Origin of the sequence: Psychrobacter aquaticus CMS 56, from assembly GCF_000471625.1 — a bacterium.
Classification (GTDB): Bacteria; Pseudomonadota; Gammaproteobacteria; order Pseudomonadales; family Moraxellaceae; genus Psychrobacter; species Psychrobacter aquaticus.
Genome location: NZ_AUSW01000019.1, coordinates 1 through 57,671, shown reverse-complemented (window position 1 = coordinate 57,671; position 57,671 = coordinate 1). Strand labels below are relative to the sequence as shown.

Sequence of the window (57,671 nt, the reverse complement as noted above, 5' to 3'; positions counted from 1 at the left end):
TAAACATTTGGAACGGATCTGTTGGGCTATAATTCACCACAGTATCAATCTCTAGCTGTTTTTCTAGGCTTGCGATGCTGCCCTTCTTATCTGCCAAACCTAGCTCTATAGATTGCTCACCTGTCCAAAATAAACCTGAAAACAGTTTGTTTTGCTCAGGATTTTTTAGACGATCACCGCGGCCTTCTTTTACGGCATTGATGAAATGCTTGTGCGTATTGGCAAGCACACCTTCAACATGATTTTCTTCATAATCGGTCAATGGGCGCGACAAGCTCAAGATGTCTTTGTATTCGCCAGCCGTGATGGTGCGATCTTCTACGCCAACCTTATCCATTAAGCCTTCAATATTGTAGCTTGGCATAATGACACCAATAGAACCGACCAAACTTGATGGATTGACATAAATCTCATCTGCTGCAGAAGCAATATAATAGGCGCCTGACGCACCAATATCACCGATAACTGCATAAAGCTTTTTGTCTGGATACTCTTTTCGAAGGTCCATCATGGTCTGCCAAATTTCATCAGACTGTACAGGTGAACCACCGGGAGAGTTAATATCTAACGCCACCGCTTTTGAATTACTATTTTCAAAGGCCCGAGTCAATGCCTCGTTGACATCATAAGCATTGGCCACATCGCCGCTACTAATGACACCTTGCAGCTCAACCACGGCTAAATGTGGTCTGCTGGTATCGACCCCATCTAAACCTGTTGGCGCTTGACTGGTGCAACCACGACCCAGCAGCAAAAATATTAGTAAGATATAACCAAAGGTCAATAGTTTAAAAAAGATACTCCAGCGACGGGCGCGGCGTTGCTCAACCACACTTGCCAATAAAGTGTTTTCCAGCACTCGCCATTCTTGGCCACTCGGCGCGTTTGGTTGCTGATTTGGCGTTGGCTGATTTGGCGAATTATCAGGACGTTTGTTAGGGTCTGGTGGCCAGTTGGGCATATAACTTCCTAAGTCAGAAACAATCTAAAACAGTAAAAAGATGATATTAATAGCTACAGCTAGAGGAAAATATCCTCTAGCCTTATCCATCATCTGTATTAATAGGCTGCTAAGTATGGTCGCATTTCCATCATGGTTCAATAGTATAACTGTGAAATATCACCATATTATAATCGTACAAGACACTGAAACTTTTAAGGCGGCGCATTGCCAATATCGCCAGTGTCAGTGATAGCATTTTCGGTGATAGCGTTGTTGGTAATAGCATTTTTAGCAATAGTTTCTAGAGATAACGCCAATTCTAACGCTTTATCATCATAAGTGATGATTTCATGTATTCTCTGCCGATTTATCACATCAGCCGTAATACGCGATGCACTATGACCAAGCCATGTAGCCTCACTATACGCGGGCTTTTCATAGAGTGGCTCGGCCAAACACAGCAATGACCACATTTGCCAAACGCGCTGATGCGTATCTGCATTTAAAATAATGCGTGCCAAAGACTCTTCTGCTTGAGGTGCCGTCGATTGAGTCTTTGACATAAGCGTTTGAGCGGTGATAGGTGCTGACTTGAGTGGCTCAGCAGCATTGTATTTTAACACACGTATGGGCAAGCGTGTATCGATAGCCACGGTGCAATCCCAGATACTGGCATCGCCTATCTTGCGCCAGCCTGTCAATGCTTGTATGGATAAATCGCCAGTCGGCAATTGCCATATTTTGCCTTGTTCGCAATGCTGTGCGCTAATATTTGACTTACCCTTATATTGGCTGACAACTCTATAAGCTCGCTGAAGGTCAGGCCACCGATCAGAGCGCCCTGCTTGCCAATATTGACTGATTGGTAACCGCTGAGTTAAATGGGCAACTGTCACCGGTAGTAGCTCAGAAGTAAGAGCATGAGAGGCAGTGCGCTTATTATCAGTAGTAAGCGTAGCCGTTAAGCCAACACTACTACTCTGTACGATGATGCCTTCTAATCTATCAACCGATAAGCTGCCCAATTGCTGCTCTAGTGTCGTAGCAAGTTTGTCTGCTGTCAGAGTACTTGGCATCGTACGTGTGGTGGTAGGTCTGTGATCGGCTAGAAACAACCAACTGGTATTTTTCTTATTATTGTCTGTCACTGATGATTGTCCATTATTATCTTTACTGGCCTTATCATTACCCACAATAGGATACTGCAACAAGACAGCACTCACATAACGGTCGCCCGTTGGCAAAACATATAACGTTGGTATCGTAACTAGTGATTGCTGATTGGCATATATCGTCATCATTAACAAGGTTAGAGGCGGAAGGGTCAGCCAGCGACTGATAAAACCTCGTGGTAATAACCAAGGCAATATGCTTAATAATACCATGAGCAGCATGGCTGTATTTACGGGTGTATATAGCCATGCTTTTGATAACGCTGCTGCTGACGTTAGCCATATTATCAGCTCATGCAAGCCAGCCACTATGGCAATAACGAGCGTCCAAATACTATTGGCTAGCGCAGGTGATAAAAGATAACACAGCCCAGCCAATAGATTAAGCGGCACAATCACCCAGCCAAACAGACCAATGGCAAACAGATTGATAAGCAAACCCCACAGCGACGCTTTGCCAAACAATAATAGCGTGATGGGCAATAAGGTAATAAATAACCAAAACTGTAACTTAAAAAGACGTTTAAGAATTGTCCAAAGACGCTGAGCAACAGCATTTACTGTACTGGTTTTATGGATAGATGCCGCTAGAGGTGTGACAGTGGGTTGCGAATACTTGTAGGCCGTATCGTCATACTTGAGTAATAATGCCACTGCAATAAAGGATAACCAATAACCTGCCTGCCATAGTACGTAAGGATCCTGCCATGCCATCAACACTGCCAACGCAAACAAAACCCGCATAGTGCTGATAGGCAATAACGTTAGGCGTACCAAACCTATCGCTAACAACATCCATGCAGTACGGGCAGCCGGCACATCGAAGCCAGTAAACAGCGCATAAATAAAAGCAGCCCCAATCATTACCCACCAGCGTACTTGCCAACGTGGAATATAACGATAAACCTTTGGGCACAGTCGATCAAAAAGCAATGCAGCCATACCAGCCAGCACAATCGCCAAAAACAAAACATGTGTACCTGATATAGCAAGCAAATGCGAGATACCAGCCAGTTGATAGAGGTCTTTAGTATCACGATTGATTAAACTGCGGTCACCTGTGAGCAAGCTTAGTGTGACAGCCTTTGCTTGCTGTGCTGCGGTGGTCTGCGCTGACCAATTCTGATAAAAGTACTGTCGTAATTGCCAACGACCTTGGTCTATGCGGGTACGAAAACGCTTGAAATATGAGTCAGAGGAAGATACCAATGCTGATGAATGGACATTATTAAGAGGCGATGTGCTGGTCACCAATATATTCGCCACCCCATCAATGTGACGACCTCGTAGCCAGCGATAGCTGTCAAAACCAGTCGGATTGTTTATCGCTTGCTCAGAAGTGGCAAGAGGCGCAAGGGTTAAGCTCATAAACAGCTGAGCGCCTGGTTGCAGATGATTTAAGCGGGCAAGTTGGCTGTTATTCGAAGGGTTTTTAGATGATGGCTTTGATGATTGTTTTGGGTAAGCATTAAGTAACACACGATATTTTCTATCATTATGCTTATCTTTGTCTAAATCAGCAACTGTCATCCTATCCAAATCTTCAGTGGTTAACGCAGATACTAAAGGTGATATATGGCTAATGGTAGCAACTTGTCTATAGCCACTGTCTGTAGCGACATCATAGACGCTATCACCTATCCCATCAATAGTCACCAATGCTTGCACACGCATGGGTTCAGTGACTTTGGTCGCTTCCGCCCGTTGATGGCTAACCAGAGCTTGCAGGGCACTACCAGTAATTAGCCCGATGGCTATTATTGCTATCAGGATATGGTTAAAAATACGAAAAACAGGTTTAGCGTTACGAGAGGAAGCGCTAGAAGCATTTGTGGTATGTATGGCAGGTATATTGAATTGGGTAAGAACAATCAGAATGATGGCGAGCGTCACCAGTGATAGAGGCAGAACAGCAGTATTGGCAATATCTATCATCGCACTAATGGGCATCGCCATACTATCCGCGACTGCCAACACGCCCATCATAAAAACAATAATCAAACCACCAATCAACCAGTACACCAACGCTCCTTACTTGATGATTTATATCTTATAATACTGTTAGATAGAGCAACTTATTATCATGAGCTGTTATTTATTATCGCAAATAAGTATCTGAGCACCAACATATGCCCAAATCAGACACAGCAACTGATACGTCAGGCAATAGCATTTATATTTATATTACCCTATACTGATTAGAAATATCGCTATGACGATAATCTAACACTATTACCCCAGATACCTTATAACCGTATTTTACTAACAATATCATTCCACACCAGCCCACCAATACGATTGAGCTGACTGGTTAACGATTAAAGGCGATCCTGTGCCCCAAAAACGTCTAAAAGAACTGCTTCCTACACCAGAGAAAATCCTAGAAAGCCGCACCTTAAAATTGTTCGCACCGCATTTGGCTGATCCACGATTATGGCACTTTAATCGTCATAGTCTAAATAAAGCCGTATACATTGGAGTGCTTAGTGCATTTTTTCCATTACCAGGACAGATGCTATTGGCACTGATCGGATCATTAATTTTTCGCGCCAATGTTCCATTGGCAATTGGTCTGACTTGGATTACCAATCCCCTCACTAGCCTGCCTATTTTTTATGCAGGCTACTATATAGGTGCCAAAATCATTGATGTCCCGATGATTAGTCTACGACTCATCGGTAGAATGATTGCTGACTTTAGTTTATGGGCACTATCAGATGGTGCCAATCCATTCATTACCTACCGTGGCACTGTCTCAATTGCTGCATTTTGTATAGGACTAACCATTTTAGCAATTATAACCAGCATTATTTGTGGTTTGGTATTTAAGGCAGTTTGGCGTTATAGAACCGTTATCAGCTGGCAAAAACGACAGCAAGAATCATCTAACAAACCGCCCGAATCTTAATAGAGTCAAACTGTTATTAACTCACTAACAGGTCAAGCTCAGCGAATCAGTGTTTATTAGTACTGACTCGCTAACGATACTAACGAGGTAGAACCTACCCTTCATTGCTTTGTTTTTTATCGATACCCTCTGGCATTAATAAGGTCTTGTGAATTAAAGGCATCACTTTTATTTATAACAATCCGTTTTGCTCTTTATGATTATCTATAGCTGCCTTAACGTTATCGCCAAGGTTAGTATCCATTACGAAAACCTCAATCACTTTATCATCTTTAAGTAGCGTATAGCGCTTACCTGTTGCACTATCTTGCGCTTTTAGATTGTAATCTGCCCCAGCCAAAGTGATGGCATCAAAAACAGGCGTTAACAGCTCTATTTGTGCCTGTTTATCAATCGTATCGAACAGTGTCGAATCCATGTAGGGCTTTAATGGTTCAACACCTTCTTCAGCACTACCAAAAGCAGCAATTGGATCATCATTTTCGTTCATGGTATCTATCCTCATAAAGTAAGTAAGGCTAAAGGCTGTCGCCCTTTTTTATATTTTATTGACTATTCTTTTCTTACTCATAGTCAGGTCGAAGCCCTAATACTGCTCCCAATGACCATTACGTAATAATAATTGGCGATCTGCAAGTGCCGCCAAATTGCGATCATGCGTTACCATGAGCAATGCTGTCTGCATGGTACTTTGCAACTCTGACAACAGCCCAAACACGCTTTGGGCATTGTCATAATCTAAGTTACCCGTCGGCTCATCAGCCAAAATAAGCGAGGGTTTGGTGACGAGGGCACGAGCAATCGCCACACGCTGACGCTCACCACCTGATAACTCACCTGGTCTGTGCGCCAAACGGTGCTCAAGACCGACACTGTTTAAAATATCAATTGCTTGTTGACGTGCTTGTGTCGTTGATACTTTTGGGCGCATCAGTAACGGCATAGCGACATTTTCCACAGCCGTAAATTCAGCCAATAGATGATGAAACTGATAAATAAAGCCCAAATGCTTATTGCGCATCGCGCCGCGCTCAGTCTCATTCATACTATTCAATAGCTGACCATGCAGCCAGACTTCACCACTGGTTGGTGTATCAAGTCCACCAAGCAAATGTAGCAAGGTGCTTTTACCTGAACCACTGGTGCCAACGATAGCGATGCGCTCGCCAGCATAGACATCCAAATCTAGGCCAGTCAATACTTGCGTACTCACTGCCCCTTCATCATATATCTTGTTGATATTTTTTGCCTCTAAAATGGCAGACATGGCGCTTCCTTTATCTTATTTATTTCGGTATTGATGCGTTTAGATTATTCATAACGTAGCGTTTGTGCTGGCTGAATTTTAGCCGCTCGGCGGGCAGGATAGATGGTGGCCAAAAAGCTCAGTATAAACGATGCGCCAGTAACCAATACCACATCCACCCAACGCAGTTGCGATGGCAGATAATTCACAAAATACGCATCAAACAGATTTAGATTAAAGACTTGATTAATAAAGCCCAAAATATCACTGACTGTGAGTGCAAATATAATGCCCAATATCGTCCCAGCAATCGTCCCGATAACACCGATGACCACACCTTGCACCATAAAGACTTGAGTAATCAGACGAGGAGATGCACCAAAGGTTTTTAAAATCGCAATGTCTGCCTTTTTATCGGTAACAAGCATAACTAAGCTGGAGACAATATTAAAAGCAGCGACTAAGATAATAAGGAATAGCAATAACCCTACCATGGCTTTTTCCATCTGAATAGCGCCGAATAAATTACCATGCGTCTGCGTCCAATCATTGGGATATAACTGCTGAGGTGCTATCGCCGCTGCTTTTTCTGCTGCTATTGGCGCTGTAAAGATGTCATTCAACTTCATACGCACGCCCTGCGCGCCCTCCGGAAGACGTAGCAGTTTGGCGGCATCACCCATTGGAATAAAGGCCATAAGACTATCTACTTCAGGACTGATCGTAAAGATACCTGTTAGGGTGAAACGTTTAAATCTTGGGATTACGCCGGCTGGTGAAGGAGAGGCTTCTGGCAACACCAGAGTCACTTTATCGCCCAGTTGCAGACCTAACGACTGCACCATCTCCTCACCCAATACTATACTGAAATCACCATTTTGTAAGGTATCGATACTACCTTCAATCATGTGCTCATTAATGATAGAGACGTTTTTCTCATACTCAGGATCAACACCAGTTACCATAATTCCTGCGACTTGACCATTTGATGTCAACATACCTTGCAGTTGAATAAAGGGCGCTACCGCTACCACTTCTGGATCTTCTTTGATTTTATCGGCCAATTGCTTCCAATCACTGATAATCTCAGTTGAGACGACCGTTGCTTGTGGCACCATACCCAGAATACGGGTTTTTAACTCACGATCAAAACCATTCATGACCGATAGCACCGTAATCAACACGGCCACCCCAAGAGTCAGACCAATCATTGAAATGAGCGATATAAAGGAGATAAAACCATTACTACGCTCTGCTCGGGTGTATCGTAAGCCGATAAATAACGCTAAAGGACGAAACATATTCAAACTCTTTATCTTATCTACGTGCGACTTTGTATATGTGATAAATAAGCAACAATAAATGCACTTATTTTTGCCATACTCACACATAAATCGAACACAACAATAGGGTTTCAGACATGCTAAAGACAGCTGTCAAAAGGGAGCTAGTTTGACACAATTTGGCTGATATATGCCAGTTATTAGCACAAACTGGCTGTGTTTTTTTGATAAAAACTCAGGTTTTGTTACTATTTTTTATACGGGGCTTGCTATTACCTGCGTCAATACCTATATATTGTATGCTAAGGACAATTGTCATTCACCATTCATTGTTGTTTGTTGACCCTTCGCTGATGACAACGTTGCTTACTGTCATTCACCAATAGTGTTAAATATTGGCTGATACGTAAATAACAACAGTTTTAGGTCCAAACCTCACGCTGACTTAATTTTGAGTATCTTCATGACCATTAATTATCAATATAAAAACATCCAGTCCCCCACTAAGATCACTTTAACTGACGAGCAATCTGCCGGTCATGCCGACCATTGGAGCATTCTGACCGATGACATGAGTCATGATGTGCCAGAATGGCTACAGAAAATGATTGAAAAGGCGGCAATGCCCAAAGGCCTCAATAGTAATGTGAGTGCTCAGGATAGCTGCCTGCTGCTATCAGAAGACCAGCCGTGTCATATCAATCAAGTGCTCGCGATGAAAGATGGCAAGCCTGAATGCTTTATCAATGCCTATCCTTGTATCGATAGTCCTTATGGACTTAATTGTAAAATTGAGCGCATCATCGCCAATGACAACTCACACGATGCAGTGTTACGCTTGCGCACCGCTGATGGCAGTATCATCTATGCTTTTGATCAGCTTTATACTCCCAATCGCCATTTATATCAGCGAGACATCTCTTATTTTGTAAATTTAAGTGCTTGGGCGCATGAGATTAAACTGAGTGATCAGCACGAAGTCATTATGGTTGAGGATCAAGAAGCCATCCGCTACCACCGTGCATTTAACGATATCGTGGCGGCCAATGACGGAAAAATACCAGATGACCTACAAGAGCAAATCAAAGAATGGAAACCAGAAACCAAGGAACAAATGGCTCCTGTAGAGATTAATCTGGGTCATATGTGTGCCTATCTGTTCGGTGACACTTTGGGGCAAGAAGATGAGGCATGGTGTCAAGGTCAAGTACTTGGCAAGCAAGAGACTGAGTTTAATGGTCAATCCATTATTCTGTTCGATGTAGTAATACTGCGCGAACAAGATGCTGATCCCTTTGTCATACGTATTGGTGCACTCAACATGCCAGAGACGGCCACCATCAACGTGCAAGACTATGTGCAAGCTAACGTCTGGTTACAAGCTGCGATCTATAAGGAAAACCAGCAGAAGCCATCAAAAGCCAATTAGTCAAATAAGAAAAATGTTCTACTCTGAAGCTTATCAATAAACGAAAAGCCCCTAATATGAATTAGGGGCTTTTTGCTGTTAATCCTAACGGTTAGATAGGACCAAAAAACTATTCCGTTAAGCCATCGTCGTCATTGACTTAATACGGGTATACAGCTCTTTTTGTTCAGCACTTGGACGCGCAGTTTGTACCGCCATCAACTGTGACATATCGCCTTCAACGCGAATTTTACCACTCATAAATGCACCCATAATTTGATTGGTATCAAAATCTGTGATGATAGATTGTAAAATAGTGCGGTCAAGTAACAAAGTGGTCGTTGCCGAATTGTTTAAGCCACGATGCAATAAACCATCAGCGAAATTGGCTTCGATATCTTGCTCAGTGTCAGACACTTTTAAGTTGACGATCATATTAGCCAGTGCTGGTGGTAAGTTAAGCTCACCCGCTTCGCTACCCATTTTCTCAACTTGTTCAAACCATTCATCTGTCAAAAATACTGCCATATTGTTGTCCTTAATTCGTATTATATTAGGCTAAGTTTTTTGGCACCCTCACTTAACTAGATACCAAATTATAAAATAATTATTGATAATAGCGGTATAAAAAAACGCTACCACCAACCATATTCAGCCTTATTATAAAGGTCGGCCCGATGATAAGTAAAACTTATTTACATGACTAAAGCTGCAATTGTTACAAAAACTCTTCAAACCTCTGTCAGTATGATCAGTAATTGCTGTTGTTTTATGACCCAAACCTTTCTCTAGAATAGTAGAAAAATTGGGTATAAAATAGAAAAATAGCAGCGTGATAATAAGTTGCTTGCTAAGATTTTTACCAAAGAGTTTGTATTTTGACGCATAGTTCTGATGATATTTGATTAAGATTGCGTTACAATACCCTTAAACAGAGTCGGGAGTTTTAACTAAACATTACGTAAACATGTTTTTTTGTCAGCCGCCGCTAGCATACGTCTAGGGTTCGTACGTTTTTACGACTCTATGGACATTGGTATCTATCTTCGTTAGTGCTGTTTTTTGTTAATAATGAAGATAAATACTTAGCCTCATAAGATGTTTAATGCTCAAAAACGGCGCATCTTCTCATTTACCTTAACGACTTTTAACAATCCCACTATCGATTAGCTATGAGCGCAGGGCGTTTGAAACGCCCCTCTATCTATGAATGCTAGCGGATATGAAGCAAAAGCTGAGATTGATAGTTAATAACGTTACGGTAATAAACAAGTCAAAAAACAGCATGTACCGCAATCCTTGTCTGATTATTTTTTATGATGCAGATGACGCGGAGAGTTAGTTAATTCTGTTGATAATTCGGGCTGTAAAGGAATCATCCAATGAGTTTACAAAACACAGCAGTCGCCCCAGTGGACCGTGAGTACGAAATTACTGTCATAAGATTCTTTACGACAATGGCCGTAGTATGGGGCATCGTCGGCATGAGTATTGGTGTGTTCATTGCTTCACAGTTAGCATGGCCAGCACTTAACTTCGATATACCATGGCTGACTTTTAGCCGTCTAAGACCGCTACATACCAATGCGGTTATTTTTGCGTTCGGTGGCTCTGCCCTGTTCGCCACATCTTATTATATTGTTCAGCGCACCTGTAAGACCAGATTATTTGCTCCTTATTTGGCTTGGTTCACCTTTTGGGGCTGGCAGGCAGTTATCGTATCAGCCGTTATTACGCTTCCTTTAGGTTTGACTTCGTCTAAAGAATACGCTGAGCTTGAGTGGCCAATCGATATTTTGATTGCTTTGGTATGGATATCTTATGCCATTGTCTTCTTTGGTACGCTCATCAAACGTAAAACCTCACATATTTATGTGGCTAACTGGTTCTTTGCCGCTTTTATTATTACGATTGCTCTATTGCATATCGTAAACAGTATGGCGATTCCTGTTAGCGCGTTTAAGTCTTACTCGTTATTTGGTGGTGCAACCGATGCGATGGTGCAGTGGTGGTACGGGCATAATGCGGTAGGTTTTTATCTAACGGCAGCGTTCCTCGGAATGATGTACTACTTCGTTCCTGTACAGATTGGTCGTCCTATTTACTCTTACCGTTTGTCTATCGTTCACTTTTGGGCATTGATTGCTTCATATATGTGGGCTGGTGGTCACCATTTACATTATTCAGCGCTTCCAGATTGGACGCAATCACTGGCTATGGTGTTCTCGATCATTCTATTCGCACCGTCTTGGGGTGGTATGATTAACGGTGTACTAACGTTGTCAGGTAGTTGGGATAAGTTACGTACCGATCCAATCATTCGCTTTATGATTGTTGCATTGTCGTTCTATGCAATGTCGACGTTCGAAGGCCCAATGATGTCTATCAAAACCGTGAATGCCTTATCGCATAATACGGATTGGACGATTGGACACGTACACTCAGGTGCACTTGGCTGGGTAGGTATGATTACCATTGGCTCGCTATATGTACTGCTACCGCGTATTTATAACAAACCAAAAATGTATTCTATTAGTTTAATTACGACGCATTTCTGGCTAGCGACTGCAGGGACTATCTTTTACATTGTATCTATGTGGATCTCGGGCATTGGCCAAGGCATGATGTGGCTTGCTACCAATCCAGACGGTACTTTGGTATATAGTTTTGTTGATACTGTTGAATTCTCGCATTTCCCGTATATTGGTCGTGCTTTTGGTGGATTCTTATATGTATCGGGTATGTTTATTATGGCTTACAACTGCTATAAAACACTCAAGATGCCAGAAGGTAAGCCAGTAGATGTCGCTGATCCAACAGATCATGAACCTAGTGTCGAAAAACCCTCGACAGCTAACGTATAAGGAGCGATCATGGCTGGTACACCGCATGAGATTATTGAAAAAAATACAGGCTTGTTGGTCATCGGTATCGTTATTGCTATTAGCTTTGCAACGCTAGTTGAAATCGTACCATTGATATATGATAACAAAGGTCCTGAAGAAGGTGGGGTGAACGCTCCCCTTCCTTCTATGGAGCCATGGACTGCACTAGAGTTTGAAGGTCGTGATATTTACATTCGTGAAGGCTGTCATGTTTGTCACACCCAAATGATTCGTCCGTTACGTGCCGAAGTTGAACGTTATGGTCCATACTCACGTGCTGCTGAATCAACGTGGGATCATCCATTCTTATGGGGTTCAAAACGTACAGGGCCTGATCTGGCACGTGTTGGTGGACGCTATTCTGAAGATTGGCAAAAACAGCATTTGATTGACCCACGTTCACTAGTACCTGAATCAGTAATGCCTGGTTTCCCATGGCTTGCTACCAATGAGGTAAATGGAGTAAACGTTCAAAATAAAATGCGTCTATTCCGTGATCGCTTTGGTGTGCCTTATACTGAAGAAGATATAGAGGGAGCACCTGATGCTGTTCTTGGGGCCACTGAGCTTGATGCTTTGGTTGCTTATCTACAACAGTTAGGCACCGCGATGGAAGGACAGCGCTAATGGGTATTGGTGAATTACAAACAATTGCGACCGTTTCTGCCTTTGTTGCCTTCGTAGGTGTTGCATGGTGGGCGTATTCGCCAAAAAACAAAAAACGCTTCGAAGAAGATGCACAACTTGCGCTTGATGACGAAGATATAAAATCTTTGTCTGAAGAGCAGCGCAATAAGGATAAATGATGACATTTTTTTGGAGTTCTTGGATTACCATATTAAGTTTCATGTGCTGGGCGTTTATCCTTGCCATCTTACTAATGGTATTAAAGTACAAGCCAAAACTAGAAGAGGACGGCACCACTGGCCACACTTACGATGGTATTCAGGAGTACGATAAGCCACTTCCTAAGTGGTGGTTAGTAATATTCTTTGGCTCTATTGTTTGGGGTGTTGCATACTGGGTATTTTTCCCTGCTATGTTTCCAAAACATTGGGATGGCCTTGCGACGGTCGAAGTCGATGGTGAGACAGTACCGTGGAGCTCTAAAAACGAGCTGTATAGTGAGCTTGAGAGCAACAACAAAGTATTTACTGATAACTTTGAACAAAATATCTTGGCAAAAGCTGATGCCAGTGGTGCTACCTCGACTTTAGCAACACTTGCAGATATGCAAGCGACAATGCGTCATAGCGAGACTCCACCAGCAGATTTGCAAGCTCAGATCGATGAAAAAGTTGCAGAGCTTTCGCCTTACGTTGAAAAGTTATCTGAAAACCCAAATGCTTTGAAAGTTGGTAGCCGCTTGTTCTTACAGAACTGTTCTGTTTGCCATGGCTCAAACGCTAAAGGAGCTGTGGGCTATCCTAACTTGACTGATAACGACTGGTTATATGGTGGCGAAGCTGCCAACATCTTAACCACATTGCATAATGGTCGAGTTGGCGGTATGGCAGCATGGCGTGATCAGATAGGTGAAGATGGAGTACGTGCGGTATCCGAGTACGTCCTGTCTATATCTGGTAATCAAGAAGGGTATGATCTTGATCAAACCATGGTCGCTCAAGGTAAAGTAATTTTTAACGAGCCGACCAACTGTGTGCTTTGTCATGGTAGTGATGCCAAAGGGATGATTTCAACTGGCGCACCAAACTTAACTGATGATATTTGGTTATATGGTGGTGATCGCGAAACTGTTCGTGAGACCTTGCGTTATGGTCGTGCTGGTGTGATGCCTGAGTGGCAAACTAAGTTAGGTAATGAACGCATTATGCTTCTTGCTGCTTATGTTTACTCACTATCAGATAGAACGGCTCAACCAGCTGCTAAGGCATCCCCTGCTACCACCGCTGTTCCAGTAACTGCGGCAGCGACTGCTAACTAATAGTTTGGGGCGGGTCCTAGTTAGTCACTATGTTATAAATGGATGAAATTCAATAAAAGGGAGAACTGTTATTGCAGTTCTCCCTTTTTTATACATTTATATTAGCGTCATTATTTAATATGAATGTGGCATATTTCGTGACTGGCACATCGATAATTGTTCTTATGCATCGATTGCTTTTTACCATTATCACCCCATTTATAGTAGGGAGAATGCTAAAATGGGGACGCCTAAAAACAGCTCGCTCGTTGCTGATTTAGAGGCTATTACTGATTCTCATTAAGTTATTTACGATCGATCAATTGGTAGATGGAGTAGACGTTATTATTTTTAACGACCTTCCACTACTTACTGACATTGATAACATTGCACACTCATACATCTGATTATTAAAGGTGTTTGTTCATCATGCCAGCAGACTGATTCTTTTTTTAAAGAGGCACGTTTATGTCAGCACAACAACCCAATAAAATTCCTGTACAACAGATTGATCTTGATGCGACCAAACACCGCGTCCATCCTAGATTTGTCACAGGTTTTTATCAAAATATTCGTGTCATCACGATGTATGCGCTTTTGGCTGCTTTTTTGCTTTTGCCGTGGCTACGTTATAATGGCAGACAAGCAATATGGTTTGATGTCCCTTCACAGCATTACTATATTTTTGGCATGACATTTTTGACCCAAGATTTTTATTTTATTGCTGCGTTTGCCATTATTGCCGCTTTCACTTTATTTATGGTGACGGTCTATGCGGGTCGCGTATGGTGTGGTTATGCTTGTCCTCAGACGATTTGGACACATCTCTATCAGTATGTTGAAAAATGGGTGATTGGCGATCGTAATAAACGAATTAAATTTGATAAAGCACCAATGAGTGCAACCAAAGCTCTTAAGCGCTCTGTGGTATATTTTATTTGGTTTTTACTCTCTGTGGTTACAGCAGCGACTTTTGTAAGCTATGTCGCTGGGACAGATTATTTGTATCAGAGTTGGCAGACAATAGGTTTTATGCCTATCCCCGACTGGCCAACATGGATATGGGTGTCCATGTTTATTTTTACGTTTGCAACCTATGCCAATGCTGGGTACATGCGTGAGCAAATGTGTATACAGATCTGCCCTTATGGCCGCTTCCAGAGTGTGATGTTTGATAAAGACACGCTGATTGTTTCCTATGATTACGAACGCGGTGAGCCGCGCGGCGCCCGCAAAAAAGGCACCCATCCTGATAATTTAGGAGACTGTATCGAATGTACTATGTGCGTACAGGTCTGCCCCACTGGTATCGATATTCGTGATGGTCTACAGGTTGGATGTATCCAGTGCGCGGCATGTATCGATGCTTGTAATGAAATCATGGATAAGGTCGGCTACCCACGCGGTCTTATCCGCTACACAACCGAGCGCCAATTGGCTGAAAAAGAGCCAAGCCGATTATTACGCCCACGTTTATTTGCCTATTTGGCCTTATTGGCAATATTATGTGGTGGCGTCATATATGCGCTAACTGACCGTGTGCCCTTAGAGATTGATATTCGTCGTGACCGTAATCAGTTATCTTCGATGAACAATCAAGGCATGATTGAAAACAGTTACATCGTTAAGCTGACCAATAAAACGCAGGATGCTCATACCTATAATATAACGCTTGCACCGCAAGATGGTTTGAGTTTAGAGCTACGATTTAACGATGTACCACTAGCAGCAGGTGAAAGCTTTGATATGCCTGTAAGTATTTATGGTGATCCTGATGTTATCGAGTTTGGTCAAACACCCGTAACCTTAAATGTGGTCAGTGAAGATGGTAAGTATAAGGTTAGTAAGCAAAACATCTTTACCACTCAAGGTCAGTAAGTTACAAGAGTTTAGCTAGATAGTGTATTATATTTTATCCGCTAATCCGTGATTGGCGGGTGTACGATTGATTATTAAATTGGCAGCATTTAGCCGTCAAATTATCCGTTGATACCATTAGTAGGTATCCGATTAATAGGTATGTTATGTCTACTCCAACACAGAACTTTAAACATCAAGATACTCAGCCATGGTATAAGAACTATATGGTGGTTATTTTTGTTATTGGGTTGCCAGCCTTCGTAGTGGTTGCTTGTATTTGGTTTGTTTATTACTCTTACCAAATCCGCGATAGCGTGGTACGTGACGACTGGTATATGGATGGCAAGACACTTTATCACGATGTATCACGTGACAAGCTCACTCATGATTTAGATTTGCACGGCAAAATGCAGCTTGCTGATAATGGCGATATTGTGTTTTATTTGAACTATCCTGAGCAAAGTTTGCAATCAGGCAAACTGCTGAATGGCACGCCGCTTACGTATCCTGAAAAGCTAGAGTTGTCTATCTCGCATGCAACCGACATCAAAAAAGATCGTGATGTGGTACTACAGCATGTTGAGGGCAATAAATACAGCGCGCAAGTAGATATGGATCCCGTAAAAGCCAAATACTACTTACAAGTAAGTAACGACGGTCAAGATGATTGGCGAATGCAACATGTGGCAAAACTGCCACGCTCAGAGGTTAACTTCAATCCATTACCAGTTTTTGCCAAAAGTTAATTTCATTCAAATTGCACTGTCTAAACATATAAAGAAACCAGCCATTCATGAATAATGCGCTGGTTTTTTATCAAAAATACAATCTAATTGACGACACGCCCTAAAGAACAGGATTAATCGTTGGGATTTTCTGCGCTGGACGAGGATTTTCTGATGCTTGATCTGTATTTGCCGAAGACGGTTTATCGCTAGCAAATCTCGGATTGAAAGTCTGGGTTTTTGGCGATACTGGCAACCCAATCTCGGCCAAACTATCGGTCTGCCCTGCTTGAATATTATCACCTTCAAACATACGCTCACTATCATCACGATCAAGGCTTAACTGTTCAAAATCAAACAATTCACGGTCAGCCAATTGTGACGGTGCCACGTTTTGCATGGCTTTAAAAATGGAAGCCAAACGCTGTGGATGGGCATCATCCCACTCGCGTAGCATGTCATTGATGATGGCGCGTTGTAAATTGGTTTGACTACCGCATAAATTACAGGGGATAATTGGAAACGCTTTTAAACGAGCATATTCAATGATGTCTTTTTCTTCAACATAGGCTAGCGGACGAATGAGAAGATTTTGTTTATCATCACTGAGCAATTTAGGTGGCATCGATTTGAGCGTACCGCCGTGGAATAGATTTAAAAAGAAAGTCGCCAACATATCGTCGCGGTGATGACCAAGTGCAATTTTGGTTGCGCCAATTTGCTTGGCAAAACCGTACAATGAGCCACGGCGTAGGCGTGAACAGGCTGAGCAATAAGTTTTACCTTCGGGCACCACGCTTTTGACAATACTATAGGTATCTTTTTCTAAGATATAGTGAGCAATGCCCTGCTCGTTTAGATACGCGGGCAAAATATCTTCAGGATAACCGGGCTGCTTTTGATCGAGATTGACCGCAACGATATCGAAATTAATCGGCGCGATGCGCTTTAGTAGCAGTAAAATATCCAGTAAGGTGTAACTGTCTTTGCCTCCGGACACGCAAACCATTACCACGTCACCATCTTCAATCATATTAAAATCACGGATCGCCCAAGAGACTTGTCTACGTAGCTTTTTTTGTAGCTTTTGCAACTCTGCCGATTTAGTAGGCATTGACTGCTCAGCAGCCACTGTGTCTCCATCCATACTGTCATCACTATCAGCATCTAACGCATGGCTGTCCAATCTAGTCTCGGCAGACGTATCATCAAAATCAGGTGTGATTTTTGGCGTAAACAAGGTCGCTTCAGTCATAAATTACTCAATATCTTTACAAGGATGGTTTGCAATAAAGCGCTTTGCGATAAAGCAAAGTCAATGATGTCTTACCACGGATGCTTTAAAAGCAGCGATTATAACAAATATTGCTAACAGATTGAAAAGATGACATTAAATTATAAAGGCATTTTTATCATCGCTATATGGTTCTGTAATGGTCGTATTTTTGCTAAAATAACCAATTTTCGTAAACCAATAATAGATATCACTATGACCAATGTTACTACGCAAAGCACTTTCAGCAATCAACAATCCGATGCTACCTTAACCACTCTTCATAAAAGCCAAAATGCTGTTGTGCTACTGTCAGGCGGACTTGATTCGGTGACTTGTTTGTATTGGGCAAAGGCGCGTTATGCTTCTGTGACTGCGGTTAGCTTTAACTATGGTCAACGTCATAATAGTGAGCTTGTTGCGGCACAGGCCATCGCTCAGGCTGCCGAAGTCAATCACAGAATCATCGATATTGATATCGCTCAACTTGGTGGCTCTTCACTAACCGATCATAGTATGATTGTGCCTGACGGTGATACGGATAAATTCCCCAATAAAAAACGCGATGAGATTGATAACGATGCCATCCCCAATACTTATGTGCCAGCGCGTAATACGATATTTTTATCTTATGCCTTGGCAGTTGCCGAAGTGACCGATGCCAATCATATCGTCATTGGCGTCAGCTCAGTCGACTATTCTGGATATCCTGATTGCCGTCCAGAATATATTGCCGCCTTTGAGCATATGGCCAATCTTGCCACAAAGGCTGGCGTCACAGGTCATCACTTGACGGTTCAAACACCGTTGCAGCAGCTATCAAAAGCCAAAACCATCGAACTTGGCTTGTCATTAGGCGTCGATTATGGTCAAACGATTTCTTGTTACCGAGCAGACGTAAACGGTCTGGCTTGCGGTGTTTGCGATAGCTGTGCGCTGCGCCGTCAAGGGTTTGAACAGGCTGGGGTCACTGATCCTACCCACTATCAGCCTTGATAGATTATATAAGGGTATGTATATTAAAAAATGAAGCTACTCAACATTAGAGAAACATTCGCTTGCATTAACACAGCACGCTAACGTTGTCTTTTACGCTCTATACTTGCTATGGTATGAGCGATTGCACTTATCGACAGATATAAGCAGCGATATGAATCAATCACCTATGACTAATTTGAGTACAAAATTCAAGAAATTGATGCTACCTGTAAGAGGATATTTATGAAGTTTTTGCCGATATTACCCCTAGCCCTAGCTGCTATTTTTGCGATGCCACAAGCAAATGCTGCTGACATCAAGCAAAACAATATCAACACCTGTGTCACGGGCGCGGTCAAATATAAAGTCGCTGACAAAGGCGATGCAACCAAACTCTGTAATTGTACGATTGGGGTTAGAAGCAACATGACCATCGGTCAAATGTGGGAAATTGAAAGTTATGCCCAAGATAAAAAAGACCCTTCAAGCCTACCTTATGTGAAAAAAATGCAAAAAGATTTACAGCAGTGCACGGTTGGCTTAAATTTAAAACAGCCGCAAAAACCAGCTTAATCTGCAATCTGTTTAACCTATAAAAGACTGGTCATTGCCAGTCTTTTTTGTTGCCAATGACTGAACAAAGTGTAAAACTGATTATGAATCTCTGCTAATCTGCTTATAATAACAACACGACCCGCATATCTGCCTATATAACTAAAATTCATAAGGATTCTACCATGGCAAAGCCAACCACAGAAAATATCACTTTACCTGATTTTCCAGTAACGATCGTACGTGAATTGGACGGCCACTTTATTCATGATGACATCAGTCTCAAAGAGATGGTGACCCATACCGATAAAGGACTGATTCTTTACTTTTATCCGAAAGACGATACGCCAGGTTGTACCACCCAAGGCGTTGAGTTCACCGATCGCCTTAATGAGTTTGATGAGTTAGGCTATGACATTATCGGTGTCTCGCGTGACAGCGTTGAGTCTCATGAAAAGTTCATCGCCAAGCACAATCTACATATCGCGCTTATCAGTGATAGTGACGAAAAGCTGTGTCAATACTTTGATGTGATTAAAGAAAAAAACATGTACGGTAAGTTGACACTAGGGTTGGTACGTTCGGCATTTGTATTTGATACAGAAGGCAAGCTGACGCACGCTCAGCGAAATCTACGCGCTCAAGGCTATACCGAGCGTTTGCTTGAAATATTAACCGCTTAATCACTCGTGTCATCAGTCATAAAAAATGCCTTAAAAACCGTGACGATAAAAACTTAGCATCAAATAATGACACTCAATATTTTAGAGAACGATATGAACAAACCGTCTGGCTCTTCTGCTGTTAATACCCTACCCAAAGTCACTCGCAAGGTCTCTGTCGCCATCATTGGCGCAGGTACTGCAGGTCAAAACGCCTTTCAGCAAGCCAGCAAAATTCATGATGACATCGTCATTATTAACGATGGATTTTGGACAACGACCTGCATCGCTGTAGGCTGTATGCCTAGTAAGCTATTGATTGCAGCCGCTGATCGCGCTCACGAAGCCAACAATTCTGCTGAGTTTGGCATTCATGCTACTGTGCAAATAGATGGCAAACAGGTCATGCAGCGCGTGCGTGATGAGCGTAGCCATTTTGCGAGTTACATCAAAAAACAAGTCGATAGCTGGCCTGATCATAAAAAAATCGCAGGACGTGCTCGTATCAATGAGCAAGGATTGATCGAAGTCAATAATGAGCTGATTGAAGCCAGTAAAATCATTGTAGCCACTGGCAGCTCTCCCTCTATTCCAGATAGTTGGGCCGATAAACTTGGTGATACCATGCTAACCTCCGATAGCGTTTTTGAACTAACAGATTTACCAAAGTCCATGGCAGTCATTGGTACTGGTGCTATCGGCTTAGAGCTAGCGCAAGCGTTCACACGTTTGGGTGTGGAAGTGACCGTTTTTAATCGCGCTAAGCGCGTGGCCGGCCTTAAAGATGATGACATTAACAACAAGGCTATCGATTGTTTGAGTCATGAGTTGACCATGCATTTGGGTAGCACAATCAATGATGTCGGCAGCCAAGCAAATGCGGATGGTAAAAGATCATCTGGATTTATTGACTATGAAGACAGTGCAGGTGAGTCACAACAGTGGCAAGGTGAGTATGTGCTGGTCGCAACTGGTCGCCGCAACAACATAAAGCAGCTGGGTATTGAAAACTTAGAGGTTGAGCTAGATGACAAAAACCGCCCAAAGAATCTCAGCAAAAAAACGGGGCAAATTGGTGATTTAGAAGTGTACATCGTTGGTGATGCCAATGCCAATCTTCCGCTGCTACATGTAGCCAGCGATGAAGGCTATAGTGCAGGAAGCATGGTCTGCGAAAACGAAAAAGCCGCTTATATTCGCCCGCCAGCCACACCGTTCTCCATCGTATTTTGCTCACCACAAATCGTCAACGTTGGTATGTCTTTGCCAGAAATTCAACAAGATCCAAGCTTAGAATACGTGATCGGCCGCGTAAGTTTTGACAATCAAGGTCGCAGTCGTGTGATGGGCGTCAACTGCGGTCTACTACATATTTATGGTTGCAAAAAAACCGATAGAATACTGGGTGCTAGTATGGTTGGACCAGATGCCGAATATATTGGTCATATATTGGCGACTGCCATAACCAATGACCTGAGTGTTAAAGATATGCTTGATACGCCTTTTTATCATCCCACAATATTAGAAGGATTACGGACTGCGCTACGTGATGTTCAATACAAAATGGAGATTCCTTACCAGTCCCATGACACACAACAAGATAGCTTTTAATTATTCACTCAGCTACACTTTCAAATTAGGGCGTGTCCTCATTTTTATCACCATTTTTAAAATGAGGACACGCCCTAGGATGCTTAGTATCAATCGTCGCTTGCTTTTTGTGTGATTATATAGAGAAATTGAGGCAACTCAAAAAAATTTGCATGGACTAAAAAATGCCAATCGCTAGTATTACTGATTTTTTTAAAGAGATCATCCGTGACCTCCATACCAGTCTCTACCTAGCGCTTGGCGGCTCTGCAGATGAAGAGTCTATCGACTGGTCTTCTCAAGCCGTAGAGCTGGCCAGCACTGGCATCAAAATCCTAATATTGCTTGCAGTATTGGGATTTTTTTATTGGTTGGCTATCTACATTCTCAAACAAAGCAGAACGAAACTCCGCCTGAACGAACGACGTGCCAAAATCGTCCGTTCTATACTTCGTTACATCTGGATTGTGGCCAGCTTAATAGCCATTATGAGTCAAATTAATTTTGAGCCTGAGACGATCAAGGCCACTGCAAAAGCCAGTACTTGGGCTGGTATTTACTACGTACTTTGGGCATCTTCAGGACAAATCATTCATAGAATCTTGCAGCACTATGGTCTCAACGCTTCGATAGAGCAATTACTGCAAAACATCTTATCGGTGCTGCTGTTGGTACTCGGTCTTGCCAGCGTCATGGCACAATTTGGCTTTGATATTGTCTCATTGGTCGCAGGTTTGGGTATCGTCGGTCTGGCAGTAGGTTTTGCAGCTCAGTCAACGCTTGCCAATTTTATCGCTGGTATCACCATTTTACTTGAGCAATCCTTTCAAGTGGGTGACTGGATACATATTAATGAAAATGAAGGCCGGGTGGTACTTATTGCTTTACGCACCACTCATATTTTGACTCGAGACAACATTACCATCATTATTCCAAATTCCAATGTCGCCTCATCTGAAGTGACCAATCTGACCTCCAAAAACTTTATACGCTTTGATATCAGCGTACGAATTGCTTTTGAAGATGACATTGAGACGGCACGCCAAGCCATTTTACAAGTACTTGCTGATACCGAAATGGTGCTCAATCGCCCTGAAACGTCAGCTTCTGTAGCAGAAGTTGGTGAGTATGGCGTGTTTTTTATCGTTCGTTTTTGGGTCAAGCCAGCAGCCGTTGCACGTATACCCAAAATCAAAGAAAAATTAAGAGAAGATATCAAGCGCGCTTTTGATAAAGCCAATATTTCCACGCCTTATCCACACATGCGTTTGCTTATGCCAAAAGATGTTGATTACCCCATTGCGACCAAACCGTTTGCGACGACAACGCAGGTAATCTCAGAAAAAGTAGTCTCAGAAAAAGTCTCACTTACAAAGAGTGATGAATAATGACACTAGAGCATGTTGAGCACTTGCCATTCAACGGTAGCGATAACATAGTCAAAGCATCTATATAGTGACTTCAGTATAAAATGATACGGCGGGACAGGAATGCTTATCTTTAAACGAGAAGTTTCGCCGCATCAAGCTACGCAGGCACAGCAAGCCAAAAAAAATTATACCAGTTCCGCATTGAAATTATGGTCAATTCACTTTGTTAAACACAACCAGTTTGAACCATCCCATCCTGAATTATGGTAAAATCACTGGTTAAACCGCCTCTTTTATTATTCGAATTTTTTGTTAATTTAGCCCACAGGTATCCGTATGACCGTAACAACAAAGCCCACATCTTCAGCAGCCTCTTCACCTGAGGTATCGCTTGATCTTATCATCACCTGTGCCGATGGGCTTGAAGCACCGCTACAGACTGAGCTGACAAGCTTTGGTATTGCAAGCGACATCAAGAGTACGGGCCGTTTGGCAGTTACTGGTTCTTTGCGTGATCTATATAAGATTTGCCTTTGGTCACGCGTGGCTTCGCGAGTATTGATGCTCATCAAACGCAAAAACATCAATACTGAATACGATGTGGCTGAGCAGCTTTATGGGTTGGCAAAGTCAGTCAATTGGACTGAGCAGTTTAGCCTAGAGCAGACTTTTGCCATTCGCCTATCCGTCGATAAGCGCGTGGCGGTCAGTCAGCAATTTGCGATGCTGCGCATCAAAGATGCGATTGCGGATACGTTTAACGAAGTTTATGACAGCCGTCCAAATGTGGACAGTAAGTCTCCTGATTTTGCAATTTTTGCTACTGTAAATGACAAACAAGCCGAGCTATATCTAGATTTGTCAGGAACCAGTTTGCACCGTCGTGGTTACCGCGTGGCGATGACAGAAGCGCCATTAAAAGAAAACTTGGCAGCAGCTTTGCTTTATAGTGCAGGTTGGCATAAGAAAAATGGCGCTGGTGATGCACCTTTTTATAATGCGCTAATCGATCCAATGTGCGGCTCTGGAACGTTCATTATTGAAGCGCTACTCATGCATTGTGATTATGCTGTGGGTATTGATAAAGCGGCAAATCAATTTGGTTTTTATCAATGGCAGCATCATGACGAGATGTTATGGCAACAGATGATCGATGACGCACAAACGCGTTTTCGTGAGGCGTTAGCAATTGCCAACGAACAACCAGACACCTTACCACTTATCTTGGGATTCGATGCCGATAGTGGCGCGATTGTGGCCACAGAAAAAAACCTAATCGCCGCAGGTTTACAAGATTTGCTACCGCTACTCGATATTGAAATCCGTGCGCTGGATCAACTAAGCTCCGTTCTAAAGCCTTTGGTCGATGATGGCAGATTGAGCAACCCGCTAATCATCACCAATCCGCCTTATGGTGAGCGTTTGGGTGATGAAGAGATGATTAAGCCTTTATATCAAGCGATTGGGCTTATTTTACAAGACAGTTTTGCGGGTAGTGGCATTGACCCGATGCTTGGCATCTTGGCATCTCATGTCGAACAAGTCGATATCTTGCCGATAAAAGAACCAAAAACGTTGCGCTGTCATAATGGTGCCATTACGGTTTATTTCCGATACGGAACGTTGATTGCAGGACAAACTGGCAATCTCGTTAGCCGCTTTGAAAAGCGCGACATTGAAACGGAAGACGGTCAAGACTTTATTAACCGTTTGCAAAAAAACCTCACCAAGCTCAAGAAACTGGCGAAAAAAGACAACGTAAGTAATATCCGTGTATACGACGCTGACTTGCCTGACTTTAAGGTAGCCATCGATCTGTATGGAGACTATGCGCATGTGCAAGAATATGCACCACCAAAAACCATTCCACCTGAGACGGCGAAGAAACGGTTTAATCTGGCATTAATGGGCATTCGTGAAGTTTTTGACATTAACCGTGAACAAATCTTTATCAAAACCCGTGCACGCCAGTCTGGTAACGATCAATACAGCAAACAGGGCAACACAGAAAAGCGTGGCAAATTCCATGTGGCGCGTGAAGATGGTGCCTATTTCTACGTCAACTTTACCGACTATTTAGACACAGGGCTATTTATTGACCATCGCAATATGCGCGCCCGCATTAAAGACAACAGTCGCAGCAAAGCGGTACTGAACTTATTTGCTTATACTTGTACAGCGAGCGTACACGCGGCACTGGCAGGCGCTAAAAAAGTGGTCAGTGTGGATTTGTCACAAAACTATCTCGATTGGGGCAAGCAAAACTTCGTGCTTAACGGTTTGGATGTCAGTCGCAATAAATATCAATTCGTTGCTGCCGATATCTTTGAGTGGATAAAGGACAATACTGAGCAATTTGATGTTATCTTTATTGATCCACCAACCTTTTCTAACTCCAAAAAGTTTCAAGGTACTTTCGATGTACAGCGTGACCATGCTGCCCTCATCAATCGTGCGATGAACCGTCTAACCGCTGACGGCGTATTGTATTTCTCTAATAACTTTACGCGCTTTGAGTTAGATGAGCAATTGACCGAGCGCTATGACATCATCAATATCACCCAAAAAACGATTGGTTTTGATTTTAATATCAAAAAACCCATCCATCAGAGCTTTGAGATTCGTCATCGTCAGAGTTTATAAGTAAATACTTATACATCAGAGCATAGAGACGATTAAAAGCAGACACTAAGATAGATATAGTACCTAAAGTTTTTTTGTACTCAATTCAGATAAAACATAACAATGACCTAATCAGCTTTGATTGGGTCATTTTTTGTTGTTATGATAGAACGTCATTAAGCGATGGTCTTGCGCCATTTTTGGCGCAACGTTGCTTTTTTTATGATTATAAGTATCTTCAAATTTTCAATTGACTCTAATAATAAGGACAACCTCATGGCTTTATCACTCAATAAAGGCGGCAACTTATCACTCACCAAAACTGACCCAAATTTAACCAAGTTATTAATTGGTTTGGGCTGGGATGAGCGTGCCACTTCTGGCTCTGAGTTCGATCTTGATGCGAGCGTGTTTTTGTTAAATACTGCGGGCAAAGTACGCGGTGATCACGACTTTATATTTTATAATCAATTAAAGTCTGACAATGGCGCGGTTGAGCATACAGGTGACAACCGTACTGGCGAAGGCGATGGTGATGACGAGTTGGTCAAAGTAAACCTCACTCAAGTACCTGCTGATGTCGACAAAATCGTTGTGACTGTCACCATCCATGATGCAGCGGCTCGCAATCAAAACTTTGGCCAAGTGGCAAACGCTTTTATCCGTGTCGTTAATGAAGAAACTGGCACTGAAGTTGTGCGTTTTGATTTAGCGGAAGACTACTCTGTCGAGACGGCCATGGTCTTTGGCGAGGTTTATCGCCATAACGGTGAGTGGAAATTCCGTGCCGTTGGTCAAGGCTATTCAGGTGGTTTGCAAGCCATGTGTCAGCAGTATGGCGTTGATATCTAACTTGTTATATCTACTCATATTTAGAGGGTTATCCGCATAAATGACCTGCTTCAGAGGTAAGTCATTTATAGTTGCAAAATAGTCACAATTATTGATAGCCAAATGGCTAATAATGCGTTATGTTTCATTTAATTTTATGCCTAAGAAGTGGTTAGCAATAGCCACTTTTTTGCGGTGCGTGTCTATACTAGACCGACCTTAGCTTTACGCAACCAGACAGGATGTGTCATGAGACATTTTTATTTCGATTTTATCTTCACTGCCATTGCCTTAGCGGTAGCGGCCTGGTGGGGATATTCACATGGTGGTATCGGCGGCTTAATAGCCACCCTATCTATTACCGCTATTTTGGCCGTCATGGAGATTTCATTATCGTTTGATAATGCGGTGGTCAATGCCTCAGTCCTTAAAGGCTGGGACGAATTTTGGAAGAAGATATTTTTAACTGTTGGTATTTTGATCGCTGTATTCGGTATGCGCTTGGTATTCCCTATTGTCATTGTCGCCGTTACCGCTGACCTTGGTATGATGCAAGTTATCGATTTGGCATTGAATGATCCTGAAGAATATTCAGCCAGACTAATGGCGCATCATGCTGAAATTTCAGCCTTTGGTGGTATTTTCTTATTATTGGTCTTCTTAAACTTTATTTTTGATGAAAAAGAAGTACATTGGTTTGACTGGCTTGAGAGTCGCTTAGCAAAACTGGGCAAAGTCGATGCGATGAGCGTCTTCGTAGCACTGATTGTCTTGATGATTTCAGTATCTTGGGCGCCAGTTGAACAAGCTGGTGCGGTATTGATCGCAGGCGTTTGGGGGATCTTGGTTTATCTTGGCGTACAAGTAATCTCAGGTATGCTTGAGGGTGATCTCGAGGAAGAACTTGATGCTCAGGGCAATAGTACTGGTGAGGTAACTAGCGCTATTATGAAAGGCGGTATTATTGGTTTCTTATACTTAGAAGTACTTGATGCCTCATTTAGTTTCGACGGTGTGATTGGGGCATTTGCTATTACCAATGACGTGATCGTTATCATGCTAGGTCTTGCCATTGGTGCGATGTTCGTACGTTCTATGACTATCTTTTTGGTGGATAAAGGCACGCTTGATGAGTTTATCTATCTTGAGCATGGGGCGCATTATGCCATCGGCGCACTTTCTGTCATCATGTTGTTATCAGTGAAGTTCCATGTACCTGAGCTGATTACAGGTCTTATCGGTATCGCCTTTATTGGTTTTGCGTTATGGGCATCTCTGAAACATCGTAAGGCTGAAGCGGCACGTTTGAATTAAGACGTATCATCCGTTGATACTTTGTTTGTCTAAGCAGGTCATATCATCAGGTATGATCTGCTTTTTTGCGCCGTGCTACTCCCTCTTTGATTATTGATTGAAGCGCTGAAATAGGCACATAGCCACCGACCACATAAGCAAAATATAATTTTTCTGTCCCTATTGGCTTTTATTCAGTTAAAATTGTCCCTTTTCATATCACCATAGAAATACGGCTATACAACTTATATGCAACAAATTCTTGATAACATTGCCGCACAGATGGCACTTGAGACTGATCGTGGAAAAGTGGCGGATTATATCCCGCAACTGGCTCACATAGATCCAAACCAGTTTGGTATTGCAGTAGCGACACCTGACGGACAGATGTATACAGCAGGTAATGCGAGCACATTATTCTCAATCCAAAGTATCTCTAAGGTATTCACCCTAACCATCGGTCTTGGCAAGTTGGGTGACGGCTTATGGACACACGTTGGTCGTGAGCCATCTGGCGATCCTTTTAACTCGATTGTGATGCTAGAGCATGAGACTGGCAGGCCACGCAATCCATTTATCAATGCAGGTGCTATTGCAGTGGTTGATGCGATTATGATGGGACACGAACCCAAAGAAATATTGGGTGAGATTCTTCAGTTTGTACACTTTATTACGGACGATGAGTCTATCCGTTTTGATCACAAAGTGGCAGCGTCCGAAATGGAGCACAAAGACCGCAACGCATCGCTTGCATACTTTATGAAATCCTTTGGACGCCTCAAGCACGATGTGGATAAGGTGTTGGGTACTTACTTTCATCAATGTTCGATTGCGATGAATTGCCAGCAATTAGCCAGTGCCGGCCTCTATTTAGTCTCTAACGGAGTTGATAAGCACTCAGGGGTACGTGTGATCAACGAGCACAGGGCAAGAAGGATTAACTCACTAATGATGATGTGCGGTCATTACGATGGGTCTGGTGAGTTTGCCTATCGCGTCGGTTTACCCGGTAAAAGTGGTGTTGGTGGCGGTATCTTAACCATAGCCCCCGGTAAAGGCTCTATCGCTGTCTGGTCGCCAGGGCTTGATCATATCGGAAACTCTAAGCTGGGTTTAAAAGCATTAGAGATGTTTGTACAGGAAACAGGCTGGTCGGTTTTTGCACAATAAATCTCTATCTTAATGCTTTGGTAAATGGCTGAAGCCTTTAGTCTAATAGCTAAATTGGCTGATTTTTTCATAACAGCACCTTACCTCTTGTATGAAAAAGTGTTATAAAGTATCAGAGATATAGGCTTATTATGTTCCTTAGTAAACATATGGCCAATGCACAAAATACGACTTGCTTACTGGGCAAACGCTTAGTATAGTAAAACGTAACAATATGCAGGGCATGGTGGTTAGGTTTACTGAGCATCTATGCGTCTACATTCAACACTGCACTATTTTTAGATCATTTTTTGTATCACCCAATCCACTTAATTATTAATCCAAAGGATATTTATATGGCTATTAGCTTAACAAAAGGCGGCAACGTAAACCTATCAAAAGAAGCGCCTGGTTTAACCAATATTACAGTCGGTCTTGGCTGGGATCCACGCGCTACTGACGGTCAAGATTTTGACTTGGATGCGATTGGCTTTTTGGTCAATGAAGCAGGAAAAGTCCGTAATGACCAAGATTTCATTTTCTTTAATAATTTAAAGTCAGACAACGGCGCGGTTGAGCATACTGGTGATAACCGTACGGGCGAAGGGGATGGCGATGATGAAAAAATCAAAATTAACCTTGCTACTGTTCCCGCTGATGTCAGTAAAGTAGTAGTTTGCGCTATCATTTATGAAGGTCAAGGTCGTAACCAAAACTTTGGTCAAGTTGGTGATGCCTATATTCGTGTTTTGAATGATAATGGCGATGTTGAAATTGCCCGTTATGACCTATCAGAAGATGGCAGCACTGAAACTGCAATGATTTTTGGTGAGCTATATCGTCACAGTGGTGACTGGAAGTTCCGTGCCGTTGGTCAAGGCTTCAGCGGTGGTCTTGGACCATTAGCTGGCTCTTATGGTGTAAATGTTTAAAGCCAGAATCAACTTACTCGTCTAGTAAGATAACTGGTGCAATCAGACATCTGGTTGCGCTACATTAAAGCCATCAAGTGCGATTTTTTAAAGCATTTGATGGCTTTTAATTTAATTGGCCAACTAAAATTAAAAACCTCTTATCTAAGAAGCATAGCAAGCGCGTATCTGAGAAATATTAGAATAAGGATTTGTAACCTATGGCCGATACATTCAGCTTAATCGGTACTATTGAGCCTTTTTTACATTGTCATTTAAAAAAAGGCGAGTCAATCTTTTGCGAAGCCAATGCCATGGTCATGATGGAGTCTAATCTTGAGCTTAAAGGCAAGTTGCAAGGTGGTTTCATACAATCATTGATGCGCCGATTTGCAAACGATGAATCCTTATTTCAGCAGCAGATCGAAGCCGTCAATGGTGAAGGTGATTGCTTACTTGCCCCAACGCTGGATGGCGATATGCAAATCATCGATGTCGGTACATGCCAATATACATTAAGCGATGGTGCTTTTGTGGCGGCACAAACAGGCGTTGATATTAGAGCTAAAATTCAACGTAATTTGGGCGGTGCGGTGTTTGGTGATACTGGCGGCTTTATGGTTATGCAGACACAAGGGCAAGGCCAAGTCGTCGTGTCAGGTTTTGGTTCACTGTTTGAGATTGATGTGACACCTGATAAAGACGTCATTATCGACAACGGACACGTGGTGTGCTGGAATTCAGAGCTTGATTATAAGCTTTCTGTTTCGACCAGTAAGAAAAAAGGCATCATGAGCAACATTATTAATTCAGTCACCAGTGGCGAAGGGATGGTGTTGAACTTTTCAGGTACTGGTAAAGTCATTATCTGTTCACGCAATCGCGATAGTTATCAAGGCTGGCTGCAAAGTATCTTAGGTACCAGCTCAGGTGGACGCGGCGGCAACAACGGATTTTTGAACAATGTGTTGTAGCTACATTTTATAAAAATTATTCAATACTCTACTCACAATTATTATAAGGATTATCACATGGCAATTAGCTTACAAAAAGGTCAAAAAATATCGCTTAATAAAGAAGCTGGCGGCGAGCTTACTCAAGTAAAATTGGGTTTAGGTTGGGATGTCGCACAAGGACCACAAGATAAGAAAGGTGGTTTCCTAGGTAAATTATTCGGTGGTGGTAGCGGCGACTCTATTGACCTAGACGCCTCATGCATTATGTTTGATAGTAACAAACAAGCCGTCGATGCTATTTGGTTCAATCAGCTTCAATCAAAAGATGGTAGTATCCTTCATACAGGTGATAATCGCACTGGTGACGGCGATGGCGATGATGAAGTCATTAATGTCGATCTCTCAAAAATCCCTGCCAACGTTGTCTCGCTGGTCTTTACAGTGAATAGCTTTACTGGTCAGACATTTGAGACCGTAGCAAACGCGTTTTGTCGTATTATTAACGCCGATAATAACGCTGAGGTCGCCCGCTATAATTTATCAGCGCAAGGTGGACACACGGCCATGATTATGGCAAAAGTCTATCGTCACAACAACGAATGGAAAATGCACGCCATTGGTGAGACTGCTTCTGGTCGTACCTTCCATGACTTGATGCCTTCAATTACACCGCACGCCTAAGCAGTTTAAGTCGAGTTTAAATCATCTTATTTAAGATATGAGCTGTCTATAAGCAATCAGCCCTTCTACCAATAATAGAAGGGCTGATTTTTTGTATTTTATGATAGCATTAAAACGTTTATTTACGACCACGCTTCCAACTAAATCCCCAATTAAAGGCTTTATCCATCTCTTGATGACCTTTAAAATATTGGTTGATGCGCTCAACGTTAATACTGCCTTGCTGATTCACCAAACGCGCAATGGCACACATCGGTAAATTTCCTGTGCCTTCTGTTAAGCGCGTCTCAATTGGTGGCTGCTCTGGCACATTGATGGTTACTACCCCATCCGTTTGCGCCCAGTTTGGTGCACCATCATAAATAAAGGCAAAGATAAATACTTCTTCAATCTGTGCCCACTGCTGACCGTTAATATCAAGCCATTCCCCGCCGCTAACCTGCCCAGTTCTATCATCGGCACGCAAGCAAACATAAGGGGCTGTTTGCAGACTACCAAAACGATCGCCTAGTGCTTGAATGAGGGTCTTTTCACCATTTTTAAGATGAATCATCGCGCCGACATCAAGATCAATACCGCCTGACTTATGCTGCTTAAAAAGATCGCCTAAGAGTCCTTTTTTGGGGGCCTGTTTGTCAATATCTGGACGTTGATTCCAGTTTAAATTGACAGAAATTTTACCAAAGTCGTCACGTTTTTTGAGATTGATACTAGATTGGTTTTTGGTTAAGGTAATTTTGCTCAAATTGATTGAAGGGTTGGCTGGAATCGGTGGCGGTGTACTCGCTTGAGAGGCATTGCCCGCTTTTTGTGTGTTGATTGGACGCTGTGTATTGACGGATTGCGACTGGTTTTGTGCTTGGCTTTGTGACTGATTCTGGGCTTGAGTCTGACTGGGCGCTTCATCAGCAATTTCAACACCGAAATGCTCAGACAATGGTTTTAGGCCGCCCTCAAAACCTTGTGCAATAAAACGAAACTTCCAACTACCCTGCCGACGATAGCATTCGGCTAAAATAATCGCCTTCTCAACACGCCCAGTAGCGCTTAATTGACAAGTCATTAAAACTTGGCTGCCTTGCAATACTTGAATATCCACATCACCGACTTGAGCCAACGTCTGCGCACTGGAAAACGCTAGGGCTATCTTTTCGATACTGGCAGGTTGAGACGGCAAATTGATATCAAAAAATCCATCACTGTCATGACCACGAAAGCTGACACTACCATCATCACTACGCGTCTGCCCATAAAATATCATATCGCCATCGCCGCGTACCTTGCCATCACTCGTCAGACGATAAGCGGCACAATCGATCGCGTTTTGGCTCAAGATACGGATACTGATGTTGTCCGTTGGGAGTGGCGCATTGGCACCTGCCACTAATTTTTGAGATTGGTCCTGGCTCATCATATGTCCTTTAAATAATGTATTATGGCGTTGTGTTTATTATGCTAGCTATCGTCATATAGTAGCACGAATGTCCTGTTTTTTAATCAGCATGCCCATTCAGTAACTTGCGAAAAATAACTAGATAATGATCTCAAAAATACTTAAGGCTATTTTGTTAGAAGTATTTATAACGTCTAGCATTTGTATATAATAGTCTCTGCTATCAGCAGTACAGGGACTTGGGTTTTTAACTTCACTGACCACTATTTAGGTCTTACCTACATTGCTAATAGTGTTGCGATGACGACACTGAGTTATCCAATTATATCTAACACTTATAACAAGAGAGCATTATGGATAACCTTGCTAACGATAGCCATCATACAACATCGACAGCCGCTTGGTTAGCGGAAGGTCAGTCAAGCCAGCGCGATATGTTAGCCAGCCTACAAGCATTAAAAGTCCAATCTGACACGCCGTTTAATATCATAGCCTCACATCGTCATGATAGACCCGAAGTTTTTGAGTTTGCCGATCGCATCTATTATGAACCATATGCAAATGTTGTAGACAGTGATGAGCAAGTCATTTTTGAACCTGTTATACCATTGATGCCACGTTGGCAGTTCGTCTTGGAACACGCCCAGCAGAACAATGTTAACGTATTACTGACTGGTCGCAATGGCGTTGACTATGAAGCGCATCGTGAGATATTTGCTGCAGCTGGTATCCGTTTATTAACAGGTGCGACCAGCGTCACAGCGTTAGAGACGATCGATGATAAATTTGCCTTCATGCAACAATGCCATCAGCACAATATCCCCGTAGCAGATGCTTGGCGCTTTGACAATATTGCAGAACTTGAAGCTTTACTTACCGAACATGGTCATCAGCCATTATGTGTCAAGCCAGTTACTGGTATTTTTGCGCAAGGGTTTTGGCGGCTGGATTCAGAAAGAGCAACGGACGAGCAATACGATAGCTTTGAGCATCTGTACTTTACTGAAGAAAAAAAGATTAACACTGCCCAATTTATAAGTGCCTATGCAAACAGCCTAATGGTGCGTGAGAGCCCTATTCCTATGCTACTCATGCCTTATTTATCTGGACAAGAATATTCTATCGACGTGGTCTGTGAATATGGTGAAGTTTTGGCCGCCGTCACTCGCTATAAAACAGGTAAAATTCAGCATATCGGCTACGAGCAAGCCGTCATGGATGTCGTCATTCCATTGATTAAAGCATTTGGCTGTGATGGCATCGTCAGTGTCCAAACCAAAGCCGATGACAACGAGCAGCATCGGGTACTCGAAATCAATAGTCGCCCGTCTGGTGGCATTGCTTACACGACTCACAGCGGTGTGGATCTGACACAAATCGGCTTTGCCTATTGGTTAGGACTGACCGATAAACCCAAGCTGGCTGACATCACGCAACAAATAACACCCTGCCAAGTACGCTCAATTATGGTGGGTGTAAAAATAGAAGAAAATGACGTCGAGTAAGCAAGTGATGTTGAGGAACGGACAACCACCAAAGACTGATAACTACTAGACTGATAATTACTGAGTGTACATTCAATGAGAGGCGCACGATGACAGCACAAACGATGTTAGTGTTAGGGGCAAATACGGTTATCGCGCAACCATTATGTTCAGTTGCTTTCTCTACGACAAATCATCTTAAATTTGGTCAACAACTGGGACTGATCTGGCTGCCGCTAGACCAGCATCGTAAGGCGGTTTGCAGCCCTGCTTATCTTCATGAATCTAAGGACTGGGCTACAATAGACAATGCGGATCACCCAAGCAGTTGGCAGCTGGATTTACCCAAGTTATTCGATACAGAAGGGATTAGTTTTTTACAGCTGATTGCATATGTTTATCACGAGCCAACCCTTAACTTGCCAGCTGTTGAGCTAAAAAATGTCAGTCTGATACTCAATAATGGCGCGATTAAATATGATTTCACAGCAAATGAGCGCCATATCAAAGCGGCAATTGTTTTGGAGATCTACCGACGTGATGGTCAGTTTAAATGTCGTGCCCTTGGTGAAGCCACCCAAGGATTAGCGAGCCTAGAGCATCGAGTGCAAGTCAGCCTTGATATCCGTCCACCGAATACGCATGCGCTCATTCAAGCAGCACAGCAACAGCAGCGCACACATGCTAATAATGAGACGCGTCCACCTCGTCAAGTGCAATCAGGTGAAACATGGACAGGAACGGCCTTTGCGATTGACCCATATCATTTATTGACTTGCTACCATGTCATTGAGTCGGCGGCGATGATTGGTGTACGGCAGCAAGCGCAGCCTGATCGCGAGGCGCAAGTGGTACTCAGCGATATCGGTAGCGATTCAGCCATTATTAGAGTGAGTGATCCTCTGCCAAGCTATTTGCCATTAGCGCAGCAATGTTCTGATATGTTGGGTGAAACCATTACGACGTTAGGATTCCCATTATCAGGACTTAGTAGTCAGCTACAAGTCACGCAGGGCTGTATCTCAGGACTGACAGGGTTTGGCGATGATATTCGTTACATGCAATTCACAGCCCCCATTCAACCCGGCTCTAGCGGCAGCCCTTTATTACTGCCGACTGGCGAAGTGATCGGTATGGTGACCTCCAGCCTTGTCCACGAGCATGCACAAAATATGAACTACGCGGTGAAATTTCAGTTATTATCTGCCTTGCTCGCGAGCGCTGGGATTGGCTTAGACAGTTTATCAGATTCGTCACACGCCAAAGCGGCACCCCTGACCACACCGCAATTGAGCAAACAAAGCCGCGCGGCGCTATGGCTGGTAGGATGTCAGGGTTAAAAAACTGATAATTATATAAAATTAAAAGTACAAAGGAATATGAATGCCAAACAAGCAACACAGCACAACCATCACCCTGCCTCGCGGTACACTTGATCTGACCTATCAGACTAATGCCCCAACGAGTAACGATGATTCAAAAAAAGATGACGGCTATCAACTAGAAGACTTGCTTGGGTTTGCGCAGCGTATCAATCCGAAACGGGCATTTTTATTCGTCTCAAAAGTACTGGGTCGTCATATTCCCGTCGCACCGTGCACGATGCGTCACGCTTTTACAGATTTGGCAAACCTAGTCCCCAGTGATTTACCTGAGCCAATTTTGGTTATTGGTATGGCAGAAACAGCCGTTGGCTTATCCGCAGGTGTGCATCAAGCACTACAAACGCCCTATCCACATGCGTTATTATTGAACTCTACTCGTCATGCGCAACATGACGACAATAGTACCGATATGCTACTGACCACTTTTAGCGAAGATCACAGTCATGCTAGCCAGCATTTGATTTATCAAAGTAAAGATAAAGTCACACAAGCGCAATTACTTGCCAGCAAAACCCTGATTATGGTCGATGATGAAGCGTCCACAGGCAATACTTGCGTGAATGTCGTGACCGCCTTACGTCATGCTGGACTGACGCAACTGGAGCAAGTACATTTAACCACGTTGGTTGACTGGTCATTAGATCAAGAAAATACCGACAAAACATCAGATGGCATGATGCCTGAGCGCATGGCTGATCGTTTAGTTGGCATTGACTTTCATCGGCATCACCTACTATCTGGCGCTTGGCAATGGACGGATGCTGCCAATCCTGAGCCTATCACCATGCCATCAGTAGACACGACCGAGGCTGGCAGTCAAGCGCTTGGTAACACAGGTAATTGGGGACGTTTGCCAACGTTAGATAGCACAGAGGGCCTTGCAAATTATTTGGCAAAGTTTCAGACGGCATTTAAAAAATTTAGTGGTCAAGAAAATTTTAATGATGCGCAGTTGCCTCAACGAATTTTGGTATTAGGAAGCAATGAATTTGTTTGGTTGCCCTTTTTATTGGCTGAATGGCTTGAGACACATACCCAAAAGCAAAATTCTGAAACCACCTCTGTCGTTAACTTTAGCGCATTGACCCGCTCGCCGATCGCACTTGGTGGGGCGATTACCACAATGTTGAGCTTTAGTGATAATTATGGGCTTGGTATGACCAATTTTGCTTATAATGTTAAACCCAATGAATGGGACTTGATCGTCTTATGCGTTGAAACATCGGCAGACAGTGTCGATGACATGTGGAAAGGCTTGGATAATGTATTGGTGGTAGGTGCTGCACTTTAAATCATTTTCTGATATTCGAACCTATCACTTATGGACACTTTTATGAACACCCCATTTTTTGCATCCAATCCAAACATTACCAGACCCTATGCTCTTATGGATTTGGACGACACTCTATTCCAAACCCAGCGTAAAATTGACGCATGGAATTTGCCGACCACTGAGCCTGAGAGCTTGGTTTGTGCGACCGTCAATAAAAAAGGTGAGCCGTTAAGCTTTATGAGTCAGCGCCAAGCCACCTTCTTTAATTGGTTACATGCTAGCACTGACTTAATCGTGGTCACCGCCCGTGACCGTAGCGAAATCAAACGCGTTAAACTGCCTTTTAACAGCTGGCAAGTATTAACCCACGGTGCGATTATTTTGATGTCTGATGGGCAGTTATTAAGCGAGTGGCAACAGCATATGTACGATACACTTGCGCCTATACAAGATAAATTATCCCAGCTGTCAGAATTGATTAAACGTCATTCTGCAAATATGCATAACGACTTGGTTTTTGCACCGCATATGGATATCTTCTATGATGGCTCTAACGAGAGCGAACTAACCATCTATTTGGCTATCAAGCACGCACAAAAAGACCATCAAATACTGGCAGATCTGGCTAAGCAACTGCCAGTACTCATACCAGATTTTGATAAACACTTTTATGTGCATGTGAATGCCAATAATTTGGCGATATTACCGCATGGCGTTCACAAGCGTAATGCAGTGCAGTTTTTATTAGACAACTATTTGGACAGTCAACGCCCAAGTTTTGGCTTTGGTGACAGTCTAGCGGATTTACCATTTCTACAACTGCTTGACTGGTACGGTATGCCCAATCATGGTCAGTTGCACGAGCAGCGTCATGCTCATTGATAAACCTATGACCTAACTGTCATCACAACGAGTGTGAATATTTCTACTATGACTTTAAATAATATAAATATAAAACGAGCGAATTTAGAAGATTATGGCTCAGGCAGCTATCTTGCCAGCGATGTGACTGTGCTACTCGATATTGTCGAGAAAGACGCCGTGGCTGACGTACCCGTTAATCAAAAAGAAGCGCTCATCCAAAGTGGACAACGTCATTATTCAGATATGTTGACGTTAGAAGATGCGCCAAGTGCGATGCATGAGCAATTATATACACAGGCATTGGCACAAGGCGCGATCAGAGCCGCGGCTGATATCGCTGATTTGGCTTATACGCTCCATCATGTCTTTCAGACAAACGTTAATGATGAGCATCCACTAATCTTAGTTAGCTTAGTGCGAGCAGGTTTACCCATTGGCGTATTGTTACAGCGTGCATTATCCGATCCAAATAGTGGCTATACTTTACCAAGTGTACATTATGGTATCAGTATTATTCGTGATCGTGGTCTTGATCCCCTTGCCTTACAAATGCTGCTAGAGGCTTATCCGAACAGTCCCATTGTATTTGTCGATGGTTGGACAGGTAAGGGCGCCATTTATCAAGAGCTGGCTCGTAGCCTAGAGGCATTCAGCGACCCAGATCACCGCAATTTTGCCAATATTTTTCATCAAGGCACAGACGCGATTCCATTATTGACCCTTGCTGATCCAGCAGGCGTCGCTTGGCTGGCTGCTAGTGAGGAGGATTGGTTGATACCATCAGGACTCCTAAATAGTACGGTATCGGGACTCATATCTCGCAGCTTATATACTGAGCCACAATCTGGGCTACATCGCAGTGTCTTTTACGACAATTTAGTTGAAGCAGATCATAGCTTAACTTTTATCGATCACATCGATGCAACACGCCGCAATTTAACAAAAGCGCCTCAATGCTTGCCAATGTTTAAGCAACCACGCTACCAAACCGCTGACTTAATAGATAAGCTGGCAGCAGAATACGATATCACCAATCGCAACCGTATTAAGCCGACCATTGCCGAGGCGACACGAGCAATATTACGCCGCGATCCGGAACGTATCCTACTGGCAACTGCCAATCATCCCGATACCATACTGCTAAGACATTTATGTGCGCAGCGAAGCATCACTATAAGTGTATTAGGTGATAAAATACTGCCTTATCAAGCCATCACGCTTATCAAACAGCGTACCAAAGACCATTAGTTCTTGCTATATTAAAATCAATGATACATACCTCCTACCTTTTATAACCACTCACTATTCACGATGCCGATTATGTCAGATATGCTAAACCACGAATCAAACCTTTATCATTATACTCAGTCTTATGCACATCTGATTACTGAGCGTCATGAGATGGTCAAGCTGCACACTCATCATCCTTATCAGCTTGGTGCCAGCCTTTATATGCCTGCGACTCGCCAAGATATTTGGCAAGTCATTAAGCGTGACAAACTTCCGACGATCAACAGCATTATTATTTGTCTAGAAGATGCCGTCAGTCATAATGATGTCAATTTGGCACTTGCGCGCTTAAAGACGCTGCTTCATACGTGGGCCGATCACGCCGACAGTATCAATGTGCCATCGAGAAAAGCTGGACTTCAGCCAGAGCAGCAAACCCAACATCCGATACGTCCCTTGGTATTCATACGCCCACGCAATCCTGCGATGCTACAGCAACTGGCTGACTATGACCATATCGATCTTATCGATGGCTTCGTCATGCCAAAAGTTGATATGTGTAGTTTATCTGATTGGCGAATGGCTTGTCAGAACCTAAGTACTGATCAATTGCTAATGCCAACACTCGAAACTGCTGCATTCTTTAATCCGCATCACAACCAAGAGCTGGCCATTGGCTTTAAAGAAGCCTTTAGTCAGCCAATTTTTGCGCTGCGTATTGGCGGTAATGACTTGTTTGCTACTCTACGTTTGCGACGTCCTAAAAACAGCATCGTCTATGACACCCCTATCGGTACTCTTGCCTATCAGCTACTTGGCTGCTTTGTGCCGCATGGTTTTTATTTAACCGCACCAGTTTTTGAATACTTAGATCAACCCACGTTATTTATGCAAGAATTGACTCATGATGTCAGTTTGGGCTTGGTCGGCAAAACCGTCATTCATCCCAGCCAAATCGCATTGGTACAACAAGCGTATTGTGTACCATTAAGTACCTTGGATGAGGCGCAAGCGATACTTCATAGCGAGGCTAAAGCAGTATTCAAATACAACAACACCATGCTAGAACCAGCCACGCATCGCGCTTGGGCAGCAGAAATTGTCAATCGAGCGGAAGTGTTTGGGACAATTGATGATGGTAATAGTGATTACGGCTCACTATTGTAACGATCCCATAATTAGCCTCTATACTGACAAAAAATTTGCAAAAAAAGGCCGCCATCATGATGTGATAGCGGCCTTTTCATTCAGTATTGAATGCTAAAAGCTAAGGAGTATTACTCAATACTTTACACACAATTTTCTAAAAACTGACGTATCACTCGATTGACTTGTTCTGGCTCCTCTACTGTTGACGTATGACCAGCGCCTTTGATAACCGCAAGCTTTGAGCCTGCAATCGCAAAATGCATACGTTCAGACTTTGCATAAGGCGTGGCGGCATCTTCATCACCCACGATGATGAGGGTCGGTGTGGTGATATTACCCAGCTGCTCATAAGTGCCTGACCGCTCAATGACACCCATCGTCGCCTTCACCACCCCACCTTTGCGATTGCCTTGTAGCATCGTGAGCCACTGTTTGCGATCAGATTTACGCAAGTTATCTGCTAAAAAAGTACTGCCGAACATAATAGGCATAACCTTGCTGCTCACGCGCTTAATACCCAACCAGCGAATGGCTTTGACCAGCTTGCGATATTGCGGCACGTTTTTGGGATCTTCTGGGTCAGCGGACGTTTCTAAAAGCGTGAGCGACAGCAGCAACTCAGGACGCTTAATTGCAATGCGCTGCGCGATAAAGCCGCCCATGGATAATCCGACAAAGTGACACTTCTCAATATTAAGTGCATCAAGCAACTCTAGTGTATCCTCAGTGAGCGTCTCCATGTCATAACCCGACTTGGTCATCTGCGACTGCCCTTGTCCACGAAAGTCAAAAGCAATACAACGATAGTCTTCTTGAAAGTGCGCAACTTGCTTATCATACATCCGCGTGTTCCATAGTAGGCCATGGGCAAACACCATTACTGGCTTTTGCACATCATTTGGCGCGCTGTCTTCATAATAGATATCGACATCGTTAATTTTTATCGTTGGCATAACCACTTCCTTGTTTGATTAAAGATTTGTGCATTGCATGATATCATTCTGTCACGCTCAGCTTGCCTCTTAGCATAATCCATTAATACGCTACCGAATACCCTTTTTGTGACTCATCCACCTTTATCGAGCCAATTATTATAATTTTGTACTTAAGCTCATACTACAGATTTACACTGCAATTTGAAGCACATGACCAGCACCGCTAAATGTCTTAAGCGCCCACAAAACCCGCTTTTATAATCATGGCAAGCTGCTATAGTAATCAGCATAAATAATAAACCATTAAAGGAATATAGAATGTCACAGCCTATAGTCGATTATCAAGTTGACCAGCACATTGCTACCATTACTTTTAACGATCCAAAAAGCTTAAATGCTTTTGGGACGCCTTTGAAAAACAACGTATTAAAAGCGCTGGATGCAGCAGCAGCCGATGATCAGGTACGGGTCATTATTTTACAAGGGTCTGGTGGTAATTTTTCAAGTGGCGGTGATATTAAAGAGATGTTGTCTGAAGGATTGGACAAGGACATTGTTTCTAATAAACTAAAAGGGATGGTAGAGGGCGCAGGAGAAGTCAGTTTAAAATTGCGTCATGTCCATAAACCGATCATTGCCAAACTAGAAGGCGCGGTCGCTGGTGCGGGCATGAACTTGGCGCTCACTTGCGACTTTCGTATTACAGCAGACAACGCAAAGTTTGTTCAAGCCTTTGTTAATATTGGCTTAATTCCAGATGCTGGTGGTATTTATTTGTTAAATCAACTGGTTGGTACGGCAAAAGCCACTGAGCTTGTGATGCTAGGTGACAAACTCAAAGCAGACGATATGGCGCGCTTAAATCTTGTGAATAACGTCGTTAGTGCTGATGAGCTAGACGCCACTGTACAAGCATTGGCCTTGCGATTAAGCCAATTACCAAGTAAAGCTTTGGCTTCTATGAAGCATATGTTCAATGTACACGCTTTTGCCGGTTTGAACGAAGCCTTAGATATGGAGGTTGAACAACAGACCATGATGGCAAAAACTGATGATTTTATAGAAGGAGTCAGCGCCTTTATAGAAAAGCGTAAGCCAGTCTATCAGGGTAAGTAAAACGTTATTATAGCTTCATTTAAAAATAGCAGATCATAATAAAAAACCCCGCATCATGACGATACGGGGTTTTCTTTAAAACTTAAAAACATTTTCAGATTAGCTATTAGGTCAATTGAGCGACATTAATCTTATCTGCTTCTTCAGTATAGTCTTCCATACGGTCGAAGTTCATGTATTGATACACTTCATCGCCCATGCTGTTAAGCATGCCAGCATACTGCTGATATTCTTCGTTCGTTGGCAATTTACCAAGTACTGCTGCCACGGCTGCAAGCTCGGCAGACGCTAGGTATACGTTGGCGCCTTGACCAAGACGGTTCGGGAAGTTACGAGTTGACGTTGATACCGCCGTAGACTTCGGTGCGATACGTGCTTGGTTACCCATACATAGTGAACACCCTGGCATTTCAGTACGAGCGCCGGCTTGAGCATAGATGTTGTAATACCCTTCTTCCATCAACTGACGCGCATCCATTTTGGTTGGCGGTGCAATCCATAGACGAGTCTTGAGGCTACCAGCTGGTACGTCTTGTAGCAATTTACCAGCGGCACGGAAGTGACCGATGTTGGTCATACATGAACCGATGAATACTTCGTCAATGGTATCACCAGCGACATCAGCCAAGGTTTTTGCATCATCTGGATCGTTCGGGCAGCAAAGAATTGGCTCTTTAATCGTGCTCATATCAATCGTCATATCAATAGCGTATTCAGCGTCTTCGTCAGCACGTAGTAGGCTTGGTTTCGCTAGCCATTCTTGCATTTGCTCAATACGGCGACTGATCGTACGGGCATCGCCATATCCTTCTGAGATCATCCACTTTAGTAGCGTGATGTTTGAGTTTAAGTACTCAGTCACTGACGCTTCAGATAGCGTGATGGTACAACCAGCAGCACTACGCTCAGCTGACGCATCAGATAGCTCAAATGCTTGCTCAGCGGTCAAGTCTTCTAGACCTTCGATTTCAAGAATACGGCCGTTGAATTCGTTGATTTTGCCTTTCTTATCAACAGTCAATAAACCTTCTTTGATCGCTTGATAAGGAATCGCATGGACTAAGTCACGTAGCGTAATACCCGCTTGACGCTCACCAACAAAACGAACACGAACAGACTCAGGCATATCAAGTGGCATCACACCAGTCGCAGCGGCAAAGGCAACCAGACCAGAACCCGCTGGGAATGAAATACCCATTGGGAAACGCGTATGCGAGTCACCACCAGTACCGACAGTATCTGGAAGTAGCATACGGTTCAACCATGAGTGAATGATACCATCACCTGGACGTAAGCTTACACCGCCACGGTTCATAATAAAGTCAGGTAGTGTGTGCTGAGTTTCAACGTCAACTGGCTTTGGATAAGCCGCCGTGTGACAGAATGACTGCATCACTAGGTCTGCTTGGAAACCCAAACATGCCAAGTCTTTTAGCTCATCACGGGTCATTGGACCAGTCGTATCCTGACTACCAACGGTGGTCATCTTAGGCTCACAGTACATACCAGGACGTACGCCTTCAAGGCCACAAGCTTTACCAACCATTTTTTGTGCAAGGGTGAAGCCTTTACCCGTATCAGCTGGCTCTTCTGGCTTAGCAAAGATGTCAGAATGTCCAAGACCCATATATTCACGAGCACGATTGGTCAAACCGCGACCAACGATTAGTGGAATACGGCCACCAGCACGCACTTCGTCAAGCAATGTTGGCGAGTTCAGTGTAAATGTTGATAGCACTTCGTCAGAGTCATGCTTGGTGATTTTGCCTTCATACGGATAGATATCAAACACATCACCCATGTTTAGGTTATCAACGGCTACTTTTTCGATTGGCAATGCGCCAGAATCTTCCATGGTGTTAAAGAAGATAGGAGCGATATTGTTACCAAGTACTAGGCCACCACCACGTTTGTTTGGTACGTTAGGGATATCATCACCCATGAGCCAGAGTACTGAGTTGGTCGCAGACTTGCGGCTAGAACCAGTACCAACAACATCACCCACATAAGCAAGCGGATGACCTTTTTCTTTCAACGCTTCGATCTGCTTCATTGGACCGACAACGCCCTCTTCGTCAGCATTGATGCCATCACGAGAGTTTTTGTGCATGGCCAATGAATGCAATGGAATGTCAGGGCGACTCCACGCGTCTTGCGCAGGTGACAAGTCATCCGTATTGGTTTCGCCAGTGACTTTAAAAGTTGTGTAAGTAGTTTTTTCTGGTACAGCAGCGCGGTTCAAAAACCACTCAGCATCCGCCCATGATTGAACGACTTCTTTTGCAATCGTATTGCCCGCTTCCGCTTTTTCAGTCACGTCATTGAAGGCATCAAATACCAATAGCGTTTTTTTCAATGCTTCAGCAGCGTCTTGTGCAACATCGGCGTCATCTAGTGCAGCGACCAATGGCTGAACATTATAACCACCTTGCATCGTGCCCAAGATTTCAACGGCTTTTTGCTTGCTAACAAGGGAAGATGATGCTTCACCCTTAAGGATAGCTGCCAAAAATGCTGCTTTAACGTAAGCCGCTTGGTCAACGCCCGCAGGAATACGGTTTTCTAGCAGGTTCATCAAAAATGCGTCTTCGCCTGCTGGTGGGTTCTTTAATAGTTCAACCAATTCTGCTACTTGTTTTTCGTTCAGTGGTAGCGGTACAGTTCCGAGCTCAGCACGTTCTTCGACATGTTTACGATAAGCTTCTAACACAATAGTCGTCCTCGTTAGTTGGGGATTTAGCACATTACGTGGGTAGTCAGCATGACTGCCTGCGTCTGTGTACTAGATGAAATAATGATTCTTGCAATCATAGCGTAAAACGTTCTAAATGTTAATGGCTCAGCTCTGAAAAGGCTCATAGTAAGGCCATATCCAACATTTATTATAAAAATAGTCCCATCAATAATATCATTGCACATTTTATTATCACTGGTATTTCCCTCCTTGCTCTTCTCAATAAAAACTTGCTTTATACGTAAGCAAACACCATATGAGGGTTATATGTTTCTCTAAAACACTCAAACACTGTTTTGATAACATGGCTTAGTGACCCGATTTTAGGGGTTATATCCATGGTGTCATTCATAACGGTGCGATTGTCCTAGAAAGTCGAAAAGCATTTCACACAGCCATAGATATAGTGAATGAGTTAAATATTGATATAGATATTTAAAACTATGGTCATCGGACGAATCGTAGTAGTCTTAACAATATTGATTAAAAATTGACGCCCACATTTCTGTTATAATACTTCCACTCATAAAACATTCTGATAATTCCATAAACCCTTATACCATAAAGGGTTAAGAGATAATTCTATTATGACAACTGCCGTACAAACCCATGTGCCTGCTGCTAAGGCCAAACCGAAAAAAGCCATTCAAGGCGAAAAGCTACGCGGCTACGATAAAGTTGCGCGTATCCCAATTAAAGTTATCCCGACCGTCGAGGCCAAGAAAAAGCCGGATTGGATTCGGGTAAAAATGTCGTCACCAGCTGAAGTGGCACGTATCAAAGCCACCTTGCGTGAGCAAAAGCTTTATACCGTCTGCGAGGAAGCGGCTTGCCCTAACCTGCCGCAGTGCTTTGCTGATGGCACGGCGACCTTTATGATTATGGGCGATATCTGTACGCGTCGCTGCCCATTTTGTGATGTCGGACATGGTCGCCCGAACGCGCTAGATGCTGATGAACCGCGTCATACTGCTGAGACTATTTTAGGCTTACAGCTAAAATATGCCGTCATTACTTCTGTGGATCGCGATGATCTCAAAGATGGCGGCGCTGGCCATTTTGTAGAAGTACTCAATGAATCAAGAGCCCTTAGCCCCAACTGCTTGATTGAAATACTGGTACCAGATTTCCGTGGTCGTATGGATATCGCCTTGGATTTGCTGACAGAAACACCGCCCGATGTGTTTAACCACAATATCGAAACCGTGCCACGTCTGTACAAAGCTTTCCGTCCGGGTTCTGACTATCAGCATTCACTCGATTTGCTCAAGCTTTATAAAGAGCGCCGTCCTGACATCGCTACCAAGTGCGGTTTTATGGTCGGTCTTGGTGAAACTGAAGAAGAAATCTATGCTTTGCTTGATGATTTGAAGGCGCATAACGTTGATATGATCACGGTTGGTCAATATTTACAACCGAGTAAAAACCACGCGCCCGTTGATCGTTATGTCCATCCAGACGAGTTCCAGCGTTATATGGATTACGGCAAAAAGATTGGTTTCTTTAGCATTTGGGCAGGCCCAATGGTACGCTCAAGTTACTTCGCTGATCGCCAGTACTATGGCGAAGATTGCCCAGCCCCAATCCGTAGCAAAAAGGCATTGGAAGCTGAAGGTAAACTTGGCTGTTAATTGATAGTTTGACTATTAAGCTATTAGCTAAGAATATAGAGGGTGAATAACAGACATTGTTACTCACCCTTTTTTGTGATCTGTTAAAATCTCAATACCTAAAAATGAGAGTGTGTTGATTGACACAACAGAACTGAATTGTACTTTCCAATTGATTTTTATTACCATTCAAGTTCTGCTATATTTTGTCTCAGTTTTAACTTTAATAGCATGTCCTATAAAACGCACTCTAATTAAGCCAAAAAATACTTTCTTATATGAAAAAGCACCGTTGTCTTTTATGACCAAATTTGGATAACTCTTATGACAATATCTACAATAGAACCCTCAACAGCATTGTCTGCTGACATTGCTGTCATTGGCGGTAGTGGTCTTTATCAAATCCAAGCACTGACCAATAAACGCAGCGTGACGATACAAACACCTTATGGTAGTCCATCTGATGACATTGTCCTTGGTGAATTAGAGGGCGTAACGGTCGCTTTTTTGACGCGGCATGGTCAAGGACATAAACTGACCCCGTCTGAAGTCCCTTATCGCGCCAATATCTACGCACTAAAGACGTTGGGCGTACGTTATATCGTCTCAGTATCAGCGGTTGGCTCTCTACAAGAACCACTCAAACCATTAGATATGGTCGTTCCAGATCAAATGATTGATATGACCAAGCAGCGAGTGAGTACATTCTTCGGCGAGGGTGCAGTGGCTCATATATCGATGGCAGACCCGCTATGCCCTGCTCTCGCAAATATCCTAACACGCGCCTATGACAAAGCCGAGATTGATGAGGGAACCTGTCATCCGCAGGCGACCTATATTTGTATCGAAGGGCCGCAGTTCTCAACCCGTGCAGAGTCAAAGTGGTATCGTCAAATGCAGGCGGATGTCATTGGTATGACCAATATGCCAGAAGCCAAACTGGCACGCGAAGCCAGCATAGCTTATGCGACATTGGCTTTGGTGACAGATTTTGATTGTTGGCATCCTACCGAAGAAGCGGTTAGTGCCGACTACGCCATAAAAAATCTAATGAAAAATGCAGAAAACGCTCAAAAAGTCATTAAGGAAGCAGTTGCTTTGATTGCCGCTGAATCACCTGATTCAATCGCTCATAATGCTTTAGCACAAGCATTGGTCACGCCTATAGAGGCGATGGATGAGCATACCAAAATCAGATTGGCTGCATTGTTAACCTAAATAATAAAACCTGTTTTAATAGATACCAGCCTAAAATAATACAACAAGCCAAACTTTTTGTAATGTTAAGCCGTATATAGTGAGTTCAGTATAAAAACGAGCCAGCGGGACTGGAATGAATTTTTCGCAGCCTCTGTTTGCGAAGGCACAGCAAGCTAGAAAAACTTATACCAGTTTAACAACAAACACCCAAGCCAGTTGCTGGCATCATAGTTTGATGAAATGGCATCAGCTCACCGCAACCTGCAAAAATGCCGTAGTGGCGGCTGTCATCACCGATAAATTCAAAATGCGGGGCAAAGCGGGATTCTTGTAGCATGCGAAAGGTGTTACCACACACAGGAAATACTCGACCAGCCTCAATAGCATGATGCTTATCGAGATCAAAACGATGTGGCGACTGCTCAATAGATCCTTTATATATTACCGCTTGTCCATAGTCTTCACAGGCATCTTCAAGTGCTGCAATCTTAAATAAACGATAAGTGGCAGAGAAAAACTGTATATTACCGATTTTGGCAGCCAGTATGGGGTCTGTAATTTCAAGCGGTCGATCCTCGACCAGACGTGGGTCTGAAAACTCTGCCCCTCGTGCCAGCCTTATAAAGTCTTTCCAGTACAACGCGCCGCTCAAACACTCGCCATACAATACTGGATCATCAATCAGATGTTGCGGGATACGGCGATCAGCATACACATCAGAAAAATAAAACTCACCGCCCGGCTTAAGTAAGCGCTGCACACTCGCCATCACTGCCGCTTTGTCTGGTGATAAATTGATGACGCAATTGGAGACAATAATATCGAAGCTACCAGCAGCAAGATCTAATTCATCTAACTTTTCGATATAACCGTGCAAAAACGTCACATTATCATAGCCAAACTTATCGATATGATAGTCTTGATGCTGTTTGGCGACTGCCAACTGTTCATCGGTCATATCGACACCGACTACGTGCCCCGTCGCGCCAACCAATTGCGCAAGTGCATAGACATCTCGGCCTGAACCACTTCCTAAGTCCAAAATTCGGCAACCTTCAAGCAGCGCAGGACATACCAGTCCGCAGCCATAATAACGGCTTAATACCTCATCATGAATATTTGCCAGTAGCGGCTTTAGCCACTCAGGCATATTGCTGATATCACAACACGCCGAGGTCTTTAGATCATCAGTACCTTGTAGCTCTTTACCATAGTAGTTTTGCACAACGTCATGCATAACAATATCCTTATTAATAGCAATATCCAGCTAAAATTTAGTAAATGGGCGTAAAAAAACCATGCTGCGATATATGTTTGATTTATTTATTAAAATTATTTGTCAGAAGTCTCAAGCCAATTTACTGGTAAGTGCTGTAAATCTTCAGGCTCATCAATATCATGTAAGGGTGCTAATCGCGCTAGTGTCCAACCTAGTGCAGCAATACGCTGCTGCGTCACTGCAGCTACGCTAGCGGTACTCCAGCTGATGTTTAAAAAAAGACTTTCATCAACTTGTTTGAATCCGAGTAACACATAACCACCATCTGAAGCAGGTATCATGACCGCATCGTGCTGTTCTAGCGCCTGTACCGCTGTTTGAATACGTTCTGTCGTGAGGCTAGGACAATCAGATCCTATCAATACGACTTTTTGATATTTTCTAAATGCATGATGACTGGCAGTGAGTAGACGCATGCCTAAATCGCCCTCTGCCTGAGTAGACCATTGGAGCGAGTCAGGCAGTTTGAGCGTTTGCCAGCAGGGATCTATTGGCGCTGGACTCACGCATAGATCAATCGTAAAACCCGTTGCGACTGCTTGCTCGACACTATGCAATAATAGCCGCTTTGCCATATACGCAGCACCCTCCACACCCAGTGCTGGCTGTAAGCGAGTTTTTGCCATATCAGGTGCTGGATATTTAGCAAATAATATCACACACGTGCTTTTATACCGCGTTTGTAGCTCAGTTGTCGCTTTGCAAGGGCTTGAATACATTATTACAGGTCTCTTTACTGACTTATTTTTGATATTAATATATTAAGTACTTACAACTTCAATGCTTATAATAACGCTGCTTTAAGACGTCAGGCGCTACGCCGCGCCAATAATCAAAGCGCAAATGCCACATCAAAAAAATCGTACGAAAATTGCCATGTTGCTGCCAACGCCGCGCTGACGTCGTCACTTTGCTATGTAAGCAAGCAGGCCGAGCAATTTTTTTTAGACGCTTGCACAGCTCGATATCTTCCATCAATGGCTGGTCGGGATAGCCACCCAGTCGTTCGAACACAGATTTTTTGATAAAAATAGCTTGATCGCCAGTTGCAATGCTCACTAGGCGTGAGCGCTTATTAATCATTATCCCAACAATTTTTAATAATGGATGAGGACTGTCCAAGCGCACATCAAAACGTCCCCAGTCATACTGAAGCATTGCCTCTTGTACCTCATTTATTGCATCCATCGGCAACTGTGTATCTGCGTGTAAAAATAATAAAACGTCACCAGTCGCCAGCTTTGCACCTGTATTCATTTGCCGAGCCCGTCCAGCAGCGGATTCGACAACCTGCCAGTCAATCGCAGATTGAGCAGTCTCTAATGACGCTTTGAGTAAATTTTCAGCGATAGTAACCGAACCATCCATTGACCCACCGTCAACCAATATGACTTGCTGCGGCGCTGGCTGAAGTGTTGTGACATGGGCAATTAGCTGGGGCAGGTTATCTGCTTCATTGAGTAATGGAATAATGATAGAGAGTTTCAATGAATACACCGTCACAATAGGTATCAGTCAGCCGATATTGATTAAAATTTTACCTTACTTCTGTACGCGTGTACCTATCTACATCGTCTTAACATGAACTACTAAACTGTCATGTCTTCTATCGTTTTCTCTGCCGACTCTTCTTCTAGCGCCCCACCACAACTACTTCCTTGCCCTGCTGTACAGCCATAACAATGGTCAGCAATGGCAATCTCGTCACCAGAAGGGTTTTGGGTCAGTAGATCACTTAGGTGTCGCCGTGACTTATTGGGTACAGGAATTTCTAGCTGCTGATTAAAGTCACAATCAAACAATTCGCCCAGCCAGTTGACACTAATAGTCGAGCGACACATGACCTCAGCTAAATTGGATGCCACATAGTTTTCTTTGAGCAAATCCATATACGAGTGGAATTGATTTTTAGCCAAGAGCACCGCGCCAAAACGCTGAATCGGCATATTGGTCAATGCAAATAGTTGGTTAAAATCGATATCAAAGTGTGCTTTTAACTCACGCTTGTAATCCGCTTCGAGCTGCTGCTGGTTGGGTGGCAGCGTTGCACCTTGTGGGTTATAAACCAAATTTAATGTCAAATTTGAATCAGCTTTGCCATAGCCCATGTTATTAAGCTTTTGCAATCCTAATATACTGTCATCAAACGCGCCCTTGCCACGCTGTTTGTCTACATTTTCTAAGGAATAACATGGCAAGGATGCCACTACTTCGACTTGATTGTCTGCTAAAAACTGCGCCATGTCCTCATAACCATCCTCCATAAGAATGGTCAAGTTGCAGCGGTCTATTACTTTGACGTTCAGTGCGCGAGCTGCTTTAACCAAATATTTAAAATCTTCATGCATCTCAGGCGCACCGCCTGTCAAATCAAGCGTATCGATATTTTGCGCTTGCAAAACTTTGGGGATCAGCTCAACCAACTCACGTGACATCATTTCCGTACGATAAGGACTGGCGGCTACGTGACAATGGACGCAAGACATATTGCATAAGTAACCCATATTGACCTGTAATATTGTCAATTGACGGCGTTTGATAGCCGGAAAGTCAGTATGCTCAAGTAATTCGATGGTCGATTTCATAGTGGTATAAAACCCTGTTAGTCACACAATTAAAAATACAATAGTACAAACATAACACATCAAAAAACAAAATAATGGACAAAAAAGTTAAGCATTCAAAGGCAGCGACGATTTACTCGTTTTTATATTGAACAAAGCAATAGCAATGACGATAACGCCCCCTACGATGCCAGTAGTGATCTCCGGATAGATCAACAACAAAGCGCCAAAAGCTAGGATAACGCGCGTCAGTGGATTCATATCACCTTTAAAATAGCCCTCTAATGCCGAGCTTAATGCGATGACTCCAGTAACCGACGTTACGACTACCGTGATGATGTCTAAAATAGGGGGCAGTGGGAAATCTTTCGCCGTTACCGCAAGACCCGTTGGATCGATCATCAGCATCGTTGGATTGTAAATAAACATAAACGGCACGATAAATCCGGCGAGTGCCAGTTTGAGTGACAAAAACCCTGTCTTCATCGGATCACCGCCAGATATACCCGCGCCAGCAAAAGCTGCCAAACATACAGGCGGTGTAATATTGGCAAAAATACCAAAGTAGAAAACAAACATATGCGCCGATAAAATTGGAATATCAAACCCTGCCAAGGCTGGTGCTGCCATTGTAGCCGTAATAATATAAGCTGGAATCGATGGCAATCCCATACCCAAAACCATAGATGCCAACATGGTTAAAATTAGGGTGAAAAACAGCGATCCTGCGCCAAGCGTCACAATAGATGATGTCATCACTGTCCCAAAACTGGTCAGACTCACCACCCCGATGATAATGCCGACGACCGCACAAGCTGCCATCACCGCCAATGACTGACGCGCCCCGTCTTCTAGCGCGCCCAAAATATCAGAAAAGCTCATACGGGTTTCAGCACGCAACATGCTTATCACAACCGTAAAGCCGATGGTATAAGCCGCTGCATAACCCACTGGCACATTTCGGATTAATAAGAAAACCAAGAAGACAATCGGTAGTAGCATATGACCGCGCGCTTTGAGCACTTCTTTGACGGCGGGCAAGCTTTCTTTAGCGATACCTTTCAAATCACGACGTCCAGCACGAAAATGTACCTGCGCAATGACACCCAGATAATACAATATTGCGGGTAATAATGCCGCCAATGCAATCGTGCTATAAGGCAGTCCTGTGGTCTCTGCCATAATAAAAGCACTCGCACCCATAATCGGTGGCAATATCTGTCCACCAACCGAGGCGCTGGCCTCGACTGCGCCCGCAAAGTCTTTGTGATAACCGACCTTTTTCATCAATGGAATAGTAAAAGCGCCTGTACTCACCACATTTGACAGCGCTGAACCGTTGATACTGCCCATAAAGCCACTAGAAATGACAGCCACTTTTGCAGGACCGCCTTTTTTGTGACCAGCGATTGCCAGGGCTAAGTCATTAAATAACTGCCCCATTCCTGAGCGCGCTAAGAACGCCCCGAAAAGAATGAACAAGAAGATAAACGTTACTGACGCACCAATCGCAACAGAATATAAACCTTCTGTCTTTAGAAATAACTGACCAAAGATATCTCCCATATCATAAGGGCGTGTCAGTAGCCTATCTGGCATAAAATCCAAATGACTGACAAACGGATAGGCCAAGAATATGCCTGCCAATATAGGCAAAATCCAACCGGTAATACGGCGGCTGCCCTCTAGCACACAGATAACGGTAATCAGTGAAAATATCACATCAACCTGATTTGCCATACCGCCACGCGAGGTGACAATATCTTGGTATTCGTATATCAGATAAGCCATCCCTGATAAGGAAAAAGCAAACCAAAGCCAGTCATACCATGCCACCCGCTTACGACTGCTTTTTTTACTTGCTGGAAAAATCAAAAAAATCAGGGCAAAACCAATACCCACATGCACAGAACGCTGTAGCAATGCTGGCATCGGATTGAAGGTAATATACAAATGAAAGAGTGAATATAAAATGCAGAGTCCAGCAATGATGTATTTGACTGGCCCTTGAGTGATGTGCCGCGTAATTGACTCTCGGTCGTATTTTTCTAATATTGCTCGATTGACAGCGTCAGCCTCAGCATCTTTATCAATATGAGCGTTTGGCAGAGTAGCCACGCTACCGTGATCCGTCACTTGGGAGTTCATGGCACAAGTCCTTTTGAAATCTATCAATGAAACCATACGCTTTGGGTATGATCGTTACTTCAGAATAGTCTGGTACCCATCGGTGAATGAGAATTCGATAGTTATCATAATCAATTTCGCCTTTAGTCAGCCTTGACACCACCCAATTGAGGCTGGGCAGCTTTTCATTGATTTGATAACCCAGATAGCCAGGTTTTTGTATGGGAGCAAGCGTTTCGGTGGAAGGTGTACCTGCACCAAACGCTTCAAAATATGTGGTGGTCAACAGCAGTCCATCACGCTGACGTTGGTACTGCTCCTCCCACCACTGCTTTTCTACCGAATGCATCCAGCGCAATTGAAAGTTAGGCTGACTGAAATAACAGACCTGATCGCTCGTTCCATCAGCGCCTGCAACTCGCACCTCAATCACAGGCTGACGGACAAGGAGCTGCCATAACATAACACCAACCAGCGCAGCAATCATTGCTGCACCAATGAGCAACCATACCCGCTTATTTGGCGGCTTGTTCATCGTAGTATTTCTTCGCACCAGGATGAATAGGCGCAACCATGCCCTCAGTAGCGGTTGCTAAGCTGATATCATTGGCCGCTTGGTGAGCGGTTTTTAAACCTTCCAAGTTATCAAATAACGCTTTGGTCAACTTATAACCATCTGTTTCGGACAAATCAGAGCTGACCAATAACGCATTCATGATAGCAGCCGTTGGAATTGCAGCGTCATTGCCATACGTGCCAGCAGGAATCTCAAAAGTTTTAAAGTAAGGCTTGGTTGCAATGATTTCTTTTAGTTTGTCTTGGTTAATCGTGACTATCTGTAAGTCTAAACCCTGTTCTAACTCCATCAATGACGAGTTTGGTAAACCACTACTAAAGAATGCCGCTTCGATTTTGCCTGCTTTCATGCCATCAGCCGCTTCAGCAAAACCCAAATAATCAACGGTCACATCATCATAAGTGATACCGAAGCCTTCTAGCAGGGTACGAGCATTTACTTCCGTTCCAGAGCCCTGATCGCCTACCGCAATACGCTTGCCTCTTAAGTCTTCAATATTTTTGATACCGGATTTTTGGGTCGTGACGATTTGCACCACATTGGGATACAAAACCGCAATCTGTTGAATATTGGTTATCGGTTGATCAAAGTTATTTTTGCCTTCGACCGCGTCTGTGACCACATCACTCAATGCCAACACCATGTCGACTTTGCCTTGGGTCAATAAGTTGACATTTTCTACCGAAGCGCCTGTGGTTTGTGTTTTAGAATTCACCCCAAAGGTTTTGACATAAACTTCTGATAATGACGTACCGATGATATTGTAAGGGCCAGATGCTCCGCCTGTGGCAATGGTCAGAAACTTGGTATCCAGCTTATCGGCAGCGGCAGCACTATCTGCTGACGTACTGTCAGTGCTTTCTGAACTTGGAGAGGAGCATGCTGTGAGACCTAAAGTGGCACTCAGCAGTGCTGATAATAGTAATGGGGATTTAAAAGAGTTGATCATTGCATTCATCCTTGAAGTAATCGATTGAGTATGTCTAACGGTATCAATGTGTAAATATTGATACGTTACATTCTGTAATAATATAGCAATTTTTTAGATAAAAAAACCTTCACCTACTTTCTTTTTACGCTCAAACCCCAATAGTTAACGTTATTTGCGTCAGAAAATAGCCGTTTATTTACTCTATTTAATTGCAATATATATCGTTTTAATTATGATATATCGTTCTGCTATGCGAAACAAAGTTTCATTAGTTAAACCATTTAAGCAAAATTTAAGTATGTTGTAAACCTCTATCAGCAATCAAATAGCGACAAACTCATTTCTTGATAAACATTTATCTCAGCGAAGTGCTATTTAAGGTGCGTTTCTTTTACTTTGAACGGCCTATCTCTTAAAATACGTAAATATCTTAAATAGCATTGACCCCACAAGGCTTTGTCGCTAAATTGTTCCTACGTTTATTCCCTTAAAAGTGCTATTTTCATACACATGGCTTACGACGATAAAAAAACAAAATGATTTACCAGCATCAAATACCCTCACTTATGATGACAGCCGTATAATAAGCCAATTGTTTAAATGCTGTTTAAAATGACGATTTATCTTACTCATAAAGATCACACACCATTAAAACCTTTCAAGGAATTGTATATGAACACTGATACAAGTAACGATCACATTCTCTCCTCCGATAACACTCACTACTTGCATCATGATTTTTTTGAACCAAGCAATAAAGACATCACTATAAAAGCGACTTTACTGATTGTGCATGGTATGGCAGAACATAGCGGTCGCTATGCAGATTTTGCTCAATTCTTGGCAAACAATGGTATCGCTGTGGCAACATATGATCAGCTTGGTCACGGTCAGACTGTTAAAACAGAAGTGGATTTTGGTTTTTTTGGTGAGGAACATCCAGTACAGTCTCTCTTAAAAGACGTCATTGTCATGGCAGATAACGTAAAAGCACGCCATCCTAATGTTCCGCATTTTGTCATGGGTCATTCCATGGGTTCTTTTATTGTACGCAACGTGCTCAAGCATCATGCGCACAATTTCACAGGAGCCATTCTAATGGGCACAGCCGATGCCAACCCATTGATCAAAGTGCTACTGCCTGTTAATAAAATACTGGCGACCGTAATGCCTAGACAGCCAAATACCATGCTCGCTAAGGCTATGAATAAAGTACTCAATACCAAACTTAAAAATCGCACCTCTACATCGCAATTTGCTTGGTTGAGCGAAAACGCTGCAAATATTACTGCTTTTGAAGCCGATCCAATGACAGGTTTCGAATTTACCAACAATGGCTTTATGACATTATTTACGTTGATGGAAGCGAGCTTGCATAAAAACTGGGCGACGACGATACCCAAAAATTTCCCGATGTTCTTTATCAGTGGTAAAGAAGATCCCATTGGTAATATGGGTAAAAGTATTCGTAAGATTGTCAAGCGTCTCAATAAGCAAAACTTTAACAATATAGACATTCAACTCTATCCAAATATGCGCCATGAGCCATTACATGAAAAAGACAATCAAACCGTCTATCAAGATATCTTAGCGTGGATAAAGAGTCATATTTCAGCTAATTAAGATCAGCGTCACGGTTTGCGTGTAACTTGTTTGCTAAAAGTCGCCAAATTAGCGACAATATGGCAAGCAAGTCTTTCGTACCTATCAGACCAGCCCTTTAACTATAATATTGAGCACTCTCTCCCTTTCATTTACTTTAGGAATTTTTATGTCATTACAACAAATCATCGAACAAGCCTTTGAAAATCGCAATGAATACAGCCCAAGCAACATGCCACAAGACGTGCGTGATGCCATCGAGCAAGTGCTTGAGCAATTAGATAATGGTAGTCTGCGCGTTGCAGAAAAAAAGGATGGCGAATGGGTCGTGAACCAGTGGGCAAAAAAAGCCGTTCTACTTTCTTTCCGCTTAAACGACAATTACGTCATGTCAGCGGGCGAACATATCCAGTTTTATGACAAAGTGCCGACTAAGTTTGCCAACTGGACCGAAGCGCAATTCAAAGAAGCTGGCGTACGCGTTGTACCGCCAGCCGTAGCACGTAAAGGCTCATACATCGCAGCAGGTGCCATATTGATGCCATCTTATGTCAATATCGGTGCTTATGTCGATCAAGGTGCCATGGTAGATACGTGGGCGACGGTTGGTTCATGTGCTCAAATCGGCAAAAACGTCCATCTGTCAGGTGGCGTGGGTATCGGCGGTGTATTAGAGCCATTACAGGCCAACCCTACTATTATCGAAGACAACTGCTTCATCGGTGCACGCTCTGAAATCGTTGAAGGCGTGATTGTAGAAGAAGGCGCTGTCATCTCTATGGGTGTCTATATCGGTCAATCTACGCGCATCTATGATCGCGAGACTGGTGAGATTCATCGTGGCCGTGTACCAGCAGGTTCGGTCGTCGTACCCGGCAGCTTACCGTCAGAAGACGGCACGCACAGCTTATATGCTGCCATTATCGTAAAAAAAGTAGACGCGCAAACCCGTGCCAAAACATCCGTCAATGAGTTATTACGTTTGGCCTAAACGCT

The 57,671-nt window shown here is 43.2% G+C and carries 48 protein-coding genes (1 of these 48 running past the window's edge); 31 read left to right on the top strand and 17 right to left on the bottom strand.

Going from position 1 to position 57,671, the window contains the following annotated elements:
* Together sppA and M917_RS06140 are read right to left on the bottom strand one after the other, a co-directional pair.
* Nucleotides 1-961, bottom strand: partial view of a signal peptide peptidase SppA gene (sppA, locus tag M917_RS06145; protein ID WP_021813927.1) — the 5' portion only. 95 nt of this gene lie to the left of the window's left edge; 961 of the gene's 1,056 nt are visible here — the first part of the coding sequence; it begins with the start codon at nucleotides 959-961; its stop codon lies off the left edge, out of view.
* A gap of 194 nt (nucleotides 962-1,155) precedes the next feature.
* The gene (locus tag M917_RS06140) at nucleotides 1,156-4,137 is read right to left on the bottom strand and encodes a ComEC/Rec2 family competence protein (protein ID WP_021813926.1); all 2,982 of its coding nucleotides are present in this window, start codon (nucleotides 4,135-4,137) and stop codon (nucleotides 1,156-1,158) included.
* A 310-nt stretch (nucleotides 4,138-4,447) separates the two neighbouring features.
* Between M917_RS06140 and M917_RS06135 the strand changes: the two genes are divergently transcribed.
* Nucleotides 4,448-5,023, top strand: coding sequence for a DUF2062 domain-containing protein (locus M917_RS06135; RefSeq protein WP_021813925.1), 576 nt, complete (start codon nucleotides 4,448-4,450; stop codon nucleotides 5,021-5,023).
* A gap of 172 nt (nucleotides 5,024-5,195) precedes the next feature.
* On the opposite strand, the gene M917_RS06130 is transcribed toward M917_RS06135, so the two are convergent.
* From M917_RS06130 to M917_RS06120, 3 genes are all read right to left on the bottom strand, one after another.
* On the bottom strand, nucleotides 5,196-5,513 hold the full coding sequence (locus M917_RS06130; protein ID WP_021813924.1) for a hypothetical protein: 318 nt from the start codon (nucleotides 5,511-5,513) through the stop codon (nucleotides 5,196-5,198).
* 96 nt (nucleotides 5,514-5,609) lie between these two features.
* Nucleotides 5,610-6,290 (bottom strand): lipoprotein-releasing ABC transporter ATP-binding protein LolD, encoded by a 681-nt coding sequence (gene lolD, locus M917_RS06125; protein WP_021813923.1) that lies wholly within the window; start codon nucleotides 6,288-6,290, stop codon nucleotides 5,610-5,612.
* A gap of 44 nt (nucleotides 6,291-6,334) precedes the next feature.
* Nucleotides 6,335-7,570, bottom strand: a complete 1,236-nt coding sequence (locus M917_RS06120) for a lipoprotein-releasing ABC transporter permease subunit (RefSeq protein ID WP_021813922.1) — start codon at nucleotides 7,568-7,570, stop codon at nucleotides 6,335-6,337.
* A 445-nt stretch (nucleotides 7,571-8,015) separates the two neighbouring features.
* Between M917_RS06120 and M917_RS06115 the strand changes: the two genes are divergently transcribed.
* Complete coding sequence (locus tag M917_RS06115; RefSeq protein WP_021813920.1) at nucleotides 8,016-8,981, top strand: hypothetical protein; 966 nt, start codon at nucleotides 8,016-8,018, stop codon at nucleotides 8,979-8,981.
* Nucleotides 8,982-9,098: 117 nt separating this feature from the next.
* Here M917_RS06115 and M917_RS06110 read toward each other — a convergent pair whose 3' ends face one another.
* Nucleotides 9,099-9,488, bottom strand: a complete 390-nt coding sequence (locus M917_RS06110; protein ID WP_021813919.1) for a hypothetical protein — start codon at nucleotides 9,486-9,488, stop codon at nucleotides 9,099-9,101.
* 854 nt (nucleotides 9,489-10,342) lie between these two features.
* On the opposite strand from M917_RS06110, the gene ccoN reads away from it, so the two are divergent.
* The 6 genes from ccoN to M917_RS06080 all read left to right on the top strand — a co-directional run bounded on the left by ccoN (nucleotide 10,343) and on the right by M917_RS06080 (nucleotide 16,375).
* A complete protein-coding gene (gene ccoN / locus M917_RS06105) occupies nucleotides 10,343-11,824 on the top strand; it encodes a cytochrome-c oxidase, cbb3-type subunit I (protein WP_021813917.1) in 1,482 nt (493 codons plus the stop codon).
* Nucleotides 11,825-11,833: 9 nt separating this feature from the next.
* Nucleotides 11,834-12,472, top strand: a complete 639-nt coding sequence (gene ccoO / locus M917_RS06100; protein ID WP_021813916.1) for a cytochrome-c oxidase, cbb3-type subunit II — start codon at nucleotides 11,834-11,836, stop codon at nucleotides 12,470-12,472.
* Nucleotides 12,472-12,651 (top strand): CcoQ/FixQ family Cbb3-type cytochrome c oxidase assembly chaperone, encoded by a 180-nt coding sequence (locus M917_RS06095; protein WP_021813915.1) that lies wholly within the window; start codon nucleotides 12,472-12,474, stop codon nucleotides 12,649-12,651. The genes ccoO and M917_RS06095 overlap by 1 nt, the downstream gene beginning before the upstream one ends.
* Nucleotides 12,651-13,790: a cytochrome-c oxidase, cbb3-type subunit III gene (gene ccoP / locus M917_RS06090; RefSeq protein WP_021813914.1), complete on the top strand. Its 1,140-nt coding sequence runs from the start codon at nucleotides 12,651-12,653 to the stop codon at nucleotides 13,788-13,790. The genes M917_RS06095 and ccoP overlap by 1 nt, the downstream gene beginning before the upstream one ends.
* Nucleotides 13,791-14,237: 447 nt before the next feature.
* On the top strand, nucleotides 14,238-15,647 hold the full coding sequence (gene ccoG / locus M917_RS06085; protein ID WP_021813913.1) for a cytochrome c oxidase accessory protein CcoG: 1,410 nt from the start codon (nucleotides 14,238-14,240) through the stop codon (nucleotides 15,645-15,647).
* 146 nt (nucleotides 15,648-15,793) lie between these two features.
* On the top strand, nucleotides 15,794-16,375 hold the full coding sequence (locus M917_RS06080) for a FixH family protein (RefSeq protein ID WP_021813912.1): 582 nt from the start codon (nucleotides 15,794-15,796) through the stop codon (nucleotides 16,373-16,375).
* 100 nt (nucleotides 16,376-16,475) lie between these two features.
* Here the strand turns inward: M917_RS06080 and ttcA are convergent, their stop codons facing one another.
* Nucleotides 16,476-17,609, bottom strand: coding sequence for a tRNA 2-thiocytidine(32) synthetase TtcA (ttcA, locus tag M917_RS06075; protein WP_021813911.1), 1,134 nt, complete (start codon nucleotides 17,607-17,609; stop codon nucleotides 16,476-16,478).
* 234 nt (nucleotides 17,610-17,843) lie between these two features.
* Between ttcA and queC the strand changes: the two genes are divergently transcribed.
* From queC to M917_RS06015, 12 genes are all read left to right on the top strand, one after another.
* Nucleotides 17,844-18,623: a 7-cyano-7-deazaguanine synthase QueC gene (queC, locus tag M917_RS06070; protein ID WP_040642151.1), complete on the top strand. Its 780-nt coding sequence runs from the start codon at nucleotides 17,844-17,846 to the stop codon at nucleotides 18,621-18,623.
* 225 nt (nucleotides 18,624-18,848) lie between these two features.
* Nucleotides 18,849-19,178 (top strand): hypothetical protein, encoded by a 330-nt coding sequence (locus M917_RS06065; protein ID WP_021813909.1) that lies wholly within the window; start codon nucleotides 18,849-18,851, stop codon nucleotides 19,176-19,178.
* Nucleotides 19,179-19,342: 164 nt separating this feature from the next.
* Entirely contained in the window at nucleotides 19,343-19,840 is a 498-nt protein-coding gene (locus M917_RS06060) for a peroxiredoxin (protein WP_021813908.1), read from the top strand.
* Nucleotides 19,841-19,933: 93 nt separating this feature from the next.
* Complete coding sequence (locus tag M917_RS06055; RefSeq protein ID WP_040642148.1) at nucleotides 19,934-21,430, top strand: dihydrolipoyl dehydrogenase; 1,497 nt, start codon at nucleotides 19,934-19,936, stop codon at nucleotides 21,428-21,430.
* A gap of 164 nt (nucleotides 21,431-21,594) precedes the next feature.
* Nucleotides 21,595-22,797, top strand: a complete 1,203-nt coding sequence (locus M917_RS06050; protein WP_021813906.1) for a mechanosensitive ion channel family protein — start codon at nucleotides 21,595-21,597, stop codon at nucleotides 22,795-22,797.
* Nucleotides 22,798-23,115: 318 nt separating this feature from the next.
* Nucleotides 23,116-25,422, top strand: a complete 2,307-nt coding sequence (rlmKL, locus tag M917_RS06045) for a bifunctional 23S rRNA (guanine(2069)-N(7))-methyltransferase RlmK/23S rRNA (guanine(2445)-N(2))-methyltransferase RlmL (protein WP_021813905.1) — start codon at nucleotides 23,116-23,118, stop codon at nucleotides 25,420-25,422.
* A 255-nt stretch (nucleotides 25,423-25,677) separates the two neighbouring features.
* Complete coding sequence (locus M917_RS06040; RefSeq protein WP_021813904.1) at nucleotides 25,678-26,253, top strand: TerD family protein; 576 nt, start codon at nucleotides 25,678-25,680, stop codon at nucleotides 26,251-26,253.
* Between the two features lie 228 nt (nucleotides 26,254-26,481).
* On the top strand, nucleotides 26,482-27,546 hold the full coding sequence (locus M917_RS06035; protein ID WP_021813903.1) for a DUF475 domain-containing protein: 1,065 nt from the start codon (nucleotides 26,482-26,484) through the stop codon (nucleotides 27,544-27,546).
* 228 nt (nucleotides 27,547-27,774) lie between these two features.
* Nucleotides 27,775-28,695 carry a glutaminase gene (locus M917_RS06030; protein ID WP_021813902.1) on the top strand — a complete coding sequence of 307 codons (921 nt, stop codon included), beginning with the start codon at nucleotides 27,775-27,777 and terminating at the stop codon, nucleotides 28,693-28,695.
* Nucleotides 28,696-29,030: 335 nt separating this feature from the next.
* On the top strand, nucleotides 29,031-29,606 hold the full coding sequence (locus M917_RS06025) for a TerD family protein (protein WP_021813901.1): 576 nt from the start codon (nucleotides 29,031-29,033) through the stop codon (nucleotides 29,604-29,606).
* A 200-nt stretch (nucleotides 29,607-29,806) separates the two neighbouring features.
* On the top strand, nucleotides 29,807-30,559 hold the full coding sequence (locus tag M917_RS06020) for a TIGR00266 family protein (RefSeq protein ID WP_021813900.1): 753 nt from the start codon (nucleotides 29,807-29,809) through the stop codon (nucleotides 30,557-30,559).
* Nucleotides 30,560-30,616: 57 nt separating this feature from the next.
* The gene (locus M917_RS06015) at nucleotides 30,617-31,222 is read left to right on the top strand and encodes a TerD family protein (RefSeq protein WP_021813899.1); all 606 of its coding nucleotides are present in this window, start codon (nucleotides 30,617-30,619) and stop codon (nucleotides 31,220-31,222) included.
* 118 nt (nucleotides 31,223-31,340) lie between these two features.
* On the opposite strand, the gene M917_RS06010 is transcribed toward M917_RS06015, so the two are convergent.
* Nucleotides 31,341-32,633, bottom strand: coding sequence for a TerD family protein (locus M917_RS06010; RefSeq protein ID WP_021813898.1), 1,293 nt, complete (start codon nucleotides 32,631-32,633; stop codon nucleotides 31,341-31,343).
* A 335-nt stretch (nucleotides 32,634-32,968) separates the two neighbouring features.
* Here M917_RS06010 and M917_RS06005 point away from each other — a divergent pair, with 335 nt between their 5' ends.
* The 6 genes from M917_RS06005 to M917_RS05980 all read left to right on the top strand — a co-directional run bounded on the left by M917_RS06005 (nucleotide 32,969) and on the right by M917_RS05980 (nucleotide 40,018).
* Nucleotides 32,969-34,120 (top strand): ATP-grasp domain-containing protein, encoded by a 1,152-nt coding sequence (locus M917_RS06005; protein WP_021813897.1) that lies wholly within the window; start codon nucleotides 32,969-32,971, stop codon nucleotides 34,118-34,120.
* Nucleotides 34,121-34,209: 89 nt separating this feature from the next.
* Nucleotides 34,210-35,439 carry a S1 family peptidase gene (locus M917_RS06000; protein WP_021813896.1) on the top strand — a complete coding sequence of 410 codons (1,230 nt, stop codon included), beginning with the start codon at nucleotides 34,210-34,212 and terminating at the stop codon, nucleotides 35,437-35,439.
* Between the two features lie 43 nt (nucleotides 35,440-35,482).
* Nucleotides 35,483-36,775, top strand: a complete 1,293-nt coding sequence (locus M917_RS05995; protein WP_021813895.1) for a phosphoribosyltransferase domain-containing protein — start codon at nucleotides 35,483-35,485, stop codon at nucleotides 36,773-36,775.
* A gap of 42 nt (nucleotides 36,776-36,817) precedes the next feature.
* Complete coding sequence (locus M917_RS05990; protein WP_021813894.1) at nucleotides 36,818-37,639, top strand: HAD hydrolase family protein; 822 nt, start codon at nucleotides 36,818-36,820, stop codon at nucleotides 37,637-37,639.
* A gap of 48 nt (nucleotides 37,640-37,687) precedes the next feature.
* Nucleotides 37,688-38,869 (top strand): cysteine protease StiP domain-containing protein, encoded by a 1,182-nt coding sequence (locus M917_RS05985; RefSeq protein WP_021813893.1) that lies wholly within the window; start codon nucleotides 37,688-37,690, stop codon nucleotides 38,867-38,869.
* Between the two features lie 72 nt (nucleotides 38,870-38,941).
* The gene (locus M917_RS05980) at nucleotides 38,942-40,018 is read left to right on the top strand and encodes an HpcH/HpaI aldolase/citrate lyase family protein (protein WP_227500818.1); all 1,077 of its coding nucleotides are present in this window, start codon (nucleotides 38,942-38,944) and stop codon (nucleotides 40,016-40,018) included.
* Between the two features lie 122 nt (nucleotides 40,019-40,140).
* Here the strand turns inward: M917_RS05980 and M917_RS05975 are convergent, their stop codons facing one another.
* The gene (locus M917_RS05975; protein WP_021813891.1) at nucleotides 40,141-40,953 is read right to left on the bottom strand and encodes an alpha/beta fold hydrolase; all 813 of its coding nucleotides are present in this window, start codon (nucleotides 40,951-40,953) and stop codon (nucleotides 40,141-40,143) included.
* Nucleotides 40,954-41,253: 300 nt separating this feature from the next.
* Between M917_RS05975 and M917_RS05970 the strand changes: the two genes are divergently transcribed.
* Nucleotides 41,254-42,051, top strand: a complete 798-nt coding sequence (locus M917_RS05970) for an enoyl-CoA hydratase/isomerase family protein (RefSeq protein WP_021813890.1) — start codon at nucleotides 41,254-41,256, stop codon at nucleotides 42,049-42,051.
* Nucleotides 42,052-42,157: 106 nt separating this feature from the next.
* Here the strand turns inward: M917_RS05970 and acnB are convergent, their stop codons facing one another.
* Nucleotides 42,158-44,761, bottom strand: a complete 2,604-nt coding sequence (gene acnB / locus M917_RS05965) for a bifunctional aconitate hydratase 2/2-methylisocitrate dehydratase (RefSeq protein ID WP_021813889.1) — start codon at nucleotides 44,759-44,761, stop codon at nucleotides 42,158-42,160.
* Between the two features lie 611 nt (nucleotides 44,762-45,372).
* On the opposite strand from acnB, the gene lipA reads away from it, so the two are divergent.
* The gene (lipA, locus tag M917_RS05960) at nucleotides 45,373-46,416 is read left to right on the top strand and encodes a lipoyl synthase (protein ID WP_021813888.1); all 1,044 of its coding nucleotides are present in this window, start codon (nucleotides 45,373-45,375) and stop codon (nucleotides 46,414-46,416) included.
* Between the two features lie 303 nt (nucleotides 46,417-46,719).
* Entirely contained in the window at nucleotides 46,720-47,613 is an 894-nt protein-coding gene (gene mtnP / locus M917_RS05955; protein ID WP_021813887.1) for an S-methyl-5'-thioadenosine phosphorylase, read from the top strand.
* A 175-nt stretch (nucleotides 47,614-47,788) separates the two neighbouring features.
* On the opposite strand, the gene M917_RS05950 is transcribed toward mtnP, so the two are convergent.
* The 7 genes from M917_RS05950 to M917_RS05920 form a co-directional block, all read right to left on the bottom strand.
* On the bottom strand, nucleotides 47,789-48,832 hold the full coding sequence (locus M917_RS05950) for a methyltransferase domain-containing protein (RefSeq protein ID WP_021813886.1): 1,044 nt from the start codon (nucleotides 48,830-48,832) through the stop codon (nucleotides 47,789-47,791).
* Nucleotides 48,833-48,927: 95 nt separating this feature from the next.
* The gene (locus M917_RS05945) at nucleotides 48,928-49,533 is read right to left on the bottom strand and encodes a TIGR04282 family arsenosugar biosynthesis glycosyltransferase (protein ID WP_040642142.1); all 606 of its coding nucleotides are present in this window, start codon (nucleotides 49,531-49,533) and stop codon (nucleotides 48,928-48,930) included.
* Nucleotides 49,534-49,651: 118 nt separating this feature from the next.
* Entirely contained in the window at nucleotides 49,652-50,371 is a 720-nt protein-coding gene (locus M917_RS05940; protein ID WP_264629455.1) for a TIGR04283 family arsenosugar biosynthesis glycosyltransferase, read from the bottom strand.
* A 92-nt stretch (nucleotides 50,372-50,463) separates the two neighbouring features.
* Nucleotides 50,464-51,459 (bottom strand): arsenosugar biosynthesis radical SAM (seleno)protein ArsS, encoded by a 996-nt coding sequence (gene arsS / locus M917_RS05935; RefSeq protein ID WP_021813883.1) that lies wholly within the window; start codon nucleotides 51,457-51,459, stop codon nucleotides 50,464-50,466.
* Between the two features lie 87 nt (nucleotides 51,460-51,546).
* Nucleotides 51,547-53,586: a TRAP transporter permease gene (locus tag M917_RS05930; protein ID WP_021813882.1), complete on the bottom strand. Its 2,040-nt coding sequence runs from the start codon at nucleotides 53,584-53,586 to the stop codon at nucleotides 51,547-51,549.
* On the bottom strand, nucleotides 53,558-54,100 hold the full coding sequence (locus tag M917_RS05925; RefSeq protein WP_040642128.1) for a DUF1850 domain-containing protein: 543 nt from the start codon (nucleotides 54,098-54,100) through the stop codon (nucleotides 53,558-53,560). The genes M917_RS05930 and M917_RS05925 overlap by 29 nt, the downstream gene beginning before the upstream one ends.
* Nucleotides 54,081-55,091 carry a TAXI family TRAP transporter solute-binding subunit gene (locus M917_RS05920; RefSeq protein WP_021813880.1) on the bottom strand — a complete coding sequence of 337 codons (1,011 nt, stop codon included), beginning with the start codon at nucleotides 55,089-55,091 and terminating at the stop codon, nucleotides 54,081-54,083. The genes M917_RS05925 and M917_RS05920 overlap by 20 nt, the downstream gene beginning before the upstream one ends.
* A 654-nt stretch (nucleotides 55,092-55,745) precedes the next feature.
* On the opposite strand from M917_RS05920, the gene M917_RS05915 reads away from it, so the two are divergent.
* Both M917_RS05915 and dapD read left to right on the top strand, forming a co-directional pair.
* Nucleotides 55,746-56,696: an alpha/beta fold hydrolase gene (locus M917_RS05915; protein ID WP_021813879.1), complete on the top strand. Its 951-nt coding sequence runs from the start codon at nucleotides 55,746-55,748 to the stop codon at nucleotides 56,694-56,696.
* 148 nt (nucleotides 56,697-56,844) lie between these two features.
* A complete protein-coding gene (gene dapD / locus M917_RS05910) occupies nucleotides 56,845-57,666 on the top strand; it encodes a 2,3,4,5-tetrahydropyridine-2,6-dicarboxylate N-succinyltransferase (protein WP_021813878.1) in 822 nt (273 codons plus the stop codon).
* Nucleotides 57,667-57,671: the final 5 nt, after the last annotated feature.

Bases quoted from the DNA above. Each gene is read 5' to 3' on its own strand.
- M917_RS06130 (WP_021813924.1), bottom strand. From the start codon at position 5,513: ATGAACGAAAATGATGATCCAATTGCTGCTTTTGGTAGTGCTGAAGAA.
- lolD (WP_021813923.1), bottom strand. From the start codon at position 6,290: ATGTCTGCCATTTTAGAGGCAAAAAATATCAACAAGATATATGATGAA.
- M917_RS06120 (WP_021813922.1), bottom strand. From the start codon at position 7,570: ATGTTTCGTCCTTTAGCGTTATTTATCGGCTTACGATACACCCGAGCA.
- M917_RS06115 (WP_021813920.1), top strand. From the start codon at position 8,016: ATGACCATTAATTATCAATATAAAAACATCCAGTCCCCCACTAAGATC.
- M917_RS06110 (WP_021813919.1), bottom strand. From the start codon at position 9,488: ATGGCAGTATTTTTGACAGATGAATGGTTTGAACAAGTTGAGAAAATG.
- ccoN (WP_021813917.1), top strand. From the start codon at position 10,343: ATGAGTTTACAAAACACAGCAGTCGCCCCAGTGGACCGTGAGTACGAA.
- ccoO (WP_021813916.1), top strand. From the start codon at position 11,834: ATGGCTGGTACACCGCATGAGATTATTGAAAAAAATACAGGCTTGTTG.
- M917_RS06095 (WP_021813915.1), top strand. From the start codon at position 12,472: ATGGGTATTGGTGAATTACAAACAATTGCGACCGTTTCTGCCTTTGTT.
- ccoP (WP_021813914.1), top strand. From the start codon at position 12,651: ATGACATTTTTTTGGAGTTCTTGGATTACCATATTAAGTTTCATGTGC.
- ccoG (WP_021813913.1), top strand. From the start codon at position 14,238: ATGTCAGCACAACAACCCAATAAAATTCCTGTACAACAGATTGATCTT.
- M917_RS06080 (WP_021813912.1), top strand. From the start codon at position 15,794: ATGTCTACTCCAACACAGAACTTTAAACATCAAGATACTCAGCCATGG.
- ttcA (WP_021813911.1), bottom strand. From the start codon at position 17,609: ATGACTGAAGCGACCTTGTTTACGCCAAAAATCACACCTGATTTTGAT.
- queC (WP_040642151.1), top strand. From the start codon at position 17,844: ATGACCAATGTTACTACGCAAAGCACTTTCAGCAATCAACAATCCGAT.
- M917_RS06065 (WP_021813909.1), top strand. From the start codon at position 18,849: ATGAAGTTTTTGCCGATATTACCCCTAGCCCTAGCTGCTATTTTTGCG.
- M917_RS06060 (WP_021813908.1), top strand. From the start codon at position 19,343: ATGGCAAAGCCAACCACAGAAAATATCACTTTACCTGATTTTCCAGTA.
- M917_RS06055 (WP_040642148.1), top strand. From the start codon at position 19,934: ATGAACAAACCGTCTGGCTCTTCTGCTGTTAATACCCTACCCAAAGTC.
- M917_RS06050 (WP_021813906.1), top strand. From the start codon at position 21,595: ATGCCAATCGCTAGTATTACTGATTTTTTTAAAGAGATCATCCGTGAC.
- rlmKL (WP_021813905.1), top strand. From the start codon at position 23,116: ATGACCGTAACAACAAAGCCCACATCTTCAGCAGCCTCTTCACCTGAG.
- M917_RS06040 (WP_021813904.1), top strand. From the start codon at position 25,678: ATGGCTTTATCACTCAATAAAGGCGGCAACTTATCACTCACCAAAACT.
- M917_RS06035 (WP_021813903.1), top strand. From the start codon at position 26,482: ATGAGACATTTTTATTTCGATTTTATCTTCACTGCCATTGCCTTAGCG.
- M917_RS06030 (WP_021813902.1), top strand. From the start codon at position 27,775: ATGCAACAAATTCTTGATAACATTGCCGCACAGATGGCACTTGAGACT.
- M917_RS06025 (WP_021813901.1), top strand. From the start codon at position 29,031: ATGGCTATTAGCTTAACAAAAGGCGGCAACGTAAACCTATCAAAAGAA.
- M917_RS06020 (WP_021813900.1), top strand. From the start codon at position 29,807: ATGGCCGATACATTCAGCTTAATCGGTACTATTGAGCCTTTTTTACAT.
- M917_RS06015 (WP_021813899.1), top strand. From the start codon at position 30,617: ATGGCAATTAGCTTACAAAAAGGTCAAAAAATATCGCTTAATAAAGAA.
- M917_RS06010 (WP_021813898.1), bottom strand. From the start codon at position 32,633: ATGAGCCAGGACCAATCTCAAAAATTAGTGGCAGGTGCCAATGCGCCA.
- M917_RS06005 (WP_021813897.1), top strand. From the start codon at position 32,969: ATGGATAACCTTGCTAACGATAGCCATCATACAACATCGACAGCCGCT.
- M917_RS06000 (WP_021813896.1), top strand. From the start codon at position 34,210: ATGACAGCACAAACGATGTTAGTGTTAGGGGCAAATACGGTTATCGCG.
- M917_RS05995 (WP_021813895.1), top strand. From the start codon at position 35,483: ATGCCAAACAAGCAACACAGCACAACCATCACCCTGCCTCGCGGTACA.
- M917_RS05990 (WP_021813894.1), top strand. From the start codon at position 36,818: ATGAACACCCCATTTTTTGCATCCAATCCAAACATTACCAGACCCTAT.
- M917_RS05985 (WP_021813893.1), top strand. From the start codon at position 37,688: ATGACTTTAAATAATATAAATATAAAACGAGCGAATTTAGAAGATTAT.
- M917_RS05980 (WP_227500818.1), top strand. From the start codon at position 38,942: ATGTCAGATATGCTAAACCACGAATCAAACCTTTATCATTATACTCAG.
- M917_RS05975 (WP_021813891.1), bottom strand. From the start codon at position 40,953: ATGCCAACGATAAAAATTAACGATGTCGATATCTATTATGAAGACAGC.
- M917_RS05970 (WP_021813890.1), top strand. From the start codon at position 41,254: ATGTCACAGCCTATAGTCGATTATCAAGTTGACCAGCACATTGCTACC.
- lipA (WP_021813888.1), top strand. From the start codon at position 45,373: ATGACAACTGCCGTACAAACCCATGTGCCTGCTGCTAAGGCCAAACCG.
- mtnP (WP_021813887.1), top strand. From the start codon at position 46,720: ATGACAATATCTACAATAGAACCCTCAACAGCATTGTCTGCTGACATT.
- M917_RS05950 (WP_021813886.1), bottom strand. From the start codon at position 48,832: ATGCATGACGTTGTGCAAAACTACTATGGTAAAGAGCTACAAGGTACT.
- arsS (WP_021813883.1), bottom strand. From the start codon at position 51,459: ATGAAATCGACCATCGAATTACTTGAGCATACTGACTTTCCGGCTATC.
- M917_RS05930 (WP_021813882.1), bottom strand. From the start codon at position 53,586: ATGAACTCCCAAGTGACGGATCACGGTAGCGTGGCTACTCTGCCAAAC.
- M917_RS05925 (WP_040642128.1), bottom strand. From the start codon at position 54,100: ATGAACAAGCCGCCAAATAAGCGGGTATGGTTGCTCATTGGTGCAGCA.
- M917_RS05920 (WP_021813880.1), bottom strand. From the start codon at position 55,091: ATGATCAACTCTTTTAAATCCCCATTACTATTATCAGCACTGCTGAGT.
- M917_RS05915 (WP_021813879.1), top strand. From the start codon at position 55,746: ATGAACACTGATACAAGTAACGATCACATTCTCTCCTCCGATAACACT.
- dapD (WP_021813878.1), top strand. From the start codon at position 56,845: ATGTCATTACAACAAATCATCGAACAAGCCTTTGAAAATCGCAATGAA.